Origin of the sequence: Janthinobacterium lyxosi (genome assembly GCF_051380665.1) — a bacterium.
In the GTDB taxonomy this organism is placed as follows: Bacteria; Pseudomonadota; Gammaproteobacteria; order Burkholderiales; family Burkholderiaceae_D; genus Janthinobacterium.
In genome coordinates this window covers 1-50,779 of the sequence record NZ_JBNYXM010000035.1, presented here as the reverse complement: position 1 = coordinate 50,779, position 50,779 = coordinate 1, and the positions used below count along the sequence as shown (strand labels likewise).

44 protein-coding genes, 5 tRNA genes, 1 other RNA gene, 1 pseudogene and 1 riboswitch are annotated in these 50,779 nt (G+C 62.9%); of the genes and pseudogenes, 21 read left to right on the top strand and 30 right to left on the bottom strand.

Annotated elements, in window-relative coordinates; all coding sequences use genetic code 11:
- Positions 1–122, top strand: a pseudogene (locus ACQ4WP_RS25085) (IS481 family transposase); the annotation flags it as partial.
- A gap of 137 nt (positions 123–259) precedes the next feature.
- Here the strand turns inward: ACQ4WP_RS25085 and ACQ4WP_RS25080 are convergent.
- From ACQ4WP_RS25080 to ACQ4WP_RS25060, 5 genes are all read right to left on the bottom strand, one after another.
- Positions 260–349 (bottom strand) — tRNA-Ser (locus tag ACQ4WP_RS25080).
- 120 nt (positions 350–469) lie between these two features.
- The gene (locus ACQ4WP_RS25075; RefSeq protein ID WP_436525382.1) at positions 470–2,515 is read right to left on the bottom strand and encodes a putative bifunctional diguanylate cyclase/phosphodiesterase; all 2,046 of its coding nucleotides are present in this window, start codon (positions 2,513–2,515) and stop codon (positions 470–472) included.
- Position 2,516: 1 nt separating this feature from the next.
- Complete coding sequence (locus ACQ4WP_RS25070; RefSeq protein WP_436525380.1) at positions 2,517–3,641, bottom strand: EAL and HDOD domain-containing protein; 1,125 nt, start codon at positions 3,639–3,641, stop codon at positions 2,517–2,519.
- A gap of 265 nt (positions 3,642–3,906) precedes the next feature.
- Positions 3,907–4,536 (bottom strand): response regulator transcription factor, encoded by a 630-nt coding sequence (locus tag ACQ4WP_RS25065; protein WP_436525378.1) that lies wholly within the window; start codon positions 4,534–4,536, stop codon positions 3,907–3,909.
- Positions 4,537–4,553: 17 nt separating this feature from the next.
- The gene (locus tag ACQ4WP_RS25060) at positions 4,554–5,924 is read right to left on the bottom strand and encodes a cache domain-containing protein (protein ID WP_436525376.1); all 1,371 of its coding nucleotides are present in this window, start codon (positions 5,922–5,924) and stop codon (positions 4,554–4,556) included.
- A gap of 245 nt (positions 5,925–6,169) precedes the next feature.
- Here ACQ4WP_RS25060 and ACQ4WP_RS25055 point away from each other — a divergent pair, with 245 nt between their 5' ends.
- From ACQ4WP_RS25055 to ACQ4WP_RS25040, 4 genes are all read left to right on the top strand, one after another.
- Entirely contained in the window at positions 6,170–8,230 is a 2,061-nt protein-coding gene (locus ACQ4WP_RS25055) for a carbon starvation CstA family protein (protein ID WP_436525374.1), read from the top strand.
- A complete protein-coding gene (locus tag ACQ4WP_RS25050; RefSeq protein ID WP_225243701.1) occupies positions 8,230–8,430 on the top strand; it encodes a YbdD/YjiX family protein in 201 nt (66 codons plus the stop codon). Before ACQ4WP_RS25055 ends, ACQ4WP_RS25050 begins: the two co-directional genes overlap by 1 nt.
- 302 nt (positions 8,431–8,732) lie before the next feature.
- The gene (locus tag ACQ4WP_RS25045; protein WP_436525372.1) at positions 8,733–11,591 is read left to right on the top strand and encodes a hybrid sensor histidine kinase/response regulator; all 2,859 of its coding nucleotides are present in this window, start codon (positions 8,733–8,735) and stop codon (positions 11,589–11,591) included.
- A 1-nt stretch (position 11,592) separates the two neighbouring features.
- Positions 11,593–13,752: a putative bifunctional diguanylate cyclase/phosphodiesterase gene (locus ACQ4WP_RS25040; protein ID WP_436525370.1), complete on the top strand. Its 2,160-nt coding sequence runs from the start codon at positions 11,593–11,595 to the stop codon at positions 13,750–13,752.
- Here ACQ4WP_RS25040 and ACQ4WP_RS25035 read toward each other — a convergent pair.
- From ACQ4WP_RS25035 to ubiD, 7 genes are all read right to left on the bottom strand, one after another.
- Positions 13,721–14,863, bottom strand: coding sequence for an esterase-like activity of phytase family protein (locus ACQ4WP_RS25035; RefSeq protein ID WP_436525368.1), 1,143 nt, complete (start codon positions 14,861–14,863; stop codon positions 13,721–13,723). The genes ACQ4WP_RS25040 and ACQ4WP_RS25035 overlap by 32 nt on opposite strands.
- Positions 14,864–14,906: 43 nt before the next feature.
- Complete coding sequence (locus tag ACQ4WP_RS25030; RefSeq protein WP_436525366.1) at positions 14,907–16,127, bottom strand: CaiB/BaiF CoA transferase family protein; 1,221 nt, start codon at positions 16,125–16,127, stop codon at positions 14,907–14,909.
- 7 nt (positions 16,128–16,134) lie between these two features.
- Positions 16,135–16,725, bottom strand: a complete 591-nt coding sequence (gene recR, locus ACQ4WP_RS25025; protein ID WP_071078710.1) for a recombination mediator RecR — start codon at positions 16,723–16,725, stop codon at positions 16,135–16,137.
- Positions 16,726–16,772: 47 nt separating this feature from the next.
- Positions 16,773–17,099, bottom strand: coding sequence for a YbaB/EbfC family nucleoid-associated protein (locus tag ACQ4WP_RS25020; RefSeq protein ID WP_034759121.1), 327 nt, complete (start codon positions 17,097–17,099; stop codon positions 16,773–16,775).
- A gap of 41 nt (positions 17,100–17,140) precedes the next feature.
- On the bottom strand, positions 17,141–19,414 hold the full coding sequence (gene dnaX / locus ACQ4WP_RS25015; RefSeq protein ID WP_436525364.1) for a DNA polymerase III subunit gamma/tau: 2,274 nt from the start codon (positions 19,412–19,414) through the stop codon (positions 17,141–17,143).
- Positions 19,415–19,630: 216 nt separating this feature from the next.
- An RNA gene (gene ffs / locus ACQ4WP_RS25010) (signal recognition particle sRNA small type) lies at positions 19,631–19,729 on the bottom strand.
- A 122-nt stretch (positions 19,730–19,851) separates the two neighbouring features.
- Positions 19,852–21,336: a 4-hydroxy-3-polyprenylbenzoate decarboxylase gene (gene ubiD, locus ACQ4WP_RS25005; protein WP_436525362.1), complete on the bottom strand. Its 1,485-nt coding sequence runs from the start codon at positions 21,334–21,336 to the stop codon at positions 19,852–19,854.
- A 477-nt stretch (positions 21,337–21,813) separates the two neighbouring features.
- On the opposite strand from ubiD, the gene ACQ4WP_RS25000 reads away from it, so the two are divergent.
- On the top strand, positions 21,814–22,731 hold the full coding sequence (locus tag ACQ4WP_RS25000; RefSeq protein WP_436525360.1) for a transglycosylase SLT domain-containing protein: 918 nt from the start codon (positions 21,814–21,816) through the stop codon (positions 22,729–22,731).
- Positions 22,732–22,843: 112 nt separating this feature from the next.
- Here the strand turns inward: ACQ4WP_RS25000 and nusB are convergent, their stop codons facing one another.
- From nusB to ribBA, 3 genes are all read right to left on the bottom strand, one after another.
- Positions 22,844–23,314, bottom strand: coding sequence for a transcription antitermination factor NusB (nusB, locus tag ACQ4WP_RS24995; protein ID WP_070219581.1), 471 nt, complete (start codon positions 23,312–23,314; stop codon positions 22,844–22,846).
- A 188-nt stretch (positions 23,315–23,502) separates the two neighbouring features.
- A complete protein-coding gene (gene ribH, locus ACQ4WP_RS24990) occupies positions 23,503–23,985 on the bottom strand; it encodes a 6,7-dimethyl-8-ribityllumazine synthase (protein ID WP_071078714.1) in 483 nt (160 codons plus the stop codon).
- Positions 23,986–24,176: 191 nt separating this feature from the next.
- Positions 24,177–25,295 carry a bifunctional 3,4-dihydroxy-2-butanone-4-phosphate synthase/GTP cyclohydrolase II gene (gene ribBA / locus ACQ4WP_RS24985; RefSeq protein ID WP_436525358.1) on the bottom strand — a complete coding sequence of 373 codons (1,119 nt, stop codon included), beginning with the start codon at positions 25,293–25,295 and terminating at the stop codon, positions 24,177–24,179.
- A gap of 427 nt (positions 25,296–25,722) precedes the next feature.
- On the opposite strand from ribBA, the gene ACQ4WP_RS24980 reads away from it, so the two are divergent.
- The gene (locus ACQ4WP_RS24980) at positions 25,723–26,148 is read left to right on the top strand and encodes an OsmC family protein (RefSeq protein WP_436525356.1); all 426 of its coding nucleotides are present in this window, start codon (positions 25,723–25,725) and stop codon (positions 26,146–26,148) included.
- Here ACQ4WP_RS24980 and ACQ4WP_RS24975 read toward each other — a convergent pair.
- The 11 genes from ACQ4WP_RS24975 to glyA all read right to left on the bottom strand — a co-directional run bounded on the left by ACQ4WP_RS24975 (position 26,145) and on the right by glyA (position 38,666).
- Positions 26,145–27,401 (bottom strand): hypothetical protein, encoded by a 1,257-nt coding sequence (locus ACQ4WP_RS24975; RefSeq protein WP_436525354.1) that lies wholly within the window; start codon positions 27,399–27,401, stop codon positions 26,145–26,147. The genes ACQ4WP_RS24980 and ACQ4WP_RS24975 overlap by 4 nt on opposite strands.
- A gap of 97 nt (positions 27,402–27,498) precedes the next feature.
- A complete protein-coding gene (locus ACQ4WP_RS24970) occupies positions 27,499–28,134 on the bottom strand; it encodes a riboflavin synthase (RefSeq protein WP_436525352.1) in 636 nt (211 codons plus the stop codon).
- A gap of 31 nt (positions 28,135–28,165) precedes the next feature.
- Positions 28,166–29,239, bottom strand: a complete 1,074-nt coding sequence (gene ribD, locus ACQ4WP_RS24965; RefSeq protein ID WP_436525386.1) for a bifunctional diaminohydroxyphosphoribosylaminopyrimidine deaminase/5-amino-6-(5-phosphoribosylamino)uracil reductase RibD — start codon at positions 29,237–29,239, stop codon at positions 28,166–28,168.
- Positions 29,240–29,301: 62 nt separating this feature from the next.
- On the bottom strand, positions 29,302–29,871 hold the full coding sequence (locus ACQ4WP_RS24960; RefSeq protein ID WP_436525350.1) for a GspH/FimT family protein: 570 nt from the start codon (positions 29,869–29,871) through the stop codon (positions 29,302–29,304).
- Positions 29,872–29,874: 3 nt separating this feature from the next.
- A complete protein-coding gene (locus ACQ4WP_RS24955; protein WP_436525348.1) occupies positions 29,875–30,366 on the bottom strand; it encodes a type IV pilin protein in 492 nt (163 codons plus the stop codon).
- A gap of 88 nt (positions 30,367–30,454) precedes the next feature.
- Positions 30,455–34,354, bottom strand: a complete 3,900-nt coding sequence (locus ACQ4WP_RS24950) for a pilus assembly protein (protein ID WP_436525346.1) — start codon at positions 34,352–34,354, stop codon at positions 30,455–30,457.
- Entirely contained in the window at positions 34,351–34,935 is a 585-nt protein-coding gene (locus ACQ4WP_RS24945) for a pilus assembly PilX family protein (RefSeq protein WP_436525344.1), read from the bottom strand. The genes ACQ4WP_RS24950 and ACQ4WP_RS24945 overlap by 4 nt, the downstream gene beginning before the upstream one ends.
- Before the next feature lie 84 nt (positions 34,936–35,019).
- Positions 35,020–35,988 (bottom strand): PilW family protein, encoded by a 969-nt coding sequence (locus ACQ4WP_RS24940; RefSeq protein WP_436525342.1) that lies wholly within the window; start codon positions 35,986–35,988, stop codon positions 35,020–35,022.
- Positions 35,989–35,993: 5 nt separating this feature from the next.
- Positions 35,994–36,578, bottom strand: a complete 585-nt coding sequence (pilV, locus tag ACQ4WP_RS24935; RefSeq protein ID WP_436525340.1) for a type IV pilus modification protein PilV — start codon at positions 36,576–36,578, stop codon at positions 35,994–35,996.
- A 231-nt stretch (positions 36,579–36,809) separates the two neighbouring features.
- Positions 36,810–37,274 (bottom strand): transcriptional regulator NrdR, encoded by a 465-nt coding sequence (gene nrdR, locus ACQ4WP_RS24930; protein ID WP_071078724.1) that lies wholly within the window; start codon positions 37,272–37,274, stop codon positions 36,810–36,812.
- A 144-nt stretch (positions 37,275–37,418) separates the two neighbouring features.
- Positions 37,419–38,666 carry a serine hydroxymethyltransferase gene (gene glyA, locus ACQ4WP_RS24925; protein ID WP_102122545.1) on the bottom strand — a complete coding sequence of 416 codons (1,248 nt, stop codon included), beginning with the start codon at positions 38,664–38,666 and terminating at the stop codon, positions 37,419–37,421.
- Between the two features lie 111 nt (positions 38,667–38,777).
- Positions 38,778–38,904: riboswitch (ZMP/ZTP riboswitch) on the bottom strand.
- A gap of 315 nt (positions 38,905–39,219) precedes the next feature.
- On the opposite strand from glyA, the gene ybgC reads away from it, so the two are divergent.
- From ybgC to ACQ4WP_RS24870, 11 genes are all read left to right on the top strand, one after another.
- A complete protein-coding gene (ybgC, locus tag ACQ4WP_RS24920) occupies positions 39,220–39,621 on the top strand; it encodes a tol-pal system-associated acyl-CoA thioesterase (RefSeq protein ID WP_099387060.1) in 402 nt (133 codons plus the stop codon).
- Positions 39,622–39,668: 47 nt separating this feature from the next.
- Entirely contained in the window at positions 39,669–40,358 is a 690-nt protein-coding gene (gene tolQ / locus ACQ4WP_RS24915) for a protein TolQ (RefSeq protein WP_071324706.1), read from the top strand.
- Positions 40,359–40,373: 15 nt separating this feature from the next.
- Positions 40,374–40,814, top strand: a complete 441-nt coding sequence (locus tag ACQ4WP_RS24910; RefSeq protein WP_242428498.1) for an ExbD/TolR family protein — start codon at positions 40,374–40,376, stop codon at positions 40,812–40,814.
- A gap of 48 nt (positions 40,815–40,862) precedes the next feature.
- On the top strand, positions 40,863–41,852 hold the full coding sequence (gene tolA / locus ACQ4WP_RS24905; RefSeq protein WP_436525336.1) for a cell envelope integrity protein TolA: 990 nt from the start codon (positions 40,863–40,865) through the stop codon (positions 41,850–41,852).
- 5 nt (positions 41,853–41,857) lie between these two features.
- Positions 41,858–43,126 carry a Tol-Pal system beta propeller repeat protein TolB gene (gene tolB, locus ACQ4WP_RS24900; protein WP_436525384.1) on the top strand — a complete coding sequence of 423 codons (1,269 nt, stop codon included), beginning with the start codon at positions 41,858–41,860 and terminating at the stop codon, positions 43,124–43,126.
- A gap of 43 nt (positions 43,127–43,169) precedes the next feature.
- Positions 43,170–43,691 (top strand): peptidoglycan-associated lipoprotein Pal, encoded by a 522-nt coding sequence (gene pal / locus ACQ4WP_RS24895; RefSeq protein WP_034786578.1) that lies wholly within the window; start codon positions 43,170–43,172, stop codon positions 43,689–43,691.
- A 134-nt stretch (positions 43,692–43,825) separates the two neighbouring features.
- Positions 43,826–44,584, top strand: coding sequence for a tol-pal system protein YbgF (ybgF, locus tag ACQ4WP_RS24890; RefSeq protein ID WP_436525333.1), 759 nt, complete (start codon positions 43,826–43,828; stop codon positions 44,582–44,584).
- A 67-nt stretch (positions 44,585–44,651) separates the two neighbouring features.
- Positions 44,652–44,727 (top strand) — tRNA-Lys (locus ACQ4WP_RS24885).
- An 88-nt stretch (positions 44,728–44,815) separates the two neighbouring features.
- Positions 44,816–44,891: transfer RNA gene (locus ACQ4WP_RS24880), tRNA-Lys, on the top strand.
- A 144-nt stretch (positions 44,892–45,035) separates the two neighbouring features.
- Positions 45,036–45,239: a type II toxin-antitoxin system RelB family antitoxin gene (gene relB / locus ACQ4WP_RS24875; protein ID WP_436525331.1), complete on the top strand. Its 204-nt coding sequence runs from the start codon at positions 45,036–45,038 to the stop codon at positions 45,237–45,239.
- A 13-nt stretch (positions 45,240–45,252) separates the two neighbouring features.
- On the top strand, positions 45,253–45,489 hold the full coding sequence (locus tag ACQ4WP_RS24870; protein ID WP_436525329.1) for a type II toxin-antitoxin system RelE/ParE family toxin: 237 nt from the start codon (positions 45,253–45,255) through the stop codon (positions 45,487–45,489).
- A 32-nt stretch (positions 45,490–45,521) separates the two neighbouring features.
- On the opposite strand, the gene ACQ4WP_RS24865 is transcribed toward ACQ4WP_RS24870, so the two are convergent.
- Positions 45,522–46,652, bottom strand: coding sequence for an acyltransferase family protein (locus tag ACQ4WP_RS24865; protein ID WP_436525327.1), 1,131 nt, complete (start codon positions 46,650–46,652; stop codon positions 45,522–45,524).
- Between the two features lie 122 nt (positions 46,653–46,774).
- Positions 46,775–47,116 carry an ArsR/SmtB family transcription factor gene (locus tag ACQ4WP_RS24860; protein ID WP_436525325.1) on the bottom strand — a complete coding sequence of 114 codons (342 nt, stop codon included), beginning with the start codon at positions 47,114–47,116 and terminating at the stop codon, positions 46,775–46,777.
- Between the two features lie 106 nt (positions 47,117–47,222).
- Between ACQ4WP_RS24860 and ACQ4WP_RS24855 the strand changes: the two genes are divergently transcribed.
- Positions 47,223–48,311, top strand: a complete 1,089-nt coding sequence (locus ACQ4WP_RS24855) for an NADH:flavin oxidoreductase/NADH oxidase (protein ID WP_436525323.1) — start codon at positions 47,223–47,225, stop codon at positions 48,309–48,311.
- Here the strand turns inward: ACQ4WP_RS24855 and ACQ4WP_RS24850 are convergent.
- Complete coding sequence (locus tag ACQ4WP_RS24850) at positions 48,305–49,804, bottom strand: MDR family MFS transporter (RefSeq protein ID WP_436525321.1); 1,500 nt, start codon at positions 49,802–49,804, stop codon at positions 48,305–48,307. The two genes, ACQ4WP_RS24855 and ACQ4WP_RS24850, sit on opposite strands and share 7 nt — an antisense overlap.
- Positions 49,801–50,259 (bottom strand): MarR family winged helix-turn-helix transcriptional regulator, encoded by a 459-nt coding sequence (locus ACQ4WP_RS24845; RefSeq protein WP_436525319.1) that lies wholly within the window; start codon positions 50,257–50,259, stop codon positions 49,801–49,803. The genes ACQ4WP_RS24850 and ACQ4WP_RS24845 overlap by 4 nt, the downstream gene beginning before the upstream one ends.
- A 120-nt stretch (positions 50,260–50,379) precedes the next feature.
- Between ACQ4WP_RS24845 and ACQ4WP_RS24840 the strand changes: the two genes are divergently transcribed.
- Together ACQ4WP_RS24840 and ACQ4WP_RS24835 are read left to right on the top strand one after the other, a co-directional pair.
- Positions 50,380–50,455 (top strand) — tRNA-Lys (locus tag ACQ4WP_RS24840).
- A 78-nt stretch (positions 50,456–50,533) separates the two neighbouring features.
- Positions 50,534–50,609: transfer RNA gene (locus tag ACQ4WP_RS24835), tRNA-Lys, on the top strand.
- Positions 50,610–50,779: the final 170 nt, after the last annotated feature.

Below are 50,779 nucleotides of genomic sequence, written 5' to 3'. Positions count from 1 at the left end.
ACAATATCCCGCAGCGCGCCTTACACCACCAGACACCCATCCAGGCGCTCAAAGAGTGGCAGGCAAAGAAGCCGGATTTATTTGTTAAACGCGTTTATAACCAAGCGGGTCTTGACAATTAGCCGGGTCAATACTTCAAGTTGCGGAAATGGCTTCCGCAACTAGTCCTCGGGACAAGGGCCAATATCAGATTTATGCATCGTGAAATTTTGAGAAAAAAAATAAGCCCTTAATAATCAAGGGCTTATTTTCATAGTTCTGGCGGAAGCGGTGAGATTCGAACTCACGAACAGTTTAACCCGTCGCTAGTTTTCAAGACTAGTGCCTTCAACCACTCGGCCACGCTTCCTGCTGGCAGCATTATACATAAAGGTCAGTGGCTTACCAATGACTAGTACTGTCGTGGTCTTATTTTTCCCCATCGGCAAGGGCCGGGGGCTATACCTGCGCAGACACCAAGGCAGACGCCCTACATGCCCCAGTTTTCCCGCAGCGCTCTTTCAAACTCCGCAGCCGGTAGCGGGCGCGAGAACAAATAGCCTTGCACTTCGTCACAGCCAGAACTCTTCAGGAAGGCCAGTTGCTCCGCCGTTTCCACGCCTTCCGCGATCACTTTATGGTGCAGCTGCTGGGCAATGCTGATGATGGTGCTGGCGATGGCGCAGTCGCTGGCGTCTGTCGGGATGCCGGTGGTAAACGATCGGTCGATCTTTAAGGTGTCGATGGGGAAACGCTTGAGGTAGGACAAGCTTGAGTAGCCGGTGCCGAAGTCGTCCAGCGACAGGGCCACGCCCAGCGCCGTGATGCGGTCCATGATGCCGATCACGCGCTCGATGTTGTGCATCAGCGTGCTTTCCGTGATTTCCAGCTCCAGCCAGGCCGCTTCGAGGCCGTAGCGGGCCAGGGTAGCCGCCACCCTGGCGGGCAGGGCCGAGGTGAATTCGCGCGCGGAAACGTTGACGGCCAGACGGATCGACGGCAGGCCGGCCAGTTTCCACGCCTGCGCCTGGGCGCAAGCCGCTTCCAGGACCCATTCGCCCACCTGCACCACCAGGCCCGTCGATTCGGCCAGGGGAATAAACTCGGCGGGCGGGATCATGCCGTGCTGCGGGTGATGCCAGCGCACCAGGGCTTCGGCGCCGATGATGCGGCCGCTGCCCAAGGCGTATTTCGGCTGGTAGTGCAGCAGCAATTGCTGTTCCGATAACGCCTGGCGCAAGCCTGTTTCCAGGCGCATGCGCGCCTGCATGCCCAAATTCATGTCCTGGCTGTAGAAGGCCACGCTTTCCGCTTCGCCGCCGCTGTCCTGCTTGGCGCGGTACATGGCGATGTCGGCCAGGCGCAGCAGGGTTTCCGCGTCCTGCCCGTCTTGCGGATACACGCTGATGCCGATGCTGGCGCCCACGCGCAAGTCGTGGCCTTCGATCAGGAACGGCTGCACCAGGGAAGCGAGCAGCTTTTGCGCCACCATGCTGGCCTCGAAATGCTGGCCGATGTCGAACAGGCCGACGGCGAACTCGTCGCCGCCCAGGCGCGCCACCAGGTCCTGGTCGCGCAATACCTTGCGGAAACGCAGCGAGACCTGGCGCAGCAATTCGTCGCCGATGCGCCGGCCCAGGGTGTCGTTGATCAGCTTAAAACGGTTCAGGTCGATGAACAGCACGCAACCAAGCATCTTGTTGCGCTGCGCCACGCTCAGGGCCTGGTCGACCAGCTTGGCCAGCAAGGTGCGGTTGGGCAGGCTGGTCAGCGGGTCGTAATACGCCAGGTGGTGCAGGCGCTCTTCGGCCAGCTTGCGTTCCGTGATGTCCGTCAGGTAGGCGATGAGTCCGATGGGCTTGTCGTCCATGTCTTGCAGCGGCGACAAGGACAGGCTGGCCCAGAAGATCTCGCCTGACTTCTTTCGGCGGCGCACCTCCATCAGGCGTCCTCCCTGCTCCAGGAAGGCGTCGTGGAAACCCGTGTCTTCATCGTCGTACAGGAACAAAATGTTGCGCCCCACGGCTTCCACCGTAGTGTAGCCGAACAGGCGCTCAGCGCCCTTGTTCCAGCTGGTGATGTAGCCGGTCAAGTCCATCGTCAGCACGGATTCGTGCAACTGGTCGAGGATTTGCGTCTGCTGCGCCAACAAGGCTTCGACTTGCGCAAAAGCATGGGTCGAGCGTTGTGCCAGCGAATGCACCTGCAGCACACCGGCCGTCAGCGAGGCCAGGCTGGCCAGGTGGCGCCGGTCGGCGTCGTTGTACAGGCTGCGTCCCGCCACGCTGTAATGGCCGAAGCAATGGCCGTCGAAACTGATTTCCTGCAGCAAGGCGGACGCATCGCACGGGAAAAGCGCGGGCGCTACAGCGGCGTCCATGCTGGCCGCAGGCAGGAACTGGCCATGCGGGCTGGCCATCACGGCACTGGCGATACGGCCCAGTTCAGCCACCAGCGCGGGGCCACGCAAACGCACGACGGCATCGCACAGGGCGGCGCTGTTACCAAGGAAATCCGACACCGGAAGCAGGGTCATGCTAGAAGTTCCGGCTGACCTGGATGGCCCATTGGTAGGCCTGCAGCAGACTGCGCCAATAGGTTTCTCCATCAATGCCGGCGCGGCGCAGACCTTCGGGCGGCGGCGTGGTGCTTTCGACCAGCGCCAGCAAGGTGCCCAGCTCGCCATTGCGTTCGAGCAAGGCGGCGCTGACTTCGGGCGCCAGGTTCAGGGTGGCGATGATGTCCTGCATGGGCATGCCCAGCAGGACGTCGAGCAGGGAAAACACACCCGCCATGAAGGCCAGGTCTTGCGCGTCGCGGTCGCCGCCGCGCAACTGGCACAGCGCTTCCATCTGCGCCGCGCGCACGGCCGCCAGCGGCAGCAGCGCGTGGATCTTGCCGTCATCTTGCTGGCGCGCGTACAACAGCAATTGCAGCCAGCGCTGCAGCTGGCGCCGGCCCAGCAAAGTGATGGCCTGGCTGAAGCTGGTAATCGGCGCCGTGAAACCGAAGGCGGCTGAATTGACCAGTTTCAACAAATGATAGCTGAGCGATGGGTCTTGCTTGAGGGGCACTTCCAGCTCGTTCGCGTCGGCATCGCGGGCAAGCAAGCCCAGCAGCGCCAGCAGGCGGCGCCGCGACGTGGCGTCTTCCGGTTCGCTTTGCTGGCGCGCATGGTGCAGGGCGTAATCGCCGGCAAACCAGCTCACGCCCAGCGCTTGCGAGGCAGCAAACTGCTCGGCGTCGACGATGTTGTAGGCCAGGTGCGGCCCCGGCAAGGGCAGCAGCTGATGCAGGGCCGGGCGTGCGCCCGCCGCGTCAAAACTCAGCGCGCGCGCTTCGACCTGCGCCGCCGCGACGGGACCGGCATCCGCGCCATCGAGAAGAATGCGATAGCCGGCGTCGCGCCATTGCTGGCATTTTTTCTGGATTTGCTTGTCGCCGGCAAGCTGGGCCGGCAAACGGAAAATAGTGCGTTGCGGGGCCAGTTGCGCCAGCACGGCCTCGTCCACGCCATGCGGGTCGGCCAGGGGAATGATGCAGTCGAGCGGCGCCAGGAAGGCATACGCATCGGCGGCGGCCAGCGCCGCCAGCAGCGGCGCCGTCGAGGCCTGCGGTACATGCAAGGTAACAGCGACCCACTCGTTATGAGCATTGGCCACTGCTTGTAATCCCACCAACGGAAACAGGTTTGATTCAGACGCTGACATCGGTATCTCAGTGTGGGTAGGGCGCCATAGTAAATAAACTGACCAGCATTGGCAACCCTGGCCCGACAGGGATGCCATTTCGACAGCGAGAATCATTCTATCCGAATCTCACCCACGAAACAGTTTAATTTTGGCAATAAATATTCAAAAAAAACATTCCCCCGGGAGACCCGCCTGTCATGCGGGTTTGAAAAAATCGCCGTGATGCCAGCATGCTTCAGGCGCTGCCGCCATGCGCATGCTCGACCGCATACTTGATCAATTCGGCCTGCCCTTCGATACCCAGCTTGCGCTTGATGTTGAGCCGGTGCGTCTCCACCGTGCGCACGCTCAGGTCCAGGTCGCGGGCGATCTGCTTGTTCGACTGGCCCGCCGCGATGTGCTGCAGTACTTGCTGTTCGCGCGTGGTGAGAAAGGAATCGTGCACTTGCGGACGCGACAATTGCCGCGCCAGGGCCGCGCTGTAATAAATGCCGCCGGACATCACCGTCTCGATGGCGAAGACAATATCTTTCCCTGGGGCATCTTTGAGCACATAGCCGCGCGCACCGGCGGCGATGGCATGCGACACATATTCCAGCTTGTCGTGCATGGACAGGATCAGCACGGCAATCTGCGGAAACGCCTGCTTGAACAGCGCCGTCGCTTCGATGCCGTTGATGCCGCGCATATTGATATCCATCAACACGAGGTCCACCTGGTGCAGGCGCGCCTGGGCCAGGGCTTCATCGGCGCCGCCCGCCTCGGCCACCACGTCGAAATGCGCCACCGCCTCCAGGCGCGCGCGCAAGCCGTCGCGCACCAGGGGATGGTCGTCCACCAGCAGGATGTTGATCGTCTCGGTCATATCTCGGTATCTGTGAATTAGTGTGTAGGTGGAAGGGCGAGCCGCGCCAGCACCAGGGTGCCGGCCGGAGACGAGGTGATGTGCAGGCTGCCGCCGATGGCTTCCATGCGTTCCGTCATGTTGCGCAGGCCGATGCCGCGCTGCGGATGCAGGGCGATGCCGTCGAAGTCGAAGCCGCCGCCATTATCCTGGATGCGCAATTCCACCGCCTTGCCCGCCTCGTGCAGGCTTACTTCCACGCCGCGGGCGTGGGCATGACGCTCGCAATTGGTCAGCGCTTCCTGGGCGATGCGGAACAACACGGTATTGACCATGTCGGGCAAGCCTTCGCCCGCCGCCGCCGGGCTGGCCGTGAAGCTGGCTTGCGCACTGCTGCTGTCATTAAATTCGTGCACCAGGTGGTCGAGCGCGGCGGCCAGTCCCAGGTCGTCGAGGATGGCCGGGCGCAGGTTGTGCGAAATGCGCCGCACCTCGCCCAGAACCTTGTTCAGCTGCTCGGCCGCCCGTTCGAACGTGGCGGGCGCCTTGTCTTTCTGTTCGGCATTGCCGCCCAGGCGCGCGATGCCCGCCTCGATCTGCAGCTTGATGGAGACCAGCCACTGGCTGATGCCGTCATGCAAATCGCGCGACAGCCGCGCCCGCTCTTCTTCCTGCGATTCGACCACCCGCTGCGCCAGCACTTTCAGCTTGGCGTCGGCCACGCGCAGTTCGCGCAGGTTCAGCACCAGGCCGCAGGCGGCCACCAGCAGGGAGCCGAGGATGGCGATGGCGGCGATCAACTCCATGGTCGAGCGGATATTGCGTGACTGCTGGGCGTCAACCTTGGCCAGCGCCTGGTCCACATCATCCATGTAGATGCCCGTGCCCATCATCCAGCCCCATTCCGGCATCAAAATCACATAGCCAAGCTTGGGCGCGGACTTGTTCGTCGACGGCTTGATCCAGTTGTAGCGTTCAAAGCCGCCGCCGCTCTTCGCCCGCTGCATCAGGCGCTGGATGGTCAGATTGCCCTCGGCGTCGCGCAACTCCCACAGATTCTGCCCCACCAATTCGGGCTGGCGCGGATGCATCAGCGACTTGCCCTGCAAATCATAGATAAAGAAATAGCCATCGTCGCCATAGCTGAGGGCGGACAGGATGCGCTTGGCTTCCTCTTGCGTGGCGGCATCCTTGCGCCCCGACTGGTACAGGGAGGCGATGGAATGGCTGGCCAGGGTCACGTAATGCTTGAGTTCGGCTTCCTTGCTGGCCAGATACGCTTGCTGGATGGTGGCGCGCTGCTGCTCGGCCAGGGTTATGGCCTGGTGCCGCACGGCAAATGCGATGGCGCACAGGGCGAGTATGAGCGGCGTGAGGGCCAGGAAGATGACTTTCTGTCTGAGTTTCATGGCCTTGCGCGCTCCGGCGGCGTCGATGCTGGTGGGAATGCGTGATTTTACGTCGCGGTGCCGCGATAGCCCTGCGTAGTAATACTGAGCATTACTGCGTAGTCGTGCGCTTGCGGCAATTATACGATTCCTGAATACTTGCCATAAGCTGCAAATACACCAAAAGTAACATCAAACTGGCGACGACCAGGACCCGCAGCACACATCATCGCACGGCACAGCGCCCGTCAATCTCTGGAGGAAGCATGAACCGCATTTTCAAACAGCTCGGCTGGGCAGCGCTTGCGCTGGCCGGCGCCGGGTCCCTGGGCGTCGTCGCCCTGCAACGTGGCGAACCGATCAGCGCGATCTGGATCGTCATCGCCGCCGTCTGCGTCTACCTGATCGCCTACCGTTTCTACAGCCTGTTCATCGCCGACAAGGTGCTGGGCCTGGATCCGCGCCGCATGACGCCCGCCTTCAAGCACAACGATGGCCTCGACCACGTGCCGACTAACAAATACGTGCTGTTCGGCCACCATTTCGCGGCGATTGCCGGCGCCGGCCCTCTGGTCGGCCCCGTGCTGGCCGCGCAGATGGGCTATTTGCCCGGCATGCTGTGGATACTCGCGGGTGTCGTGTTTGCCGGCGCCGTGCAGGATTTCATCGTGCTGTTCATTTCCATGCGCCGCGATGGCCGCTCGCTGGGCGACCTGATCAAGGCTGAACTGGGCGAAATTCCCGGCATGATCGCCCTCCTGGGTTGCTTCATGATCATGGTCATCATCCTGGCCGTGCTGGCATTGATCGTCGTCAAGGCGCTGACCGGCTCCCCATGGGGCAGCTTCACCGTGATGGCGACCATTCCCATCGCCCTGTTCATGGGCGTGTACTCGCGCTTCATCCGCGTCGGTCGCATCGGCGAAATCTCCATCATCGGCTTTGTACTGCTGATGCTAGCCATCATCGGCGGTCAATACGTGCAGGAACACGCGGTGCTGGGTCCGATGTTCACGTTCACGGGCACGGAATTGACGTGGATGCTGATCGGCTACGGTTTCATCGCTTCCGTGCTGCCCGTGTGGCTGCTGCTGGCGCCGCGTGACTACCTGTCCACTTTCCTGAAAATCGGCACGATCCTGGGCTTGGCCATCGGCATCATCGTCGTCGCGCCTTACCTGAAAATGCCGGCCATGACCAAGTTCATCGACGGCTCCGGCCCGGTCTGGTCGGGCAATCTGTTCCCCTTCCTGTTCATCACCATCGCTTGCGGCGCCGTCTCCGGTTTCCACGCGCTGATTTCCTCTGGCACCACGCCGAAGATGATTGAAAACGAAAGCCACGCCCGCTTCATCGGCTATGGCGCCATGCTGATGGAATCGTTTGTTGCCATCATGGCCCTGGTGGCCGCCTCGACCATCGAGCCTGGCATCTATTTCGCCATGAACAGCCCGGCCGCACTGATCGGCACCACGGCAGAGTCCGCCGCACAAGCGATCTCGCAGTGGGGCTTCTACGTGACGCCGGAAATGCTGACGCAAACGGCCAAGGACGTTGGCGAGCACAGCATCATCTCGCGCGCGGGCGGCGCACCGACCCTGGCGGTCGGCATGGCGCAGATTCTCTCCGGCGCCATCGGCGGCAAGGCCATGATGGCTTTCTGGTACCACTTCGCCATTCTGTTCGAAGCGCTGTTCATCCTGACGGCCGTGGATGCGGGCACGCGTGCGGGCCGCTTCATGCTGCAAGACTTGCTGGGCAGCTTCGTGCCAGCGCTGAAACAGACGGAAAACGTCATCGCCAACCTGCTGGCCACGGGCCTGTGCGTGGCGGCCTGGGGCTACTTCCTGTACCAGGGCGTGGTCGATCCATTGGGCGGCATCAACACCTTGTGGCCGCTGTTCGGCATCGCCAACCAGATGCTGGCGGCGATTGCGCTGATCCTCGGCACTTGCGTGCTGTTCAAGATGAAAAAAGGCCGGTATGCGTGGGTCACCATCACGCCGACCATCTGGCTGCTGCTATGCACCCTGACGGCGGGCTGGCAAAAGATTTTCGATGCCAATCCGCGCGTCGGTTTCCTGGCGCACGCCAGGAAATACTCGGCGGCACTCGATGAAGGTACATTGCTGGCGCCGGCCAAGTCGGTGGCGCAGATGCAGCAGATCATCTTCAACGATTACCTGGACGCCGGCCTGGCCGCCTTCTTCGTCATCGTCGTGATCAGCGTGCTGTTCTTCGGCATCCGCACCATCATGAAGGCGCGCGCCGACAGCCGTCCAAGCACCAAGGAAACGCCGTTCCAGGCCATGCCCACGGTGCAATGATGATCGACGAAATCATCAAGGCTGGACGGTATCTGGGGCAAAGCATGCGGCTCATGTGCGGCTTGCCCGAGTACGACACCTATGTGGCGCACCGGGAAATGACCCATCCCGGCGAGCCGATGATGACGTATGAAGAGTTCTTCCGCGAGCGCCAGGAAGCCCGCTATGGCGGAGCAGGCAAACGCGGTGGCTGCTGTTAAGACACCGGACCAAACCTACTGCGCGTCGGTATAGGCGGCTTGCGATGCTCACCGTGCTCAAGCACGGTTGCGCTTCTCGGCCGTCTCTCCCTTCCGCTCGCGACGGTTTTGTCCGGCGTCTTGAACTAAAAAAATTACGGTGGTGGTTCTTTGGAACCGCCCTCCGTTGTTTCATCTCGTATAAGTTCCCCTCCCCTCTCTTCCCTTAGACCCACATCAACATCGGGGTGTGTCTTCACGTCTATATTTTCCAATAGGCATTAAAAAACAGTCAATGGGCCGACCGGAGAAGCGCCGCAACCATGTTCAATTTCCAACGCTCCAGCATCAGCCAGAAACTGACCATGATTTCAGTGCTGTCGTCGGGCTGCGCGCTGTTGCTGGTGTTCGTGGCGTTCGCCCTGACGTCCGTGCTCAGCCACAAGAACGATGAAGGCAAGCAACTGCTGTCGCTGGCGGGCGTGATCGGTGCGGCCAGCGCGGTGCCTTTGCTGGCGGGCAAGCCTGCCCAGGCGCAGGCGCAACAGGTGCTGGCATCGCTGGCCGCGCGCGACGAGATCGCCCAGGCGGCCCTGTTCGACCGGGGCGGGCGCCTGTTCGCCCTGTACCGCGCGCCGCAGCACGCGGACGGCCTGGCTACGCCGGAAGACATGGAGCCGGCCCTGCTGGCCGACATGGCCGTGCAGCCCGTCACGCAAGGCGCGGGCACGACCCTGGCGCCCGCCATGCGCTTGTACCGTCCCGTCTACCGGCCAGGCGAGCCACAACAGATCATCGGCGCCGTGCTGATCGAAGCCGACCTGAACCACATGTGGCGCGACATCGGCCGCCACGTGGGCGCCATCGGCGGCGCCACCGTGCTGTCCTTCCTGATAGCCGTGTTCCTCGCACGGCGTTTCAAGAGCGTAATCGCCGAACCGATCACCAAGCTGATTGATACAGCGCAAAAAGTGTCCAGCAGCCAGACTTACAGCCACCGCATCGCGCACCAGCGCAGCGACGAGCTGGGCGTGCTGATCGACAGTTTCAACGACATGCTGGCGCAGATCGACAGCCGCGACAGCACCCTGGCCAATTACCGCGACCAACTCGAACGCCAGGTGGGCGTGCGCACGGCGCAACTGGAAAAGGCCAAGGATGCGGCCGAGGCGGCCAGCCAGGCGAAGAGCGCCTTCCTCGCCACCATGAGCCATGAAATCCGCACGCCCATGAATGGCGTGCTGGGCATGACGGAACTGCTGCTGGCCAGCCCGCTGACGGCGCAGCAGCGCCACTACACGAGCATGGTGCAGCGCTCGGGACAGAATTTGCTGGTGATCATCAACGACATCCTCGATTTTTCCAAGATCGAGGCGGGCAAGCTGAGCGTGGAATACATCCGCTTCAATTTCCGCGAATTGCTCGACGATATAGAACACGTGTTCGCGCCGCAGGCGGAAGCCAAAAATATCAGCCTGGAATTCGATATCGCGTTTGACATTCCCATCGCCATCTGCGGCGACCCGAACCGTTTGCGCCAGATCATCGTCAATCTGCTGGGCAATGCCATCAAGTTCACGGAAACGGGCAAGGTCACCGTCAAAGTGGCCGTGTGCAGCGAAGATACGCCCAGCGTGGGCTTGCGCTTCGAGGTGCACGATACGGGCATCGGCGTGTCAAACGAGGCGCAGACGCGCATCTTCGAATCGTTCTCGCAGGCGGATGGCTCGACCACGCGCAAGCACGGCGGCACGGGCCTGGGACTGACGATCTCGAAACAGCTGGTGGAGCTGATGGGCGGCACTATCGGCGTTGATAATGCTTTAACGCAAGGATCGATCTTCTGGTTCGAAGTAAATTTCGATAAGCGGCGCGTCGACAGCGACGACCCGTCCTTCAACCTGAAAACCACGCGAGGGTTACGCGCCTTGATCGTCGACCACACACCCGCCACGCGCGCCGTACTGGAACGGCAGCTGGCCAGCTGGCACATCGTCAGCGACAGCGCCGGCACGGCCAGCGACTGCCTGGGCAAGCTGCGCGCGGCCGCGCAGGCGGGCACACCGTATGGCGTGGCCCTGCTCGACATGGAATTGCCGCGCACCAGCGGCCTGGCCCTGGCCGCCAACATCAAGAGCGACCCGCTGCTGACCGACCTCAAGCTTCTGCTGCTGAGCACGGAGCAGGCGGCGGCCGACCCGGTGCAGCGGCGCGAGGCGGGCGTGGCCTTCCAGCTGATCAAGCCGGCGCGCGAATGCGACCTGTTCGACTGCATCGTCACGCCGCCGCGCGCCAGCGAGGGCATGCGCATCCATCCGCCACACGCGGTGCGGCAGGTGAGCCGGCGCCAGCGCCGCCGCGTGCTGCTGGCCGAGGACAATCGCGTCAACGTGGAAGTGGCGCTGGCCATGCTCGACAGCCTGGGCCTGGACGTGGTGTGCGCGCGCAACGGCGAAGAAGCCTTGCAAGCGGCGCAGGCCGAGGATTTCGATTTGATACTGATGGATTGCCAGATGCCCGTGATGGATGGCTTTGCCGCCACGGCGGAAATCCGCCGCCATGAACAGCAGTGCGGCCACGCGCACGTGCTGCCCATCGTTGCCATCACGGCCAATGCGTTGCAGGGCGACCGCGAGGCGTGCCTGGCGGCCGGCATGGACGATTACCTGAGCAAACCGTTCACGCAGCAAGACCTGGGCCACACGATTGCGCGCTGGATCACCTTGCCGCGCGCGGCCACGGTGCACCACAGCGAGGCGCCGGAGCCGCAAACGCCGCAGGAGATGCCCCCCGAGCCGGCGCCGGCTCCCGCCTCCGCGACGTCCTGCCTGCCGCTGAACCGGCAGGCGCTGGAAAACATCCGCGCCCTGTCCGGCACGGATGGCGATGCGCTGCTCGAACGCATCATCCAGGCCTTTGTCGGCGAGACGCCGCGCCAATTGATCGACATGCGCGTAGCGATTGCCGGCGCGGATGCCGAAGCGCTGCGCAAGGTGGCCCACAGCCTCAAGTCGGGTAGCGCCAACGTGGGCGCCGATGGCCTGGCGCAGCTATGCAAGGAAATGGAAAAACTGGGCCGCGCCGGCAGCACCGAGGGCGCAGCTCCCCTGCTGCTGCAGATGCAGCAAGCCTTCCTGGCCGTACGCGAATCGCTGAACGCCATCCTCGTGAAGGAACACTGACATGACAGCGCCCCTCTCCCTTCCCCACGGCCTGGTGCTGGTGGCCGACGACGATCCCATGATGCGCCTGCTGATGCGGCAAATGCTCACGCAAGTGGGCCTGGACGTGATCGAGGCCGAAGACGGCGTGCAGGCCTTGGCCAGCTACAAGCACAGCGGCCCGGACTTGGTCATGCTCGACGTTGACATGCCGGCCATGGACGGCTTTGCCGTATGCCGCGAAATCCGCCTCCAGGAAGTGGGCGGCACCGTGCCCATCATCATGGTCACGGGCGACGACGAACTGGAAGCGGTCACGCGTGCCTACGAGGTGGGCGCCACGGATTTCATTTCCAAGCCCATCAACTGGCCCATCCTGGGCCATCGCGCGCTGTACGTGCTGCGCGCCAGCGACGCCATCGCCCGCCTGCGCATCGCCGACGCGCACAACCGCGCCGTGCTGGCCGCCATCCCCGACACCTTCTTTCGCCTGAACCGCGAGGGCTTTTATCTCGACTATGAACAGGGGCACGACGCCAGCGCGGGCTTTTCCATCAGCGACTGCGTGGGCAGCCATATCGGCGACGTACTGCCACCCGAAATCGCCGTGCGCCTGCTCGACAAGGCGCACGCCGTGCTGGCCACGCAGCACATCGGCTCGGTCGACTACACGCTCACGCACGAAAACAGCACGCGCCATTTTGAAGCGCGCCTGGTGGCAACCGGGGCCGACGAGGTGCTGGGCCTGGTGCGCGACATCAGCGAGCGCAAGCGCACGGAAGAGCAAATCCGCCGCCTCGCCTATTGCGACAGCCTGACGGGCATCCCCAACCGGCAAGCCTTCCTGGAAACCCTGGAACGCGAACTGGTGCGCTCGAAAGAGCACGACAAGAAATTCGCCGTGCTGTTCATGGACCTCGATGCCTTCAAGCGCATCAACGACACCCTGGGCCACGACGTGGGCGACCACCTGCTGAAGGTGGTGTCCGAGCGCCTGCGCGAAACCATCCGCCCCAGCGACCTGGTGCTGCGCGCCGAACACGAGTTTGAGCCCACCTCCGGCGGCAGCAACCTGGCGCGCCTGGGCGGCGACGAATTCACGATTTTGATTCCCGACCTGGAGCGGGTGGAAGATGCGCTCAACGTGGCGCACCGCGTCAAGGAAGCCATGCGGCGGCCCTTCATGATCGAGGGACACGAGATTTTCGTCACGGCCAGCATCGGCATTTCGCTGTATCCGGAAGATGGCGAGGACTGCAACTCGCTGCTCAAATATGCGGATACGGCCATGTACCACGCGAAGAATTGCGGCAAGAACAACGCCAAGCTTTACAGTTCCTCGCTGACGATGGAAATCATGAGCCACGTGAAGATGGAAGTGGGGCTGCGCAAGGCCTTGCAAAACAACGAGCTGTACTTGCTGTACCAGCCGCAGATCGACGTGCCCAGCACGCAGATCGTGGGCGTGGAAGCGCTGGTGCGCTGGCGCCATCCGGAGCGGGGCATCATTTCACCCACGGAATTCATCCCGCTGGCCGAAGAAACGGGGCTCATCGTGCCCATCGGCGAATGGGTGCTGCGCACGGCCTGCAACCAGGCCAAGGCGTGGCAAAGCGATGGGGGGCGCGCCATCCGCATGGCCGTGAACCTGTCGGCGAAGCAATTCAAGGATGAAAACCTGATGCAAATCGTACTCTCGGCCCTGGCCGACACGGGCCTGGATGCGCGCCTGTTGGAACTGGAATTAACGGAGGGCACGTTGATGGACGATGCGCGCGCCACCATGGTGACCCTGGAGCAATTGCGCGGCATCGGCGTGTACCTGTCGATCGACGACTTCGGCACGGGCTACTCGTCGATGAATTACCTGAAACGCTTCGACGTGCGGGCCTTGAAAATCGACAAGAGCTTTATCGCCGGCTTGCCGCAGGATACGGAAAACGCGGCCATCACGCGCGCCATCATCGCCATGGCGCACGGTTTGAAAATGGTGGTGGTGGCCGAGGGCGTGGAAACGGACGAGCAGTTGCTGATGCTGGAAGAATACGGCTGCGACATGGCGCAGGGATACTTCCTGGGCCATCCGTCGCCGCACGACACGATCACGGCCATGCTGTCCAGGCAGGCCGACCGGCTGGCCAGCATGGAAACTAGAGCACTTCGAAGGCAAGGATTTGCGTGACTTGCTGCGCGTTAAAATTGTCGTCGGAAATCATCACCAGGCTGCGGCGGCCGTTTTCCAGGCGCGGACCCCAGCTGATGCCTTCGATATTGTCGACTCTTTCAAGACCGATCTTTTCCAGGTCCAGCAGCAATCGCTTGCGCGCCGGCACATAGGCCGCGCCCGCCAGGGCCGCGATGGACTGGATATCGGTGGCGCCCTCCGTTTCCATCGCGTAGATGCGCACGTGGTTGGTATAAATGCCGTCGGCGTTTTCCACGCCGGCCCGCTCCACCACCAGCACTTGATGGTCGTTCACGGCGAGGATTTCCGACACGCCATTGTCCGCCTCGCGCCCCGGCGCGGGCCGCGACGCCACCGGCTCGATAGCATACGCATACTGGCGCAGCACCTTGCCGGCGCGGTCCAGGCGCGTGATGCGCACCACGGAGCCGTGCTCGGGCGTGGCCAGCGGGCCATCCTGGTACAGGGCCGCTTCCATGCCCAGCCACAGGCTCTTGCCATCCGACGAGAAAGACAGTGCCTCGAAGCTCATGTTGTTACGCGAGCCGGTCTCGTTCTTCGAGACATTCAACATGGCGGGCGTGGGCAAGGTGGCCAGATACTTGCCTTCGCGGTCTGCGTGGCGCACGAACGGGTGCAGGCCCACCTTGCGGTTGCCTTCGCTGCCGTACCACAGGCTGCCGTCCTGCGGATCGACGCGGATGGTTTCGATGTCGGGCACCTGGTCGTCACTGTCGAGCTTTGCATGCGCCAGGTTCGGATAGCGGCTGCCGTCGGGCTGCGTGAAGAAATGCACGCTGCTCAGGGTCACGCCCGTAAACGCCTTGCTGTCGTAGGCCAGGGTGGCGCGATAGAAACGGGCCGGGTTGATTGCCGAGCGGTCATCGCTTGCCATCACCCAGCTGTTGCTGTCCGCCGCGTAATCGATGCCGGACAAGCCGCCCACGCTGGTGCCCTCGAACGGGTGCCTGAGCGCGATGCGCTGCTCGCCGATCAGGCGCAGGCCGGCAATCGGCGCGTCGTGAGGGAAGCTGGCACAGGCGGAAAGGAGGATGGCGGCGGACGCCAGGGCAAGCGCGGCGCGCGCGCGGCGGAACAATTGAGGCATGATCGGTATCAAATCGGTATCAAAAGAGTCAGCAGGGCGTGACTTACACCACGCCATCGGTCTTCAGCCGCGCGATGGCGGTCGCATCATAGCCGAGCGACGCCAGCACCTCGTCGTTGTGCTGGCCCAGGGTCGGTCCCAGCCACTGGGTCTTGCCCGGCGTGACGGACAGTTTCGGGCTGATGGCGGGCAATTTGACGGGCGTGCCGTCCGCGAAATGGTGTTGTTCAAACATATTGCGGGCGAGAAACTGCGGATCACTCAGCATGTCGCGCACGGAGTAAATTTTTCCGGACGGCACGTCGACCGCCTTCAGCACGGCCAGCGCGCTGTTGATCGTGTGGGTGGCGCACCAGGCGCCGATGGCGTCGTCGATTTCCTGCGTGCGCGCCACGCGGCCATCGTTGCGCGCCAGCTGCGGGTCGCCCGCCAAGTCGATGCGGCCCATGGCCAGCATCAAGCGCTTGAAGATGGCGTCGCCATTGCCTGCTATGACGATGTTTTCGCCGTCGCCCGTGGTGTAGGTGTTCGAGGGTACGATGCCGGGCAAGGAACCGCCCGTGCGCTCGCGCACCACGCCTGCCTGGTCGTATTCGGGCACCAGCGATTCCATCAGGTTGAACACGGATTCGTACAGCGCCACATCGACCATCTGCCCTTCCCCGTGCTCGCGCCCGCCCGTCACGTCGCGGTGGCGCAGGGCCATCATGGCGCCGATCACGCCGTGCAGCGCCGCCACCGAGTCGCCAATCGACACGCCCACGCGCACCGGCGGACGGTCGGCAAAGCCGGACACATAGCGCAAGCCGCCCATGGATTCGCCGATGGCGCCGAAGCCGGGCAAATCCTTCATCGGGCCCGTCTGGCCAAAGCCGGACAGGCGCACCATGATGAGGGACGGCTTTTCTTTTTTCAGCTGTTCATAGCCGAGATCCCACTTTTCCAGCACGCCGGGGCGGTAATTCTCGATGATGATGTCCGCTTCCAGGGCCAGCTGGCGCGCGATGGCCCGGCCTTCCGGCGCTTTCAGGTTCAGCGTCAGACTTTTCTTGTTGCGCGCCTGCACCGACCACCACAGGGAGGTGCCGTCCTTCAGCACGCGCCAGGTACGGATGGGGTCGCCACCATCGGGCGATTCGATCTTGATCACGTCGGCGCCGAATTCGGCCAGCATGCGGGCGCAGAACGGCCCCGCGATCAGGGTGCCCAGTTCCAGCACTTTAATGCCTTGCAGTGGACCAGTGGTCGCGGAGGATTCTGTCATGTTATGGTCAGGTTGCCCTGCGGTCGAGCATCGCGCGGGCGATCGTGCCCGCGTCGACGTATTCCAGTTCGCCGCCCACGGGCACGCCGCGGGCCAAACGGCTCACGCGCAAGCCTCGCGCTTTCAGCATTTCGCTGATGTAATGGGCCGTCGCTTCGCCTTCATTCGTAAAATTGGTGGCCAGCACCACTTCACCGACCACGCCATCGTTGGCGCGGCCCAGCAATTTTTCGAGGTGGATGTCTTTCGGGCCGATGCCGTCCAGCGGAGAGAGTCGCCCCATGAGGACGAAATACAGGCCCTTGTAGGTGAGCGTCTGCTCGATCATCAGCTGGTCGGCAGGCGTTTCCACCACGCACAGCAAGCGCTTGTCGCGCTCTTCGTCGAGACAAGTCTCGCACACTTCATGTTCGGTAAAGGTATTGCACAGGCCGCAGTGATGCACGGCATCGACGGCCTGGAACAGGGCGCGCGACAGCATGGCCGCGCCTTCCCTATCGTGCTGCAACAAATGAAATGCCATCCGCTGCGCCGACTTGGGGCCGACGCCGGGCAGGCGCCGCAGCGCCTCGGTCAGGAATTCAAGCGACTTGGACATGGATCAACCCTGCCCGGTGCCACAGATCGAGCGCATGCGGTAGTGCATCAGAATGGCATTTTGAAGCCGGCTGGCAAGTTCATGCCGCCGGTCAAGCCTGCCATTTTTTCCGCGGACGTCGCTTCCGCCTTGCGCACGGCGTCGTTGAAGGCGGCAGCCACCAGGTCTTCCAGCATATCCTTGTCGTCGGCCAGCAGCGACGGATCGATGGACACGCGCTTGACGTCGTTCTTGCACGTCATGACAATTTTCACCAGGCCGGCGCCGGACTGGCCTTCCACTTCCACCAGCGCCAGTTGTTCCTGGGCCTTTTTCATATTGTCTTGCATTGCTTGCGCCTGCTTCATCAGGCCAGCCAGTTGATTTTTCATCATGAGAATGCTCCGTTCAATTCAGTTTGTGAGTTTGTTAATCATCAATGCAGGGTCGGCGCGGCGGAGCCGGCCGGTGCAGGGGTAATCGTCCCCGGCACGACAAAAGCGTCGAATGCCCGCTTCATGTCGAGCACGAAGGGATCGCTTGCGATGGTTTCTTCCGCTTGCAGCTGGCACGCCTCGCGGTGGGCCTGCGCTTCCGCGCTGGCCGTATACCAGACGGCGCCCAGTTCCGTGTCGACATTGACCTTGCGCCCGAAGCGCTCGGTCAGCACGGCCGCCAGTTTTTCCACGTTGGCCGGACTGCGCCACGTGTCGATGGGCACGCGCAGGCGGAACGTGGTGCTGTGACCGTCGTGCAGGCATTCGATCAGCTCGGCCTGCACGGCCAATTGCTGGGCTATGCCGCGCAAGGCCAGCACGGCGGCGACGGCCGGCCAGTTGCCGTCCCAGTCCAGGCCCGGCACGGGCGTGATCACATACGGCCCGCTGGGCGCGGCTTGCTTGGCGGCACGCTGCGGCATGACGACGGCGGGTTGCTCGTTGCTCTGCGCGGCTGGCGCCGACACGGCGACCGAAGCGCTGTCATCGGAAAATTCGGTGACCCAGGGCGGCAAATCGTCGTCGGCAGGCGCCTGCTGTGGTGGCGGTGTCTGGCGGACCGGGGCCTCCATCACGGCCACTGGCGGCGCATCGTCCCACGGCGCCGGCGCTTTCGCGGCGGCGGGTGGTGGTGGCGCAGCCTGGACGGGCGCTGCCGGTGCTGGCGTGGCTACGGCAGCAGCCGGTGCCGGCGCGGGGGCAACCGGCTTGGGCGCCGACGATGGCGCCGATGGCGCGCTGCCCGGACGGCCTTTCGAAGCGGCGCGGGCCGCTTCCAGCGCCGCATTGATGGCGGCACGGGCGGAACTGATGGGGGCGCCCGATGCTGACGGGGCAGCGGCGGGCAGCGGCGGCGCTGGGGCAGGCGCTGGCGCTGGGACAGGTGCCGGAGCAGCTGCGCGTGGCGGCGGCGCTTCGCTGCGCGCCATGCTGGCGGCAGCGGCGGCGACGACGGCGGGCGGGGTCACGGCTGCATGGCTGGCCACGCTGTTGGTGGCAGCGCGGGCGGCGGGAGCAGAAGCCCCTGCCGCGGCGCGCGCGGCGGCCACGGCAGCGGGACGGTTGCCCGTTGCAGCGGCAGGCGCGGCAGCCGGCACGCCATCGGCGCCGCCTATGCCGGGCCGAAATGCCAGCATGCGCAGCAAGGTCATGGTAAAGCCCGCATATTCGTCGGGCGCCAGGCCCAGTTCATTGCGGCCATGCACGGCGATCTGGTAAAACAACTGCACTTCTTCCGCGTCAAACGCACTAGCCAAACGCACGATGTCCGCGTATTCAGGCAAATCCTGCGGCAAGGCTGTTGGCACGGTTTGCGCCAGCGCAATGCGGTGCAGCAAGGTGCCCAGGTCTTGCAGCGCGCCGTTATACGACAGGCTGCGCGAGGCCATCTCGTCGGCCACGGCCAACAGATCTGCGCCGTCCTGCTGCGCCAGCGCGTCGAGCAGGCGCACCAGGTAGGACTGGTCAAGCGCGCCCAGCATGCCTTGCACGGCATCGAGCGTCACTGCGCCGGCCGCATACGCGATGGCCTGGTCCGTCAGCGACAGCGCATCGCGCATGGAACCGTGGGCGCCCTGGGCCAGCAGGCGCAAGGCCGGCTGTTCGAAGGCAATACCCTCCTGCCCCAGGATATTGTCCAGGTGGCTGATGATGTGGCCGGGCGGCATCTGCTTGAGGTTGAACTGCAGGCAGCGCGACAGCACGGTCACGGGAATCTTTTGCGGGTCCGTCGTGGCCAGGATGAACTTGACGTGCTCGGGCGGCTCTTCCAGCGTTTTCAGCATGGAATTGAACGCGTGGTTCGTCAGCATGTGCACCTCATCGATCATATAGACCTTGAAGCGCGCATTGCTTGGCGCGTAGACCGCTTGTTCCAGCAACTGCGCCATTTCATCGACGCCGCGGTTCGACGCCGCATCCATCTCTATATAGTCGACAAAGCGTCCCGCATCGATCGCCGTGCACGCTTCGCACACGCCGCAAGGCTGGGCCGTGATGCCGCCCGTGCCATCGGGGCCGATGCAATTGAGCGACTTGGCCAGGATGCGCGACAGGGTCGTCTTGCCGACGCCGCGCGTACCCGTGAACAAATAGGCGTGATGCAATCGGCCGCTGTGCAAGGCATGCGTGAGCGCGCGCACGACGTGCTCCTGGCCGACGAGCGTCTCGAAATTCTTGGGGCGGTATTTACGGGCGAGGACTTGATAGGACATGCTGAGATTTTACCATGCGATTTTGCGGGTGATCCTGCGCGGCGGGCGCAAGCCTCATGGCCGGGCCACATTCAAATATGGCAAACGCGGCAAAGCAGCAATTGTATAACATGGAGAGTGGCATTCTGGAAAATCAGGCAAGCATGCAGACTGGCAAAACACAGCGCCGCAAAACAAAAAAGCCGCCAACGGCAGCTTTACTGTTTGTTTCCCGAAGGAGGCGAGCCTGATCTGCGGCACTCATGGTTAATAGCCGTGGCTGCTTCGTTCCCGACCTGACCAGGTTAGCCATGCCACGATGCGCAGGGGCCCGCCAGGGACAATTATAACCGGTCTGCGCAAGATTGGGGAAGCAAGCTGAAATCCGGGGTCAGACCCCCGGTCGAATTGACAATGACCTTTGTGTTAGCGGTGTTGAGGGTCTGACCCCAGCCGCTCTACAAGCCCAGTTCCTGCCAGATGCCATCCACCTTGGCCTTCACTTCCGGCGTCATGGCGATCGTCGTGCCCCACTCGCGCGTCGTTTCGCCCGGCCATTTATTCGTCGCATCGATGCCCATCTTGCTGCCCAGGCCGCTGACCGGCGAAGCGAAGTCCAGGTAGTCGATGGGCGTGTTGTCGACCAGCGTCGTGTCGCGGATAGGATCGACCCGCGTCGTGATGGCCCAGATGACCTCTTTCCAGTCGCGGATATTCACGTCTTCGTCGACCACCACGATGAACTTGGTATACATAAACTGGCGCAAGAAGCTCCACACGCCGAACATCACGCGCTTGGCGTGGCCCGCGTACTGCTTCTTGATCTGCACCACGGCCATGCGGTAGCTGCAGCCTTCGGGCGGCAGGTAAAAGTCCGTGATTTCGCTGAATTGCTTTTGCAGCAGGGGCACGAACACCTCGTTCAGGGCCAGGCCCAGCACGGCCGGCTCGTCCGGCGGTTTGCCTGTATACGTGGAGTGGTAGATCGGGTCGCGGCGCATGGTGATGCGGTCGATGGTAAACACGGGGAAACTGTCCTGCTCATTATAATAGCCCGTGTGGTCGCCATACGGCCCTTCCAGCGCGTGTTCATAGCCGCTCGGATGGTTTTCGTCCGGGTAGATATGGCCTTCGAGCACGATTTCGGCCGACGCGGGCACGCGCAGCTCGCTGCCGATGGCTTTCACCAGCTCCGTGCGGCTGCCGCGCAGCAAGCCGGCAAACTGGTATTCGGACAGGTTGTCAGGCACCGGCGTGACTGCCCCTAATATGGTGGCGGGATCGGCACCCAGCGCCACGGCAATCGGATACGGCTTGCCCTTGCTTTGAATCGCATGCTCGCGGAAGTCCAGCGCCCCGCCCCGGTGCGCCAGCCAGCGCATGATGACCTTATTGCGTCCCAATACCTGCTGGCGGTAAATGCCCAGGTTTTGCCGCTTCTTGTTCGGGCCCTTGGTGATCACCAGGCCCCAGGTGATCAGGGGCGCGATATCGCCGGGCCAGCAATGCTGGATGGGCAGGCGCGCCAGGTCCACGTCGTTGCCTTCCCAGACGATTTCCTGGCACTTCGCGCCGCGCAACTCTTTCGGCGACATGTCCCACACGGATTTCACCAACGAACCCAGACCCAGCAAATCCTTGAAATCCTTCGGCGGCTCCGGCTCCTTCAGGCGCGCCAGCACATGGCCGATCTTGCGCAACTCGCTGACATCTTGCGCGCCCATGCCCAGCGCCACGCGGCGCGTGGTACCGAACAGATTGCCCAGTACCGGCATCGTATGTCCCGTCGGATTATTGAACAGCAAGGCCGGCCCGCCTGCGCGCAAGGTGCGATCGCAAACCTCCGTCATCTCCAAAATCGGTGAAATGGGGGTCGAAATGGGCTTAAGTTCACCCATTTGTTGCAGTTGAGAAATAAAATCTCGCAAATCTGAATATTTCATGTGTTTTTAATTTTTTTTGACGTCGGACGCCGTTGCTGAAGGATCTATGCCAAGTAATTGATTTTATTGGCTTTTGGCACAATGCAAGACAAAAAGTAAGACATAAAAGTAATAAAGAATCGATTCGTTAGTATTGACTTGATATAAAACGGCTTCTACAATTCGCCCAACTTGAAAGAGCACGCCGGCCCAGAGCTTGATTTTAGCGTTTCTCTTTCATTCACGGAGTCGGGGCTCCACATGACATTTTAAGGAGTGTTTTCAAAAGGCGTCTGCCTTACCCCCGGTAAAAGTTGTATTGCGACTGATCCAATACCAAACGGGACCGATCAGCTCAAGCAAGCAATGACGGCGTTTCTCGCACGCATCCATACGCGGCGGAAACGATGATATTTCTGATGCACGGCATTGGCAGTACCCACAACACCGCGAGACCGCGGAGGGACTGCCTGTTGACGCGACATTTCGGGGAACTCTATGACTCATCGTAGCACTGAAGCAGCATTGCCTGCTTCAACCGTGGCTGGCCAGCCAGCGTTGGCGCGTTTGCGCGCCCGCGCACAGGCCATTTCGGCACGTGGCGTATTGACCACTGCGCAACACACACTGACAGTCTTCGGCATTTCCGCCCTGGCACTGATCGCCCTGTTGATGTTCCGCCCCGACCTGGGCAAGCAACTGACGCACAGCCTGTTCCCGCTGCCCATGGCAGTGGCACAAGCCGTTGAAGCACCGGCCCTGTCGGCACTGATGGAAGCGCCTGCTTCCGTGCAAACGGCCGCCGCCAAGGACGCACCGCTGAGCAAGGAAGAAAAAGCCTTGCTGGGCACGCAAAAGCAGCAGCAATGGGTCACCAACTGGCTCTCCAAGCGCTACCGCGTGGCCAACGATGCGACCAATATGCTGGTGTCGACGGCCTACCTGACGGCCCGCGAAATCAAGCTGGACCCGCTGCTGATTCTGGCCGTGATGGCCATCGAATCGGGCTTGAACCCGTTCGCCGAAAGCCCCGTGGGCGCGCAAGGCTTGATGCAAGTAATGTCAAAAGTACACCATGAACGCTTCCAGGAAATGGGCGGCGTGCAAGCAGCCCTCAATCCCGTGGCCAACATCCGTGTCGGCTCCCTGATCCTGAAAGACTACGTCACGCGTGGCGGTTCCGTCGAAGCGGGCTTGAAAACCTACGTGGGCGCCGCCAACTTCGCCACCGACTCGGGCTACGGCTCGCGCGTGCTGGCCGAATACCGCCGTCTGAAACAAGTATCGGCCGGCCAGCGAGTGCCGACCACGACGCCAGTGATGGCATCGAACACGCCAGCGCCAGCCAAGGCGCCGGCAGCGGAAAGCGGCATCACCATCAAAGTGCTGCCGCACAACGAGATCGCCGGCCTGTGACCCTTTAAAAGCCCTTACCGGGGCATCCAATGAAAAAGCCACCGGCACTTGCGTGCGGTGGCTTTTTCATTGCCCTGCGGCGCTGGCCGCAGGATCTACTCCTATTACTATATTACTTGCGCTTGTTGGCGTTGACTTCTTCCTCGCGGAATTTCACTGCCAGCTTGTCGAGCACGCCATTCACATATTTGTGGCCGTCGATGCCGCCGAACGACTTGGCCAGCTCGACCGCTTCGTTGATGACGACGCGGTACGGGATTTCCATGTTGTTCTTCAGCTCGAATGCGCCGATCAGCAGGATGCCGTGTTCGATGGGCGACAGTTCCGCGATGTTGCGGTCGATCAAGGGTGCCATGCTGTCGCGCAGCGCCAGCGAATCCTTGATGGCGCCGTACAGCAGCACCGTGAAATGATCGCCATCGGCCTTGTCGAAACCATGCGCGGCGCGAATATTGTTCACGACGGTGGTCGCGTCTTCATTGTTCAACAGCCACTGGTACAAGCCCTGCAGCGCAAACTCGCGCGCGCGGTGACGCGGCGTGCGGTTTTTGCTGGGATTGGCGAGCAAATTTTTCTCAGTCATGATTGTTACCTGTTCTTAAATACGTGTTCACTACAAATTCCGACGAGACACTGCGGCGCGCTTTTAGGCAGCGCGGCCGCAATTCAAGCGCGCGTGAGAAGGATGTCAGGGCAAGGCGCGAGGCCGAAGACAGTACGAAAGTACGGCGAGGCCTTGCAACGCAGCCATGGCATTCTTATCACACGTGCTTAATCTTCGTCGGTGTCCTGCAACTCTTCTAGCGCTTGCGCCAGATTGGCCATTTCCACTGCCACGCGTGCCGCTTCGGCTCCCTTGACCAGCATGCGCACTTCCGCCTGCTCGTCGTTTTCGGTCGTCAACACTGCGTTGGCGATGGGGATGCCGTAATCGAGACCGATGCGCGTGATGCCCGCGCCCGATTCGTTCGATACGAGCTCGAAGTGGTAGGTTTCACCGCGAATCACGGCGCCCAGTGCGATTAGGGCGTCGAATTGCTCGGTTTCTGCCATTTTTTGCAGAATCAGTGGGATTTCCAGGGCGCCCGGCACGGTCACGTGCAGGATATCTTCATCGGCCACGCCCAGCTTGCTCAACTCTTCCAGGCATGCCGACAGCAAGCCACCACCGACGATTTCATTGAATCGTGCCTGGACGATACCGACGCGCAAACCTTCGCCGGCAAAATTGGTTTCGTATGTTCCTACGCTCATCATATGCCTCTTTAATCTGGTGGTTCAGGGCGACATGCACATGCCGCCATCGTTTACTCTCACATCGACGCCTGACAAAATCGTAGCGAGCGGCAGTGAGGCTCGGCGCCCCCGTTGATCCGAGAAGCGCAACTGTACGGATAGTACAGTGAGCATCGCAGGCCGCAAATCACGACGCGCAGTATATTTAGTTAGGCGTCCTGGCCTGGATGGCACTGAAAACCCGTCACTTCCAGGTCGAAACCGGCCATCGACGGCATCTTGCGGGGGCTGGCCAGCAATTGCATCTTGCTCACGCCCAGGTCGCGCAGGATTTGCGCGCCGATACCGTAGCTGCGCAGGTCCATGCTGGCGGCGCGGCCTTTCGGCTTGGCTTGTGGCGTGTCGAGCGCGGCGAACTGGGCAAACAGCTCGGCCGACGTCTCGCCGCAGTTCAGCAAGACCATCACGCCCCGCTCGGACTGCTTGATGGCAGCCATCGAGGCGGCCACCGTCCACGAGTGGGTGGTCGCTTCGCTCTCCAGCACATCCAGCAGGGATACGGGCTGATGCACGCGTACCAGCGCTTCCAGGCCGGGCGCCAGGTCGCCGTGCACGAGGGCCAGATGGGCCGACGCGCTGGGCTTGTCGCGGAAGGCGATCAAACGGAATTCGCCGTGCGCCGTGTGCAGGGTGCGCTCGGCAACGCGCTCGACCAGGGATTCCGTCTGGCTGCGGTAATGGATCAGGTCGGCAATCGTGCCGATTTTCAGGCCATGTTGCTCGGCAAACACCAGCAAGTCCGGCAGGCGCGCCATGGTGCCGTCGTCCTTCATGATTTCGCAAATCACGGATGCGGGCGTCAAGCCGGCCATGGCCGTCAGGTCGCAACCGGCTTCCGTATGGCCGGCGCGCATCAGCACGCCGCCCTTTTGGGCTTTCAGCGGGAAGATATGGCCAGGCTGGACGATATCGCTGGGCTGCGTGCCCTTGGCCACGGCTACCTGGATGGTCTTGGCGCGGTCGGCGGCGGAAATGCCCGTCGTCACGCCTTCGGCCGCTTCGATCGAGACGGTAAAGTTCGTGCCGTAGGCGGTGCCGTTGCGCGACGTCATCATCGACAGGTTAAGCTCGTCGCAACGCTCTTCCGTCAGGGTCAGGCAGACCAGGCCACGCGCATGGGTGATCATGAAATTGATGGCTTCAGGCGTCACGAAATCGGCGGCAAGCACCAGATCGCCTTCATTTTCCCGGTCTTCTTCATCGACCAGTATCACCATGCGGCCGGCGCGCAATTCAGCGACGATCTCTTCGGTGCTGGATATAGACATTATTCATCCTCTTAAGACGTCTGGCAAAACCTGCTGCGCGTCGGTATAGGCAGCCTGCGATGCTCACCGTACCTTCGTACGGTTGCGCTTCTCAGCCACCTCTCCCTTCCGCTCGCGACGGTTTTGTCAGGCGTTATTATGTTAATGAAACTAAAAACTGAAACATGGAGCGCGAATACTCCGCGAATTTCCGGGAATTTTCTTATAACCTGCTATTTTAAAGGATTTAGCGCTTGCAGACCTGAAATAAGACAGGTTTGCGGCACGGGCGCCGCAAGCTGCTCCACAAAGCGCCGATTCCCCGATCCAGCGCAAACGGCGGCGGCAAAACGCGCGCCGCCGGCCTTGCGAAGAGCATAAGATCAGCCAGTCACCGCCACGGCGCTGACGCCCCACTCGCAAGGACACCCCACACAGGAGCGGCAATATGAAAACCAACGGATCGGCCATCTGGTCAGGCGGCATCAAGGACGGCAAGGGCGCCATCAGCACGCGCAGCGGCGCCTTGCAGGAATATCCCTACGGCTTTGCCAGCCGCTTCGAAGGCAAGTCCGGCACCAATCCCGAAGAATTGATCGGCGCCGCCCACGCGGGCTGCTTCACCATGGCCCTGTCGCTGATCCTCGGCGAAGCGGGCCTGACGGCGGAAAAGATGGAAACGACGGCCGAAGTCACCCTCGACAAGGTGGACGATGGCTTTGCCATCACGGCCGTCCACTTGACCCTGAAAGCCAAGATACCGGGCGCCGACCAGGCCAGATTCGATGAATTGACGGGCAAGGCCAAGGCCGGCTGTCCCGTGTCGAAGTTACTTAAAGCCAACATTACCCTGGACGCTACCCTGCTGCCCTAGATTTTAGGCACGGGCTTGACGGGCTCCACAGCAGCGACGGGCGCCACCAGCGGCAGGCGCGAGTCGCTGGCCGGCAACGGCCGGTTCATCAAGCCGGGATTCAGGGCTGCATTGTTCAGGTTATAGGCGGCGATGGCTGCCGCCACGGACGGGTCTTGCGAGGAAGGCGGCGGCACGGCCATGCCAGCGTTTTGCGCGGCCAGCTCTTGCGCCTGCGCATTTTGCCGGGCCAGCTGGGCTTGCGCCGTCGCCAGGCCGGCGTCCGCTTGCGCCAACGACTGCGTCCGGTCGGATGCCGCCCGGGCCGCCCTCGCGGCTTCCTCCTGCTGCGCCTGCTGATCGGTATTCATGCGTTCCCTGTCGATGCGCTGGGCATCCACGCGCTGGCTGTCTACCCGCTGCGCCTGCAGCAAGTCCTGCTCATCGATGGTGACGGCTGCCGGCGACGGCTGCCGCAACTCCTGCAAGTCCAGGTTCAGCTCTTCCGCTTCCAGTTGCTGCTGCAGTTCCAGTTGCCGTTGTGCAATGGCAGCAGTTTGTGCCGGCGCCCCTTGAACCGTGGCCTGCGCGGCGCTGGCCGGCAATGCTGCTCCCGTCAAATCGGCTTCGACAACGGCCGCCAGCGGCACACCCTGTTGCTGGACCAGCACGGCACCCACTTGCGCCAGCACATCCGTTCCCTGTTGCAGGGCATCCAGGGTGGCATGGCTGTCGGCCGCATACGCGGCCTGTAAAGTTGCAGCGTCGACATCTTCATTGCGCAAATCGATGCCGATACGGACCAGGCCCGCCTGGGTGAGCAAGCTGCCGTCCTGCGCCAGCGCGGCCGCCGCATCCGTGGTGCCGTCGCCCGACAGCAAATCGTAGCGCTGCGCCAGGCTGCCCGGGGTGTCGCCAGCCGTCGCCAGCTGACTGGCATCGATGCCGCTCGTTTGCAGCTGGGCGAACGATTCCGTCAGTTGCCGCGCCAGCGCCAGCAAGTCGTCATTGACATTCACCGGGGTATTTGCCGCCTTGGCCTCGTCCGTGGCGCCCTGCAAGGCCAACAGTTGCCGGCGCGACAAGGCCACGCCGGACAGGAACTGGCCCAGCGGGGAGATGTCGACCTGGGTCGACGACAGCATGGCAAGGGCCGCCGCACTGGAAGACGGCACGGGCAGCGCAGGCGCCAGCGGCGCTAGAGGTGTCGTTGCGCCCACGTGGAACGTGGCCGGTATGGCATTGGGCACGGTTGCGCGCGAAATCGGGTCCATGGCTAGCCTCCACTGCGGAAAGCTTCATAGTATGCGCGTCTGATAGAAAAGCAACACACGCTTGGCAAGACGGAGGCTGTGTTGCTGTCTTCTGATATCAGGCGCCAGCCTTGTCCAGCGACAGCATGCGCTCGACATAGCGGGCGATGAGGTCGATTTCCAGGTTCACCTTGCCATCGACCGTCACGTGTTTCAGGGTCGTCATGGCGATGGTGTGCGGAATCAGGTTGATCGAGAAGCGGCAGCCGTTGACGGCGCCCGCGCCCAGGTCTTCCACGCGGTTGACGGTCAGCGACACGCCATTGACGACGACGGAACCCTTGAAGGCCAGGTATTTCGCCAGCTCGTGCGGCGCCTCGATCACCAGTTCCCACGATTCGCCCACGGCTTCGAACTTGCGCACGATGCCCAGGCCGTCGACGTGGCCGGAGACTAGGTGGCCGCCCAGGCGCTCGGCCAGGGTCAGCGCCTTTTCCAGGTTCACTTCCGTGGTGGTATCGAGGCCCACGGTGCAATTGAGGCTTTCGCGCGAGACATCGACTGCAAAGCCCGTGTCCGACTTTTCCACCACCGTCATGCAGGCGCCATTGATGGCGATCGAATCGCCCAGGGCCACGTCGGCCAGCGGCAAGCCGCCCGCGTGGATGGTCAGGCGCACGCCGGCATCGAGGCCGCCGTCGAGTGCTTGCACGGTTTCAATCTTGCCGATGGCGGCAACAATTCCTGTGAACATGGAGCTATACCCTATAAAAAGTGTGAAAGTATTAATTGCGCTGGGCGAATCTTGCAAGGATACGCAAATCCTCGCCCACTTGCTGAACCTGGTGAAATTGCAAAGTGCGCTGCTGTTTGAGATCCGTCAATGCCGGCAAGGCAAACATGCCTTGCGCATCGCCCAGCAAGGTGGGCGCCAGGTAAACCAGCAGCTCGTCGACGCAGCCTTCGCGGATCAGCGAGCCGTTCAGCCTGGAGCCGGCCTCGACGTGGACTTCATTGCATTGCCGGCGACCCAGCTCCAGCATCAGCGCGGCCAGGTCGACCTTGCCGGCCGCGTTCGGCAACAGAATGACTTCCGCGCCCAGGGCGCGCAACTGCGCCTCCTTTTCCGGGTTGGCGATGGCCGCCACGATCCACGTGCCGCTGCCCTGCAAGATGCGCGCATCGAGGCTGATGTCGAGCCGACTGTCGACGACGATGCGGCGCGGCTGGCGCGGCGTTTCGACGGCGCGCACGTTCAATTGCGGATCGTCCGCCTTGACCGTGCCGATGCCCGTCAGAATGGCACAGGCGCGCGCACGCCACGCGTGGCCGTCGGCACGCGCCTCCGGCCCCGTGATCCACTGGCTTTGCCCGTTGTGCAAGGCGGTCATACCGTCCAGGCTGGCCGCCGTTTTCATGCGCACCCACGGCTTGCCGCGCTGCATGCGCGAAAAGAAGCCGATATTCATTTCATATGCTTCGTCGGCCAGCACGCCCGTGGTGACGGCGATGCCGGCCGCTTCCAGCTTGGCCAGTCCCTGCCCCGCCACCAGCGGATTCGGGTCCGTCATGGCGGCCACGACGCGCCCCAGCCCCGCGCGCACGAGCGCATCGGAACAGGGCGGCGTGCGGCCATGGTGGTTGCACGGCTCCAGCGTGACATAGGCGGTGGCGCCGCGCACGTCGTTGCCGCGCGCCGCCGCATTCGCCAAGGCTTGCACCTCGGCATGATCCTGCCCCGCCACCTGCGTCACGCCGGCGCCGATCACCTGGCCATCCCGGACGATCACGCAGCCGATGCGGGGATTGGGCGAGGTCGTGTATAAACCGCGCGCCGCCCATTCCAGCGCCAGGCGCATGCCATCGATATCGTTGAGTATTTCCACGGGCTTCTTTGATAGTGAGTGATAGGTGAGTCGGGTTAGGAACTGTCGGCCACGCCGCTGCAATTGGCCGCCTGCTGCTGCGGGTCGCACACGCGCACCCTGCCCAGCATGTTGATTTTAATATGGCGCACCTGCTTTCCCAAAGCCAGGGATAGCGTCCCCCAGCGCGCCGCCAGGCTATTGGTCGCGCTGCAACTGCGTCCTGCGCCATTGTAGGCGATATAAAACGGCGCCGTGGCCGATGAAAACGCGAACTGGGCCGTGACGCCCGCCGGCAGCGGTCCCTGGCGGAACAGCAATTCGTCGCCATCGTCGAACGCCAGGTTGGCATTGCGGTCGATGAATACCAGCCAGCCCGTGCCCCAGTCCGTGCCGCCGGGCCCGGCCGGCATCAGCAGCACGCGCTGTCCGCGCGCCATCGCCTGCGCCCGCGTCAACTCGATGGCCGAAAACAAGTCCGTGGCCGCCGCGCGCACCTGCTGGCGCGCCAGCAAGTGCTGCAAGCCGGGCATGGCAGCGGCCGCCAACAGCGCGGCCATCGCCAGCACGGCCAGCAATTCGAGCAAGGTATGCCCCGTCCGGGGTGGACGCTTGCGCGTAGTCATGGCCTAGGGCCAGCAATGGCTGGCGGGGCCGCTGCTGCCGCGCTGACCCGTGCTGCTCAAGGAGAGGACGCCGCAATCGGCATCCTTGAACTGCGCATCGACCTTGGACGTGCCCGGCATGGCACGCAACAGCACGCATTGCCCGATCGTCATGCCGGGACAGGCCAGCGCCTCGATTTCATACGCGCTGCCGGCCGCGCTGGCAGCCGGCCCGTCGCCGGACCACCACGGAAATGGCGGCGCCGGCGAGGCCGAGGAAAATGCCAGATAGTGATTGTTTTGCGAATAATAGCGTTCCTGCTGCTGCATCAGCCGCAGCAGGGCCGCCTGCCCCTGCACGCGCTTGGCGCGCACGACATGTCCATGGTAGGCGGGCACGGCCAGCGCCAACAGCAGGCTCATGATCGCCAGCGCGGCCAGCAGTTCGATCAGGCTGAAGCCAGGGAGGCCACCACCGTTTGCAGCGGACCCATTCCGCCTTGCCAGCGCACCCATGCGACGTCCCTCCTCTGAAAAAAGCGCCAGCCGATGCGATGCGCCGGCCTTTGCATCTTTAACTTTCAGCACGCCAACCATACCCCGCCTATTTCTTCTTGGCCGCCTCGTGCAATTCGCGCCAGTTCGCCACTTCGCGCCAGCTGAGGCGCCGGGCCGGCAGCGGTGCGCTGACGACCTTGAGTCCCGCCCCGCTGGCCGTACCGGGCAAGCCCGGTTGCAGCACGGCCAGTTCCTTGCGGCCTTCGGCTCGCCCTGCCGCCGTCGCGGCGCCCACCGTGCTGTTCAGTTCCAACGCCAGTGGCGGCGCGCGCGCCAGGCCGTCGAACAAACGCCCCGTCTGCGCGCCCGCCTGCACGACACCGTCACCATCGGCGGCAAAGCCGCTCAGCACATCGAGCACGTACAGGCGCGTGGCCGGTTTGGCGCAAGGATCGCGTCCCGGCAGGACGGTATTGAACAGCACCTTGCCGGCGGCCAGTACGGGACTGCTGACGCTGCGTTCGCCCGTCTGCGCGGTATTCAAAAAATCGAGGTACCAGCCGCGCAAGGCGTCGCTGCCCGTATAGCGCAGCTCGGCGCCGTCGACGCGCATGCCGCCCACCGCCTCGCCCAGGCTGCGCTGCTCCAGGTCGGCCCGGCTGCGCGTGGGCGAGCTTGCCCGCAAATCGTCGTGCACGGCATAAAACGACTGCGGCAGGAAGGCGGCAGGCCAGGTATCGGCCGCTTCGACCAGCTTGCCCGTGCCGAACAGCAGCACATAGCCGCCACCGGGCGCGTAGGCCACGTTCAGCTGCTGCGTCACAGGCTGGCGCTGGCCCTGCGCATCGCGCGCAACAAACACGAGCTTGCGTCCCTGGCCATCCTTCCACGGCGGCCCGCCAGCCATGTCGAGACGCCAGATGTTGCCCTGCAAATCGCCCGCATACATATACTCCAGCGCACCGTCGCCGCCCGGCACCATGGCGGGCGGGCCCAGCGCGTGGGGGATGACATCGGCGCCCGCATCCCCATCGCTTTCATGGCCTCCGCCGCTGGCCACAGGCACCTTGAGCCGGAAGTAATTACTTCCCGACACCCAGGGCGTGCCGGGCGCCTTGTCCAGCGCCAGCAGGAAGATGGCGGCGGCCGATGCGGGCGCCGTCGTGTCTTTGCCATCGTTCACATGGTTGTTGTAGCCGCTGGCGACGATGGCAACATCGCGATAGGCCGGCGCGCCCTCCTTGCCGCCCATGTTGATACGGGCAAAGACGGGCGGCGCGCGCACATTGCCCATGAACTTATCGTCACGATCCGTAAATTCCCACAGCGCCCCGTCTTGCGCGAAACGCGCCGGATCGGTGATATCGAGCGCAAACACGCCTTGCGCCCCGCCGCCCATGCCCGACACCAGCACGGTCTTCCAGCGTCCCAGCACCAGCACTTCCGCCGTGGCCGCGGCGCCGTCGAGCAGCGGGCCGGGGCTGTAGTGAGTGCTCGCAGCGGCTGGCGCAAGGTGCAGCAACGCTTGCGGCAGATAGGCAAACACTTCGCTGCCCGTGCGTGCATCGAACGCATGCAGCAAGCCGTCGTTGGCGCCCAGGTACAGCATTCTGCGCCGCTGCAGCAACACCTTGTGGTGCAAGCCATAGCCGGCACCCGGCATGCCCAGCCCCGGCGCACCCACGTACAGCAGATTGCCATGCGGCGCGGCGCCCAGGTTGCCTGCACGGCGCCGCAGGAAGCCGCCTGGCTGGCCCACCTCGTGCGTGCGCTGGCCCAGCAGATACGCCAGGCGCGCTTCTCCTTGGCCCGCTTGGCCATCGCCGCCGTCGAACGCGCCGCGCTGCGCTGCGTCGAGGCGCTTCCAGGCCAGCGGCATCAGGGCGCCCTTGGCGTCGAGCGTGTAGACGGGACGCAAGGCCATGGACGTTCCATCTGGCACGAGCTTATCCTGGCCGCCGGCGCGCCACCATGGCTTGCCAGGAAGCAGTGCGCCAGCGGCACCCACGGCAAACGCGGTGCGCGACAAGGTCATGCTGCCATCGGCCAGGCGCATCTGCGTCTGGAACCAGTATGCCTCTTCCACGCCGCTGGCCAGCGCCATCAGGGCTGGTCCTGCGAGCGTCGCCGGCAAGCTGCCCTTGTCGGCGGCCGCAAAAGCTGCGCGCAATCCCGCGATCAGGGCGGCCGGATCGCTGCCGGGCAGGTAATGGCTAGGCCAGCGGCCATCGAGGCTCCATTCCTCCAACGCGCTGCCCGTCGCGCTCTTGTAGGGGTTGGCGTCGCCGTTCGCATCGAGAAAGCCGCCATATTTGGCCGCCAACAATAAGGGAGTGGCGGCGGGCACGCCGGCCGGATCGCCCTGGCGCAAGTCGCCCGCATAGTGCTCGACCTTTGCAACGCCGTCGTTCTTGGCGCCAGGACGCAGCGCCTGCACATGCGACCAGTAGGCCAGGCCCGCCGCATGGTAACTGGCGCCACCGGCCCCATAGCCCAACAGTTCCAATGCCGCCAGTTCAGGCCGTGGCGCGGGATTGCCCTGCGCGCCGCCGCTTTCCAGGCTGCCCACCGCATGCGTCCAGGCCATCGCATCGAACGGCGGTGGCGCAAAGCCATCCGCGGCGCGTGCACGGTCGCCGTTTGATGCGGGAGTCGCCGGAACATTGCCGGGTACGTAACGGTCGCCCGCCATGCCCGCATCGCCCAGGCTGACAACGATGTGGCGCTGGCAGCTGGCCGTCTGCGGGTCGCTCCACGCAATCACGACCGGCAAGCCGTCGTCGATGGCAGGCGGGGCCGTGGCGGGCGGGGTTGTGGCAGGCGCGGCGCTCGCTTGCCGTCCCTGCAGGTAGCGCAGCGATTCGTACAGCAATTCAGCCAGCGGCGCCGCCCTGGCATACACGCCCGGATACCCCGCTTTGCTGCGGCCCAGGCCATTGATGTAAGCGGTCACCCCGCTGCCAGGCCCCGCAGCTTGGGCTATATATACGCCAGTGGCGGGATTCCACTCGGCGTCGGCATTGTCTTGCGGCAAAAAATCGGGCGCCGCCCAGCGCTGCCTGCCCACGTGGGCCAGCGGCGCGCGCAGTACGCCGCCATACACGGGGCCGGCGCTGGCGGGCATGCCGTTCAAGTGGCCAAACACGCCCACGCGCACCCTGCCGCCATGGCGCTGCACGGCACCCACCGGCTTGTAGTTCTTGCCATACGCCAGGCACAAGTCGTCGCGCAGCGGTCCCTCATCGGCGTCACACACGCACACGCGCGCGAGGAATACGCCGTGCGTGGCAGCAAAGCCTGGCGCGTCGCAACTGCCGCCCGCAGACTGGCCGAGGCTGGCATCGCCGAACAGCAGGCGGTTACGACAGGAAACGATGGCCAGTTGCGCCAGCGCAAACGGCGTCGCCGCCGCCACGTCGGCCTGCAAGACCTTGCGCGGAAAAAAGGCGGGGTGGGCAAAGAAATCGATGGGGCCGTCGGCGTCGGGCAGCCAGGCGCGCTGCAGCACCGTCTTGCGCACTTCGTCGATGACGCGGTCGCCGCCCGTCAAGGCATAGCGCACGATGTCGAGCATGCTGGTGCTGGCCCAGTTGAGAAAGTTGCCGCTGAAACTGTCGCCGCCGCAGCCGTGCAGCGCATCGGCCGGTTTCAGCACGGAGAAGTAAGCGGTCGCTACGCGCAAGTCCGGCAGCATGGCGCCATCCTTGCTGCGATACGGATAGCTGTAGCACATGCGCGCATGGAAGTAACCGGCGTACTCGCGCTGCGGCGCATAGTCGCCCCCATGCGCGGCAGCAGCGGCCGCATGCGTAAGGGACAGGTTGAGCAGCAGATTCGGCGGCACGCGCGCGCCATGCAGCCCCGCGTCGGCACGCGCCAGTTCCACCGTGGGGACGGCAGCGAAGGCACCGCCGCAAGTCAGGAAAACCAGACAGACCAGCAGCGTCAGCCAGACGCGGCCTGCGTGCCGCAACGCGGACGACAAAGCGGACCACGGCGCCCTCATGGCACCGCTCCGGCCGCATGCTTTCGATAATAACTTTGCAGCACGACTTGCGTGCTTTCCTGCGCGCCAAAACCGATGGCCGTGATGCGGTACACATAGCTTTCCGTGGCCAGGCCGCCGGCCACGGCCGTGGCCTGCGCGCCGGGTGGGTGAAACGGCAGCAATTCAATGAGGTAACGGGGCCGGCGCGACGGCAGAAAACCCTGCCCCGTTTGCATGACGGCGCCCGTGAACTGGCCATATGGCACGGCGCGGCTCCCCCCTTCGGCGCCATCGAGGTCCATACTTAACCAGAGCGCCGGCGCGTCCGGGGCTGCGGGCAGGCACAGGCCGAGTGCGCCTCCCTCGCCACAGCCGTCCGCGAACCCGGCCGCACTGCCTGGTGCGAAGAGGCTGCTACGCCCCGGCGCGCCAGGCAAGCCTTCGATATCGTCCTGCGCATCCACCAATGCCTCCTCCGCCGCCTGAAACGCGATCTGCCGGTCGCGCTCGCCGCGTGCCGCCTTTTCGCCCTGCAAGGCGATCTGCGCCGCCGATATGCCCAGCAGCAAGATGATCACCAGCAGGCACAGCACATACACGAGGGTGGCGCCACCGTGACGTACACGAGCTGCGCACCAAGGTTCGCAACAGCGGACACCCGCGCCAGCCATCGCGCCGCCCGCCTAGGTCGGCCCGTTGCGCAGCATGATGCTCGTCTGCACCAGTTGCCGCAGCCTGGAGCGCGTTGCGGCGGGCAAGGACGCGCGCGCGATGCGCACGCCCGTGTCACCGGCGCCGTGCGCCTCGGCATACGCCTTGCCGAACAGGTCGAACTGTGCCGGCCCCAGTTCCGCTATCTTGTCCAGCTGGCCCGCCTCGCCATGCAACAGCAGCGCCACGCGCACGCTGGCCACGCGCTTCCAGTGCGTGCGGCGGTGAAAATCGCGCTGACGTGCGGCCGCATCCGCGCCCGCCAGCAACAGCGCCGCATCGTAGGCGTCGAGCGCGCTGGCATTGACATAGCGGTTCGCCACGCCGTCGGGCGGCGTATCCGTATCGAGGCCATACAGCACCTGAAAACCGTCAACACCGCGGATGATGGCGTCCGCGCCCCAGCCGTTCGCGCCACGATATTTGCAGCGCAGCTCGCCCTCGCCATCGGCGCCCTGCGCCACGTAGAAAATGCTCCAGCCCCGCTGCACCTCCGTTTGCGCGGCGCCCACGCCAAAGCCGGCGCAATTGAGCACGGAACCGTCGCCGCCCTCTTCCTTGCCGGCGCCGTAATAGCGCAGGGCCAGCACATCGCTGCCATGCAGGGCGCCGGGTAGCGCGCCGCTGATGCCCTCGCTGTTCTTGCCCAGGCTGTGCGCGTCGAGCCCGGCGATATTCGCGCTGTCATGCGCCGCATGGGCAACGGGCGCGGCGCTGCTGTCCCAGTTCACATATGCCGTCTGGCGCACGGCCCGGGCGATGGTATCGAGCGCATAGCGGCCGTTGTCGTCCAGGCGCGCACTGGCGGACTGGTCGCCATAGCTGCCGCTGGCCGCCAGCAGCATGGTGCTGGCCGCCAGCATCAGCAGCGCACCCAGCGACAGGGCCACCAGCAATTCGACCAGGCTCATGCCGCGCTGCCGGTGCCATGCGATAGGCATGCCATTCATGCACCGCCTCCCCCCAGCTGGAATGCCAGCCTGGGCAGCAACTCGCCTGCCGCATTCACGGCGGGCGAGCCATCTGGCAGGCGGGCGCGCCAGCCCAGCTTGATGACGATGGGCGCGCCCTTGCCGCCACTGCAGGCCCAGTGCAAGCCCTGGGCGGCAGCGTCCCACGCGGGAGCATCGCGGCAGATATGCAGGCGCGCGCCGGGCAAGGCCGATTGCAGCTGCTGTTTCCACTCGGCGATGTCGAACTGCGCCAGCTGCGCCGCGCCGCAGGCGGCAGCGCCGAAACAGTCCGGCGCACCGCCGCCAGCGTCGGCGCCGTCCGCCGCCGCGTAGGCCACGTTCAGGTAGGGATTGCCCGTATCGGGGCCATGCATGAGCACGCTGTTCGCCCGCATGCGCTCGGCCATGCCGGCGGCCAGTTGCACGCCAGCCGACAATAGCGCCGACTCATGGCGCGCGCGCAGGGAGCTCAGTTGCAGGATGCTGGCACCGAGCAGACCCAGCGCCAACAGCAGCAGCGACACCAGCACCTCGACGAGGCTGCTGCCATCCATGGGACCACGCGCGCCGCTATGCATGAGCTTCTCCTGCTGACAGAATCAAACCCGGACTGGAGCCGCACGAACGCCCGGCCCAGCTACACGATAGGCGCGCGCAAAAACGCAGGTATGAGGCAGCGCAAACGTCGCCGCGAAAAGGAGAAAAAGAAGGGGGAAAAAGCGCCTGGATTGATCAGGCGGCTTGCCAGGCGAGCGCTGGCGTGGTGAAAACAGGGCGCACGACCAGCCCCGTGTTCGACAATGTGAACGTCAGGGCTTGCTGCGCGCCTGCCCCACTTCGGCAATCGCATCCTGGAACTCGGCCAGGTCTTCGAAATTCTTGTAGACGGAGGCGAAGCGGATGTAGGCGATCTTGTCGAGACGCTTGAGTTCTTGCATGACCAGTTCGCCGATATAGCCGGAATCGACTTCGCGCAAGCCGCTGGTCAGCAATTTTTCCTGGATGGAGGCGATGGCCGTATCCACAGAGGCGGCCGCGACGGGACGCTTGCGCAAGGCCAGCATCAAACTGCCGCGCAACTTATCCGCAGCGAACTCCGTCCGGCTGCCATTCTTTTTGACGACGGCCGGCATGATAAGTTCAATGCGTTCGTAGGTGGTAAAACGCTTGTCGCATTTGCCGCAGCGGCGGCGGCGCCGAATGGCATCCCCTTCCTCCGATACGCGCGTATCGAGAACCTGGGTATCGCCATGCTGGCAAAATGGACATTTCATGGGCTGGCTACAACTTTATAGTAATAATTACGGGAAATCGCCGCCCTTGTACAAAGGGCGCCCGAATCACTCCGGGCGCCCTTGGGCACGACTGGAATGTGTCAGACAGAATCTTACTCCGTATGACACATTCTGGACAAATAATTATGCAGCGTACACAGGGTGCGCGTCGGCCAGTACTTTCACGGCCGCTTTGACGCGCTCGATGGTGGCGGCGTCATGCGGATTATCCAGCACGTCGGCGATCAGGTTGCCCACTTCTTCCGCTTGCGCTTCCTTGAAACCGCGCGTCGTCATCGCCGGGCTGCCCAGGCGGATGCCCGAGGTGACGAAGGGTTTTTGCGGGTCGTTCGGGATGCCGTTCTTGTTGCAGGTGATGTGCGCGGAACCGAGGATGGCTTCGGCTTCCTTGCCCGTCAGGTTCTTGGCGCGCAGGTCGACCAGCATGACGTGCGACTCGGTGCCGCCGGACACGATGCGCAGGCCGCGCTTGATCAGGGTTTTCGCCAGCACGTCGGCGTTCTTGATCACTTGCTTCTGGTATTCGACGAAGTCAGGGCTCAGCGCTTCCTTGAAGGCAACGGCCTTGCCGGCGATCACGTGCATCAGCGGGCCGCCCTGGATGCCAGGGAAGATGGCCGAGTTGATGGCTTTTTCGTGTTCAGCCTTCATCAGGATGATGCCGCCGCGCGGGCCGCGCAATGATTTGTGCGTGGTCGAGGTGACGAAGTCGGCGAACGGCACCGGGTTCGGGTACAGGCCGGCGGCGATCAGGCCCGCGTAGTGGGCCATGTCGACCATGAAGTAGGCGCCCACTTCCTTGGCGATCTTGCCGAAACGCTCGAAGTCGATCTTTTTCGAGAAGGCCGACGCGCCGGCGATGATCAGCTTAGGCTTGCGTTCGCGGGCCAGGCGTTCCATCGCCTCGTAGTCGATATCTTCTTCCGCCGTCAAACCATACGACACCACGTCGAACCATTTGCCGGACATGTTCAGCGGCATGCCGTGGGTCAGGTGGCCGCCTTCGGCCAGCGACATACCCATGATCAGGTCGCCTGGTTTCAGCATGGCAAAGAACACGCCCTGGTTCGCCTGCGAGCCGGAGTTCGGCTGCACGTTCGCGCATTCGGCACCGAACAGTTTTTTCACGCGGTCGATGGCCAGTTGTTCGGCGATGTCGACGAATTCGCAGCCGCCGTAGTAGCGCTTGCCCGGATAGCCTTCGGCATACTTGTTGGTCAGTTGCGAGCCTTGCGCTTCCATGACGGCTGGCGAGGTGTAGTTCTCCGACGCGATCAGTTCGATGTGGTCGTGCTGGCGCGTGTTCTCTTTTTGAATGACGGCGAACAATTCAGGATCGACGTTGGCGAGGGTATGATCTTTTGCAAACATGTAAAAACTCCAAGTATGAGGGTGCTTGTACTGGCAGGTTGGATCGAATGAGGGGAGCCGGCGTTAAGTGAATAACAACATTGGACAGGCAGCCTCTTCGTGCTTTTCCATAGTGGCTACCCAGGCGAACGGCTGATGAAAAATCTCACGTTTCCCGGTGGGTGCCCACCTTTCGCCGGTTTGCCGAACGCCACATTGTGGGGATCGCTCCGACTTTTCGCCAGTCACGTGAGACGTAATGGAAATCAAATTGTAAGTTAAGTGCCCAAATTGAGCAAGGAATGCAACCGTACAGCTATAATCGCCGCGCGCCACCGCAACCCGGGCACCGCCACGGGCCGCCTGGGAGTATGAATGCGGCGCTTAAGCTTGACTTAAACCTGACTGCGGCATGTAAGCGTATGTTACGAAGCTTGCCATTGTGCACCCTGGATTTACAATGCTGCGGTGCAACTTATATGCAGCTTTTGCATGGCTTTCCAGCAAGCGCCCACAGTCACAAGAAGAAAAATCGCGTAAAATGTTGCTCAATCTCACTACTGGCGCAATAAACATGCCTTCAGTCTTTACCTGGAACGTACGTGTCTACTATGAAGACACCGACGCCGGCGGCATCGTCTATTACGCAAACTACCTGAAATTCTTCGAACGCGCGCGCACCGAATGGCTGCGCGCCATCGACGTGGGCCAGCAGGCATTACTGGAACAGCATGACGCGATGTTCGTTGTCAAAAGCGTCAACGCCGACTATCATGCGCCAGCCAGGCTCGATGACACGGTAAGATTAACCTTAAGCATAGAAAAAATGGGGCGCGCCTCCATCGTTTTCCTGCAGCAAGCCTGGTGCGGCGACCGCCTGCTGAACACGGCCCGCGTCAAGATCGGCTGCGTCGACTCGGCACTGCGCCCGCGCGCCGTGCCTGATGCAGTGGCGGCCCGCATGCGCGCCGCCTGAGCCCTACCCGCCACCCCCGGACAATTCACCCAACAGACTGCCAGCCAATGAACGTTACACAAGATCTTTCTTTCCTCGCGCTCATCTCCAATGCCCATTTGATCGTGCAACTGATCATGGCCCTGCTGCTGCTGATTTCCCTGACCAGCTGGACCTACATTTTCCGCAAGATGTTTGCCGTGCGCCAGGCGCGCAAACAAACCATCGAATTTGAACGCAGCTTCTGGGCCGGCGGCAACCTGCATGCGCTGCATCAAAGTGCCAACGGCAACCGCGACCAGAGTGGCGCGCTGGCGCGCATCTTCGATGCCGGCATGGGCGAATTCATCAAGGGCAAGGCTTCCTACGGTTCGCGCGAAGCGCTGGACGTCGGCGCCGTGCTCGACGGCGCCCGCCGCGCCATGCGCGCCGCCTTCCAGCGTGAAATGGACGTGCTCGAATCGCACCTGGCCTTCCTCGCCTCCGTCGGCTCCGTCTCGCCCTACATCGGCCTGCTGGGCACCGTGTGGGGCATCATGAACGCCTTCCGCGGCCTGGCCAACGTGCAGCAAGCCACCCTGGCCGCCGTCGCGCCCGGCATTGCCGAAGCGCTGATCGCCACCGCCATCGGCCTGTTCGCGGCGATTCCCGCCGTCGTCGCCTACAACCGTTTTTCGCATGACATCGACCGCCTGGCGATCCGCTTCGAGAGCTTCGTCGAGGAATTCTCCAACATCTTGCAGCGCCAGTCGCGCTAAGAGGGAGCAGCGTCCATGGGTTCCTCATTCAATAGCGGCGGCATGCGCGGTGGCCGTGGCCGCAAGTTCAAGTCCGAAATCAACGTCGTGCCGTACATCGACGTGATGCTGGTGCTGCTGATCATTTTCATGGTGATGCCATCGTCGAACAATCCCAGCGTGGTGAACTTGCCCAACGCGGAAAGGTCGGCCAAACCGCCCGATGACTATATTCAAATCGTGCTGAAACCGAATGGTTCGCTGTCGATCGGCGTCATCGGCAAGGAACAGCTGTCGCCGGAAACGGAACCGAACCGCGACGCCCTGCTGCGCAAGCTGCGCGGCTTGCACGAGAGCAATCCCGACTATCCCGTGATGATTGCGGGCGACAAGGAAAGCAAGTACGACGATGTGATCCAGCTCATCTCTGAAGCGAAAAAGATGGGCATTACCCGCGTCGGCCTGGCCACCAAGTAAGCACAGCACCCTGTTTCCAGACTTGACCGTTTTTAGATAGACCAGACTTTGCAGACCAAACAAATCGACCATGTACTCGGCAAGCCCTACAGCGTGCCGCGCGAACGCAGCCGCTGGCCCTCGCTGGGCCTGGCGCTGGCGATGCACCTTGGCCTGCTGTTTTTCCTGTGGGTAGGCGTACACTGGCAAAATACGGAACCTGTCGCCGTCGAAGCGGAAGTGTGGGACATGCAGGTGCAGACGGCCGCGCCGCCGCCCGACGTGGCGACGCAGCCGGAGCCGACACCGGCGCCGCCGCCGGAACCGCAAGTGGAGCAGCCGGCCCCGCCGCCACCGCCGCCAGTGGCAGCGCCCGAACCGAAGGTCGACCTGCGCGAGGCGGAGATCGCCCTGGAACGCAAAAAGGCCAAGCTGAAAGAAGAGAAAGCGGCAGCGGAAGAACGCCGCAAGCAGGAATTGAAGGAACGCGAGGAAGAAAAGCGCGAACTGGAAAAACAGAAGCAGAAAGAAAAAGACAAGGCTGACAAGCTGGAGAAAGCAAAGGAAGCCAAAGAAAAAGAAAAAGCGGCGGAAGAAAAAGCCGAGAAAGAACTGTCCGACAAAAAAGCGGCGGCGGAAAAAGCTGCCAAGGCGAAAAAAGCGGCGGAAGAGAAAAAAGCCGTCGACAAGGCGCGTGCTGCTGAAATGAGTCGCATCACGGGTGCGGCAGGCGCCGGCACAACGGGCACGGCCGCGAAAGCGACCGCGCCACGCAAGGACAGCGGCTATGTCGCTGCCCTGACGAGCAAGATCAAGAGCAATATCGCGTACAGCGGTAGCACGGACGTGCCGGGCAACCCGCGCGCCGTGTTCAAGATCGAGCAACTGCCAACTGGGGAAATTATTTCGGTCCGAAAGATTAAAAGTAGCGGCCTGCCGGCGTATGACAGCTCGGTGGAAAACGCCATTAATAAATCGTCGCCACTGCCGAAGAAAAAAGACGGCACCGTGGAACGCGAGATTGAACTCATATTCGAGATGAAGGATTTGCCTAAATGATGACCATGAAAAAAATGAGCTATGTCGTGCTCTGCGCCAGCCTCATGCTGGGAGCGTCAAGCGCCCAGGCGCAGCTGCGCGTGGAGATTACAGGGATCGGCAGCAACCAGATCCCGGTGGCTGTCGCCAGCTTTGTCAATGAATCGGCGGCGCCGCAATCGCTGTCGGGCATCATCAAGGCCGACCTGGCGCGCAGCGGCGTGTTCAAGCTGATCGACGCCGATGCGCCCGTATCGGAAACGGCGCCCGTCAGCTACGACCAATGGAAGTCGCGCGGCGCCGATGCGCTGGCGGCCGGCACCGTGCAAAGCATGGCCGACGGCCGCCTGGACGTGCGCTACAAGCTGTTCGACACCATCAAGGGCGCGCAGATATCCAGCATGAACAATGCGGCAGCGCCGCAGTTCAACCGCCTGCTGGCGCATAAAATTGCCGATGACATCTATGAAAAGCTGACGGGCGTCAAAGGCGCGTTCGCCACGCGCATCGCCTACGTCACGCAATCGGGCCGCGAATACCGCCTGGAAGTGGCCGACGCCGATGGCGAAGGCATCCAGGTCGCCCTGCGCTCGAACGAGCCGATCATTTCGCCGTCGTGGTCGCCGGACGGCACCAAGGTGGCGTATGTCTCGTTTGAAAAGAAAAAGCCCATCGTCTACGTGCAAAACCTGGTAACGCGCCAGCGCACCATCGTGTCGAATGAAAAAGGCAGCAATTCGGCGCCGAGCTGGAGCCCGGACGGTTCGCGCCTGGCCGTGGCCCTGTCGCGCGATGGCCATACCCAGGTCTATACCGTCAATGCCGACGGCAGCGGCTTGCGCCGCGTCAGCAGCAGCAGCGGCATCGATACCGAACCCCAATTCTCGGCCGATGGGCTAAGCATTTACTTCACCAGCGATCGCAGCGGCGGACCACAGATTTACCGCATGTCGGTCAGCGGTGGCGAAGCCAAGCGCGTGACGTTTGGCGGCTCCTACAACATCAGCCCGCGGATTTCCTCCGACGGGAAGACTCTCGCTTATATTTCCCGTCGCGACGGCAATTTCCAGCTCTACGCGCTCGACCTGGCTAGTGGCCAGGAACTGCGCCTGTCGGACACCGCCAACGACGAATCACCGAGCTTTTCGCCCAACGGGAAATATATCATGTACGCGACCGAATCCGGACGACGCAAGTCGCTGGCAGTGGTATCGGTGGATGGCCGCGTCAAACAGCGTTTGACTACGCAAGCTGGCAATATCAAGGAGCCCACCTGGGGTCCTTTCATGAAGTAAATGCTGTACAGTTTCACCTTTAACCATGACCCGGAGAATAAAAATGAGTAACTTTAAAAGTTTGGCTTTCATCGCCGCTACCGCAGCCCTGCTGTCCGCCTGCAGCACCCCAGTCAAAGTAGCAGAAACCCCAGTGGTTGAGCGCGCTCCTGAAAAAGTCGTTGCACCAGTTGACACCCGTCAAGTTCAGCCAGTGACGACCGCATCGGTCGATCCACTGGACGATCCAAAAGGCGTGCTGGCTAACCGCAGCATCTACTTCGACTTCGACAAGTACGTCGTGCGCGAAGCGGACACTCCAGTCGTGCAAAACCACGCTGGCTACCTGGTGAAAACGCCTAGCCGCAAGATCCTGATCCAAGGTAACACCGATGAACGCGGTGGCGCTGAGTACAATCTGGCCCTGGGCCAGAAACGTGCTGAAGCCGTGCGCAAGTCGATGGCCGCCCTGGGCGTGCCAGAAGGCCAAATGGAAGCCGTGTCGCTGGGCAAAGAAAAGCCTAAAGCTCAAGGCAGCAACGAAGCAGCATGGGCTGAAAACCGCCGCGCTGACATCGTTTATTGATGTTCATGGGTGAGCGCCGCAGCATTGACGCTTACCTAACTGGCCAGTCATAGGCATAATAATGGGGCGCAGCGCGGTGATTCACCGCCCGGCGCCCCGTTTGCATGTTTGCGTAACCTTTGAAAGCCCGACCCATGATGACATTCTCGAAAGCCGGCGTCGCCGCCGCCTTGATGGCCGCGTTTGCCTACCTGCCCCTGCACGCCAACGCCGCCCTGTTCGACGACGATGAAGCACGCAAGGCCATCCTGGAGCTGCGCGCCAAGGTCGACGCCATGGCGCGCGACCTGAACAGCCGCATCGATGCCAAGGCGGACAAGACCAGCACCTTGAGCCTGATCAACCAGCACGACCAGACCATGCAAGAGATCGCCCGCCTGCGCGGCCAGATCGAAGTACTGGGCAACGACCTGGCGAACACGCAAAAGCGCCAGAAGGATTTCTACACCGATATCGACGCGCGCCTGCGCAAGCTCGAACCGCGCCAGGTCACCATCGATGGCCAGGAAGCGGCCGTGGGCGTGTCCGAGCAAAGCGCGTATGAAACGGCGTTCGGCCTGTTCAAGTCGGGCGACTACAAGGGTGCCGTCACGGCCCTGGACGCCTTCGTGAAGCGCTACCCGGAATCGGCCTACGCGGCCAACGCGCAATACTGGCTGGGCAACGCCTATTACGCCCAGCGCGACTGCAAGAGCGCCATCACGGCCCAGCAGGCAGTGCTGAAACACTACCCGGACAGCCCGAAGGCGCCCGACGCCATGCTCAACATCGCCAGCTGCTACACGGAGCTGAAAGACAAGCCGAACGCGACCAAGACGCTGAACGCCCTGATCTCGCGCTACCCGGACTCCAGCGCGGCCCAGGCCGCCAAGGAACGGGGCGGCAAAAAGTAAAAGCGGGGAAAAAATTGCCCGTTAGGTTTGACAGAATCCCGGGCACCCCCTATAATCTTCCTTCTTCGGGTCGTTAGCTCAGCTGGTAGAGCAGCGGACTTTTAATCCGTTGGTCGCAGGTTCGAATCCCGCACGGCCTACCACGAATACGCAGTACTGATCTGCTTGCGAGTTGTTCTAGCAAGCATTTTTTTACGGCACAGTGTTACCGAAGTTGTTGTACAAGTTTTTGGGTCGTTAGCTCAGCTGGTAGAGCAGCGGACTTTTAATCCGTTGGTCGCAGGTTCGAATCCCGCACGGCCTACCAAATACTATGAAGAAGCCAACCGTTCGCGGTTGGCTTTTTTGTTTTTCAGCAGCATCACTTGCACGGGATGCCATCGCTGACACAAATCAAACACCCCACCACTTGCGATACGCCTCTGTCGGACTGTCGTATAATCAGATAATCATGAACGGCACCCCATCCTCGACCACGTCCGAATTTGAGACAACGGAAGCAGCCGAAACCTATGACCACTGGTTTCGTGCAAAGGCATTGGCATCACTAAATGATGACCGCCCAGCCCATCCACATGAAACGGTCATGGCGCAACTGAGGAAAATCGTCGCAGCCCAGCCTGATGACCATGCTGCCGATTCTATGGAAGGCTGAAGCGCAGTGAGATTTGACCGCGATCCTCACTTACATCGCGCAGCGCAACCAGCCAGCAGCACTTCAGCGTTACAACGATATCGACAACGCTATTTCACAACTTCCAAATCATCCTCACCTATACCGAACCGGTAGAGTTGTCGGCACGCGTGAACTGGTTGCCCATCCAAACTATGTCGTCGTATATCGCGTTGCAGCGAGCGCAATAGAAATTCTTGCCGTCATGCATACACGGCAACTATATCCTTAATCCCCTCCTCCCGGCATATCGGAAACCAGTCCTTAACGCGACACCAACGCCGGCCTCCCGGCCAGATGCGCCACCACCCCACCCATCACCCGCCCCAGCGGCACCTCCACCCAGCGGTGAAACGCGGCCCCGGCCGCCAGGCTGGCGCCCCAGGCGGTCAGCATGCCCAGCGCCTGCCACGCCGGTTCGAGCGGCACATACGTGATAAACAAGGCATTCACCAGCAGGCTGACAGGGAAGTGGACGAGGAATACGGCATACGAGATGCGCCCCAGGGCGTTGATGATGCGCCAGGCGCCGCCCTGCGAAGGCGTGCGGGCACGGCCGAACAGGAACAGGGCGCAGGCGACGATCAGCGCCAGGGCGATGCGGCTGCGGTAATCGACGGCCAGGGCCAGCAGGACGGGCACGGCGGCCATGGCCATGAGCGTGGTCATGGCACCGGGCTTGCGCCTGGGGTCGCTGGCCCACCAGGCCAGCATGCCGAGGCCATAGCTGCCGAAGAAATACGGCGCCCAATTGTCCCAGTCCGCGTCCAGGTTGAAGTACAGCAAGGAAAAGGTGATGCCCACGGTGACGGCCAATGGCATCAGCCAGTGCCCGCGCCGCTGGCCCGCCAGGGGGCCGCCCAGCAACAGCAGCGATACCGTCAGCAGGTACAGCTGGAAATCGATGGCCACATACCAAGCGCCGGCCGACAGCGATTCATAGCCCAGCACGCCGTGCAGCAGCAAGGCATGGGCGCTCAGCTGGCCCAGGGTGACGGCGGCCGACATGGAATCGTGCAGCATCCAGATGCCGGCCACAGGCGTAATGATGGCGGCGAGCAAGGTGGCGGCCAGGAAAGGCGGCGCCAGCTTGGCATAGCGGCGCCAGATGGCTTGCAAGGGGGTGGCGATGCCGGGATGGCCGGCGGGAGAGAGGGATTTGGCGACCAGAAAGCCGCCGATGACGAGAAACACTTGCACGGCGATGCGCGCGCTGCCGCCCAGCCAGTCCAGCAACTCGGGCCACAGGGGCCGCACATAGTCGGACATGGGTCCGTAAAACGCCAGGTGGTGCAACACGATCAATTGCGCCGCGCCTGCCTTTAAACCATTGATCCAGCCAAACTGCGGACGCTTTGCCAGGTCCGCCTGAGATACCGCTGCTGCTGCCGTCATTCCCATCCCTTGCCGTGCCAGGTAGTGTCGCCAGCCCATCGCGCAACAGGCGCGCGGCTGAGGATTTACCGAAAGGCCGATATCATAGCCGAGCCTGGAAGATGGCGGGGCACGGCAGGCGGCTAAGCTGCCGGCTTTTCCGCCTCCGGTGGCTCGGGCGCCAATGGCTGCTGCGCCAGGATGGCGTCCAGCAAACCGGGGAAGCGGCTCTCGATATCGGCGCGGCGCAGGGTGTTCATGTGCGTCGTACCCGCGTTTTCCGTGTAAACCAAGCCCGCTTCGCGCAAGACCTTGAAATGGTGGGAAACGGTCGATTTCGGCCGTCCGCCGTCGAGGTCGCCACAGGCGGCCGCGTCAACTCTGGCCAGGTGGCGCACGATGTCGAGGCGAATGGAATCGCTCAAGGCGTAGAGCACGCGCTCGAGGACGAATTCGCTGGCGGGAGGATGTTTATGTGGGCGCATGAGCAGAATCATACAGCATGCGCTATACTAATTCCATTCTTCGAATATTTACGAACTACCGAATCAGCATTTCCCTATATTTTCATCAACACACACAAAGGCCACCATGTCCGCCCTCTTCCAACCCTTCAGTCTTAAAGACATCACCCTGCGCAACCGCATCGCCGTGCCGCCCATGTGCCAGTACATGGCCGTCGATGGCCAGGCCAACGACTGGCATCTGTCGCATTACGCGGGCATGGCGCGCGGCGGCGCGGGCCTGGTGATCGTCGAAGCGACGGCCGTGGCGCCGGAAGGGCGCATCACGCCCGGCTGCACGGGCATCTGGAACGATGACCTGGCGCAAGCCTTCGTGCCTGTTGTGAAAGCCATCAAGGCGGCCGGCTCCGTGCCCGGCATCCAGATCGCCCACGCGGGCCGCAAGGCCAGCGCCAACCGCCCATGGGAAGGCGACGACCATATCGCTGAAGGCGATGCGCGCGGCTGGCAAACCATCGCCCCGTCCGCCATCGCCTTTGGCGGCGGCCTGCCGAAAGTGCCGCGCGCCATGGACCTCGACGATATCGCCCGCGTGCAACAGAACTTCGTCGACGCGGCCGTGCGCGCCCGCGAAGTGGGCTTTGAATGGCTGGAACTGCACTTCGCCCACGGCTATCTGGCGCAAAGCTTCTTTTCCACCCATTCGAACCAGCGCGACGACATCTATGGCGGCAGCCTGGAAAACCGCAGCCGCTTCCTGCTGGAAACATTAAAGGCCGTGCGTGCAGTATGGCCCGAGCACCTGCCGCTGACCATCCGCTTTGGCGTGCTGGAATTCGATGGCCGCGACGAGCAGACCCTGCTCGAATCGATCGGCCTGGTGCGCCAGTTCAAGGATGCGGGCATGGATATGCTCAGCGTCAGCATGGGCTTCACCATTCCCGACGTGTCGATTCCCTGGGGTCCGGCCTTCATGGGCCCGATCGCCGAGCGCGTCCGCCGCGAAGCGGGTGTGCCGGTTTCGTCCGCCTGGGGCTTCGGCACGCCAGCCATCGCCGAGCGTGTCGTCAAGGAAGAACAGCTGGACGTGGTGATGGTGGGCAAGGCGCACCTGGCCAATCCGCACTGGGCATACTTTGCCGCCAAGGAACTTGGCGTGGAGCGCGCCTCGTGGACCCTGCCCGCGCCCTACGCGCACTGGCTGGAACGCTATTGATCGTCCTTGACCGTTGCCGGATGCCCCTCCAGGGGCAGTTCCGGCAGAAACAGCAGGAAAACCAGCCCCAATAGCAGCAGCACGGCGCCGGCGCCAAACACGCTGGCGATCGCATGGCGGTAAACCTCGACCGTCTGCGCCGCCGCGTGCGCACCCAGCGCCGAGACGGCTTCCACGCCATGCTGGTGCAACTGGTGCGCAAGGATGGCGCCGGAGGCCGTCACGCCCAGCAAACCGCCCAATGAGCGGAAAAAGGCCAGCATGGCCGTGCCCACGCCGCGCCGTGCCAGGGGCAAGGCATTTTGCACGGCAATCGTCATGTTCGGCATCACCAGTCCCAGCCCCGTGCCCAGGAAGAAGATGGCCGGCTCGATGATCCAGTAACCGCGCGACGTTGCCATGGCCCAGGCCAGCACGGCAAACGCCAGCAGCGCCACAGCTAATCCCGCCACCTGCACCATCTTGTACTTGCCCGAGCGCGACAGCACCCGGCCGTTGAACATCGACGAGGCCACCAGCCCCACCATCATCGCCACCGTCATCACGCCCGATTCGGCGGGACTGGTGCCCATCACCAGCTGGAAGAACAGGGGGAAGAAGACGCTGGCGCCCATCAGGCCCATGAAAGTCACGGCCATCACCAGGCTGGCGATATTGAAGGTGCGGTTTTCGAACAGGTCGGGCGGCAGCACGGGTTCATCCACGCGCCCCACGTGGAACGCCAGCCAGATCCCCAGCAGCACGGCGACACCGCCGCACACCTTGATGGCCAAGGAATCCCACGGCCACTCCGTGCCGCCCAGCGCCAGCACCAGCAGGGCCGCCGTGATGGCGCCCGTCAGCAATGCCGACCCCAGGTAGTCGATCTTGTGCGCATGCGTGCGTACGGGTTTACGCATGGCGCGCGCGATGATGACAAAGGCGGCCGTGCCGATGGGCAGGTTGACAAAGAAAATCCAGTGCCACGACAAGGCATCCGTGATCACGCCGCCCAGCACGGGCCCCAGCACGCTGGTGACGGCAAACACGATGGGCACCATGCCTTGCCGCTTGCCCCGCTCGGCCGGCGGCACGATGTCGCCGATGATGATTTGCGCCAGCGGCATGAAGCCGCCCGCGCCCAGGCCCTGGATGGCGCGGAAAATGATCAGTTCCGTCATGTTCTGCGCCAGAGCGCACAGCACGGAACCAAGCAAAAAGGTCAGCAAGGCAGTAAAGATCATGGGGCGGCGGCCATACTGGTCGGCCAGCTTGCCGTACAGGGGCATGGTGGCCGTCGAGGCCAGCACATACGCCGTGACCACCCACGACAAATGCGCCATGCCGCCCAGGTCATCGACGATGCGCGGCAAGGCCGTGGCAACGATGCTCTGGTCCAGCGCACCAAGGCCCAGCACGGCCATCAGGCCCAGATAGATGGCGCGCACTTCGCGCTCGGTGACGGGTTTGGCAGCGTCTTTTTCCGCGCCGGCGGCGTGATCGTGGCCGCTCATGCCTGGCCAATCTCAAGCAGCGGCTGCATGGCGGCGGCCAGCGCATCGATCTGCTGCGGCGACAGGCGGGCGATGCGCCGCGCCAGCGCATCACGGCGGCGCGCGCGCAGGGTCTCGAGGATGGCCAGGCCTTGCGCGGATACGTGCAGACCCGAACGGCGCCGGTCTTGCGGATCGGGCGCGCTGCGCTCGACCAACCCCGCCTCGGCCAAAGACTTGACCTGCGCGCTGACGGTGGGCCCGCGCACATTCTGCAGCCGCGCCAGCGCGGCCACGCCGATGCCGGGCTGCTCGTGGATCAGCGCCAGCAGCATGTATTGCATCATCGATACGCTGCCCTCCAGCTCGCCCCCTTCGCGCTGCATGGAACGCAGCAGGCGCTTGAACGCCAGGCGCAAGTCATCGGACAGCGCCAGTGCGCGTGCGGGGATGGGAAAGTCTTCAGTATTGGGCATGGGCATATATAAATAGGTAGACTACCTACCCATATTAGACGGCACCCGCGCGCCACGCAAGGTTTTTTTCCATCCCCGCCCTTCCCAAAACCGCCGTTGGCCGTCATAATAGCCGCCCTTGGGTCGTTAGCTCAGCTGGTAGAGCAGCGGACTTTTAATCCGTTGGTCGCAGGTTCGAATCCCGCACGGCCTACCAAGAATTTGTGGTTTGTTTGCAAGTCGTCATGGCAAGCATCACCGCACAGCGTTACCGCAGTAAGTAGTCAAAGTTTTTGGGTCGTTAGCTCAGCTGGTAGAGCAGCGGACTTTTAATCCGTTGGTCGCAGGTTCGAATCCCGCACGGCCTACCAAATACGTCAGGAAAGCCCACGAATTTCGGTTCGTGGGCTTTTTTTTGTTTCTGTGACCCGTCCTGGAATAAGTTGACACTTTTTCGACGCAAAGAAGGAGTGTCAAATGGAACAAGGGTTTAGGCGCAGCCAGCGCGATTACAGTCTGGCTTTTAAATTGAGCGTTGTCG

Coding starts and splice junctions, on each gene's coding strand:
- ACQ4WP_RS24855 (WP_436525323.1), top strand. CDS start 47,223: ATGTCCGCCCTCTTCCAACCCTTCAGTCTTAAAGACATCACCCTGCGC.
- ACQ4WP_RS24865 (WP_436525327.1), bottom strand. CDS start 46,652: ATGACGGCAGCAGCAGCGGTATCTCAGGCGGACCTGGCAAAGCGTCCG.
- ACQ4WP_RS25035 (WP_436525368.1), bottom strand. CDS start 14,863: ATGCCTCAATTGTTCCGCCGCGCGCGCGCCGCGCTTGCCCTGGCGTCC.
- ACQ4WP_RS25000 (WP_436525360.1), top strand. CDS start 21,814: ATGACTCATCGTAGCACTGAAGCAGCATTGCCTGCTTCAACCGTGGCT.
- ACQ4WP_RS25040 (WP_436525370.1), top strand. CDS start 11,593: ATGACAGCGCCCCTCTCCCTTCCCCACGGCCTGGTGCTGGTGGCCGAC.
- nusB (WP_070219581.1), bottom strand. CDS start 23,314: ATGACTGAGAAAAATTTGCTCGCCAATCCCAGCAAAAACCGCACGCCG.
- ybgC (WP_099387060.1), top strand. CDS start 39,220: ATGCCTTCAGTCTTTACCTGGAACGTACGTGTCTACTATGAAGACACC.
- ACQ4WP_RS24960 (WP_436525350.1), bottom strand. CDS start 29,871: ATGACTACGCGCAAGCGTCCACCCCGGACGGGGCATACCTTGCTCGAA.
- ACQ4WP_RS25030 (WP_436525366.1), bottom strand. CDS start 16,127: ATGACAGAATCCTCCGCGACCACTGGTCCACTGCAAGGCATTAAAGTG.
- ACQ4WP_RS25055 (WP_436525374.1), top strand. CDS start 6,170: ATGAACCGCATTTTCAAACAGCTCGGCTGGGCAGCGCTTGCGCTGGCC.
- ACQ4WP_RS24975 (WP_436525354.1), bottom strand. CDS start 27,401: ATGGACCCGATTTCGCGCGCAACCGTGCCCAATGCCATACCGGCCACG.
- ACQ4WP_RS25020 (WP_034759121.1), bottom strand. CDS start 17,099: ATGATGAAAAATCAACTGGCTGGCCTGATGAAGCAGGCGCAAGCAATG.
- ribH (WP_071078714.1), bottom strand. CDS start 23,985: ATGAGCGTAGGAACATACGAAACCAATTTTGCCGGCGAAGGTTTGCGC.
- ribBA (WP_436525358.1), bottom strand. CDS start 25,295: ATGTCTATATCCAGCACCGAAGAGATCGTCGCTGAATTGCGCGCCGGC.
- ACQ4WP_RS24845 (WP_436525319.1), bottom strand. CDS start 50,259: ATGCCCAATACTGAAGACTTTCCCATCCCCGCACGCGCACTGGCGCTG.
- nrdR (WP_071078724.1), bottom strand. CDS start 37,274: ATGAAATGTCCATTTTGCCAGCATGGCGATACCCAGGTTCTCGATACG.
- tolQ (WP_071324706.1), top strand. CDS start 39,669: ATGAACGTTACACAAGATCTTTCTTTCCTCGCGCTCATCTCCAATGCC.
- ACQ4WP_RS25075 (WP_436525382.1), bottom strand. CDS start 2,515: ATGACCCTGCTTCCGGTGTCGGATTTCCTTGGTAACAGCGCCGCCCTG.
- ACQ4WP_RS24955 (WP_436525348.1), bottom strand. CDS start 30,366: ATGGGTGCGCTGGCAAGGCGGAATGGGTCCGCTGCAAACGGTGGTGGC.
- ybgF (WP_436525333.1), top strand. CDS start 43,826: ATGATGACATTCTCGAAAGCCGGCGTCGCCGCCGCCTTGATGGCCGCG.
- ACQ4WP_RS24980 (WP_436525356.1), top strand. CDS start 25,723: ATGAAAACCAACGGATCGGCCATCTGGTCAGGCGGCATCAAGGACGGC.
- ACQ4WP_RS25065 (WP_436525378.1), bottom strand. CDS start 4,536: ATGACCGAGACGATCAACATCCTGCTGGTGGACGACCATCCCCTGGTG.
- ACQ4WP_RS25050 (WP_225243701.1), top strand. CDS start 8,230: ATGATCGACGAAATCATCAAGGCTGGACGGTATCTGGGGCAAAGCATG.
- recR (WP_071078710.1), bottom strand. CDS start 16,725: ATGTCCAAGTCGCTTGAATTCCTGACCGAGGCGCTGCGGCGCCTGCCC.
- ubiD (WP_436525362.1), bottom strand. CDS start 21,336: ATGAAATATTCAGATTTGCGAGATTTTATTTCTCAACTGCAACAAATG.
- ACQ4WP_RS24910 (WP_242428498.1), top strand. CDS start 40,374: ATGGGTTCCTCATTCAATAGCGGCGGCATGCGCGGTGGCCGTGGCCGC.
- relB (WP_436525331.1), top strand. CDS start 45,036: ATGAACGGCACCCCATCCTCGACCACGTCCGAATTTGAGACAACGGAA.
- dnaX (WP_436525364.1), bottom strand. CDS start 19,414: ATGTCCTATCAAGTCCTCGCCCGTAAATACCGCCCCAAGAATTTCGAG.
- ACQ4WP_RS24850 (WP_436525321.1), bottom strand. CDS start 49,804: ATGAGCGGCCACGATCACGCCGCCGGCGCGGAAAAAGACGCTGCCAAA.
- glyA (WP_102122545.1), bottom strand. CDS start 38,666: ATGTTTGCAAAAGATCATACCCTCGCCAACGTCGATCCTGAATTGTTC.
- ACQ4WP_RS24970 (WP_436525352.1), bottom strand. CDS start 28,134: ATGTTCACAGGAATTGTTGCCGCCATCGGCAAGATTGAAACCGTGCAA.
- pilV (WP_436525340.1), bottom strand. CDS start 36,578: ATGCATAGCGGCGCGCGTGGTCCCATGGATGGCAGCAGCCTCGTCGAG.
- ribD (WP_436525386.1), bottom strand. CDS start 29,239: ATGCGCCTGGCGCTGGAATGGGCGGCGCGCGGTTTATACACGACCTCG.
- ACQ4WP_RS24860 (WP_436525325.1), bottom strand. CDS start 47,116: ATGCGCCCACATAAACATCCTCCCGCCAGCGAATTCGTCCTCGAGCGC.
- ACQ4WP_RS25060 (WP_436525376.1), bottom strand. CDS start 5,924: ATGAAACTCAGACAGAAAGTCATCTTCCTGGCCCTCACGCCGCTCATA.
- ACQ4WP_RS24950 (WP_436525346.1), bottom strand. CDS start 34,354: ATGAGGGCGCCGTGGTCCGCTTTGTCGTCCGCGTTGCGGCACGCAGGC.
- ACQ4WP_RS25045 (WP_436525372.1), top strand. CDS start 8,733: ATGTTCAATTTCCAACGCTCCAGCATCAGCCAGAAACTGACCATGATT.
- ACQ4WP_RS24940 (WP_436525342.1), bottom strand. CDS start 35,988: ATGCCTATCGCATGGCACCGGCAGCGCGGCATGAGCCTGGTCGAATTG.
- pal (WP_034786578.1), top strand. CDS start 43,170: ATGAGTAACTTTAAAAGTTTGGCTTTCATCGCCGCTACCGCAGCCCTG.
- tolB (WP_436525384.1), top strand. CDS start 41,858: ATGAAAAAAATGAGCTATGTCGTGCTCTGCGCCAGCCTCATGCTGGGA.